General features: G+C 73.4%; 55 protein-coding genes and 1 pseudogene (2 of these 56 running past the window's edge). 21 read left to right on the top strand and 35 right to left on the bottom strand.

Translation table 11 applies throughout. The annotated features are described in order from the left end of the window. The 6 genes from Pdca_RS12950 to Pdca_RS12925 all read right to left on the bottom strand — a co-directional run. A protein-coding gene (locus Pdca_RS12950; protein WP_085911357.1) for an FAD-dependent monooxygenase crosses the window boundary here: on the bottom strand, positions 1–12 show its start. 1,872 nt of this gene lie to the left of the window's left edge; 12 of the gene's 1,884 nt are visible here — the first part of the coding sequence; the start codon lies at positions 10–12; the stop codon falls past the left edge of the window. 106 nt (positions 13–118) lie between these two features. Continuing rightward, positions 119–1,108: a zinc-binding dehydrogenase gene (locus Pdca_RS12945; protein WP_232021549.1), complete on the bottom strand. Its 990-nt coding sequence runs from the start codon at positions 1,106–1,108 to the stop codon at positions 119–121. After that, positions 1,105–1,608, bottom strand: a complete 504-nt coding sequence (locus Pdca_RS12940; RefSeq protein ID WP_085911355.1) for a pyridoxamine 5'-phosphate oxidase family protein — start codon at positions 1,606–1,608, stop codon at positions 1,105–1,107. Before Pdca_RS12940 ends, Pdca_RS12945 begins: the two co-directional genes overlap by 4 nt. A 61-nt stretch (positions 1,609–1,669) precedes the next feature. Continuing rightward, entirely contained in the window at positions 1,670–3,049 is a 1,380-nt protein-coding gene (locus Pdca_RS12935) for an MFS transporter (RefSeq protein ID WP_085911354.1), read from the bottom strand. Between the two features lie 231 nt (positions 3,050–3,280). Further along, a complete protein-coding gene (locus Pdca_RS12930) occupies positions 3,281–4,057 on the bottom strand; it encodes an IclR family transcriptional regulator (protein WP_085911353.1) in 777 nt (258 codons plus the stop codon). A 31-nt stretch (positions 4,058–4,088) separates the two neighbouring features. Continuing rightward, a complete protein-coding gene (locus Pdca_RS12925; RefSeq protein ID WP_085911522.1) occupies positions 4,089–4,553 on the bottom strand; it encodes a GNAT family N-acetyltransferase in 465 nt (154 codons plus the stop codon). Between the two features lie 158 nt (positions 4,554–4,711). Here Pdca_RS12925 and Pdca_RS38000 point away from each other — a divergent pair, with 158 nt between their 5' ends. Beyond that, positions 4,712–5,017 (top strand): FAD-dependent monooxygenase, encoded by a 306-nt coding sequence (locus Pdca_RS38000; RefSeq protein WP_373865480.1) that lies wholly within the window; start codon positions 4,712–4,714, stop codon positions 5,015–5,017. On the opposite strand, the gene Pdca_RS12915 is transcribed toward Pdca_RS38000, so the two are convergent. Together Pdca_RS12915 and Pdca_RS12910 are read right to left on the bottom strand one after the other, a co-directional pair. Beyond that, complete coding sequence (locus Pdca_RS12915) at positions 4,921–7,197, bottom strand: hypothetical protein (RefSeq protein WP_085911352.1); 2,277 nt, start codon at positions 7,195–7,197, stop codon at positions 4,921–4,923. The genes Pdca_RS38000 and Pdca_RS12915 overlap by 97 nt on opposite strands. 298 nt (positions 7,198–7,495) lie before the next feature. Beyond that, positions 7,496–8,116, bottom strand: a complete 621-nt coding sequence (locus tag Pdca_RS12910) for an L-threonylcarbamoyladenylate synthase (protein WP_085911351.1) — start codon at positions 8,114–8,116, stop codon at positions 7,496–7,498. A gap of 97 nt (positions 8,117–8,213) precedes the next feature. Between Pdca_RS12910 and Pdca_RS12905 the strand changes: the two genes are divergently transcribed. The 4 genes from Pdca_RS12905 (at position 8,214) to Pdca_RS12890 (ending at position 11,346) form a co-directional block, all read left to right on the top strand. After that, a complete protein-coding gene (locus tag Pdca_RS12905; RefSeq protein WP_085911350.1) occupies positions 8,214–9,032 on the top strand; it encodes an N-acyl homoserine lactonase family protein in 819 nt (272 codons plus the stop codon). A gap of 11 nt (positions 9,033–9,043) precedes the next feature. Continuing rightward, a complete protein-coding gene (locus Pdca_RS12900; RefSeq protein ID WP_085911349.1) occupies positions 9,044–9,484 on the top strand; it encodes an FmdB family zinc ribbon protein in 441 nt (146 codons plus the stop codon). 86 nt (positions 9,485–9,570) lie between these two features. Continuing rightward, positions 9,571–10,572, top strand: coding sequence for an acetamidase/formamidase family protein (locus Pdca_RS12895; RefSeq protein ID WP_085911348.1), 1,002 nt, complete (start codon positions 9,571–9,573; stop codon positions 10,570–10,572). Positions 10,573–10,590: 18 nt separating this feature from the next. Further along, entirely contained in the window at positions 10,591–11,346 is a 756-nt protein-coding gene (locus Pdca_RS12890) for an SDR family NAD(P)-dependent oxidoreductase (protein WP_232021675.1), read from the top strand. Here Pdca_RS12890 and Pdca_RS12885 read toward each other — a convergent pair. Next, on the bottom strand, positions 11,324–12,106 hold the full coding sequence (locus Pdca_RS12885) for a phytanoyl-CoA dioxygenase family protein (RefSeq protein WP_085911346.1): 783 nt from the start codon (positions 12,104–12,106) through the stop codon (positions 11,324–11,326). The two genes, Pdca_RS12890 and Pdca_RS12885, sit on opposite strands and share 23 nt — an antisense overlap. Positions 12,107–12,404: 298 nt before the next feature. Between Pdca_RS12885 and ppk2 the strand changes: the two genes are divergently transcribed. After that, entirely contained in the window at positions 12,405–13,319 is a 915-nt protein-coding gene (gene ppk2, locus Pdca_RS12880) for a polyphosphate kinase 2 (RefSeq protein WP_218031418.1), read from the top strand. A 24-nt stretch (positions 13,320–13,343) separates the two neighbouring features. Here the strand turns inward: ppk2 and Pdca_RS12875 are convergent, their stop codons facing one another. From Pdca_RS12875 to Pdca_RS12865, 3 genes are all read right to left on the bottom strand, one after another. After that, entirely contained in the window at positions 13,344–14,399 is a 1,056-nt protein-coding gene (locus tag Pdca_RS12875) for a class I SAM-dependent methyltransferase (RefSeq protein ID WP_158092070.1), read from the bottom strand. Positions 14,400–14,511: 112 nt separating this feature from the next. Next, complete coding sequence (locus tag Pdca_RS12870; protein WP_232021674.1) at positions 14,512–14,730, bottom strand: DUF397 domain-containing protein; 219 nt, start codon at positions 14,728–14,730, stop codon at positions 14,512–14,514. A gap of 143 nt (positions 14,731–14,873) precedes the next feature. After that, positions 14,874–15,767, bottom strand: a complete 894-nt coding sequence (locus Pdca_RS12865; protein WP_085911343.1) for a helix-turn-helix domain-containing protein — start codon at positions 15,765–15,767, stop codon at positions 14,874–14,876. Positions 15,768–16,033: 266 nt separating this feature from the next. On the opposite strand from Pdca_RS12865, the gene Pdca_RS12860 reads away from it, so the two are divergent. Together Pdca_RS12860 and Pdca_RS12855 are read left to right on the top strand one after the other, a co-directional pair. Further along, on the top strand, positions 16,034–16,870 hold the full coding sequence (locus Pdca_RS12860; protein ID WP_085911342.1) for an SAM-dependent methyltransferase: 837 nt from the start codon (positions 16,034–16,036) through the stop codon (positions 16,868–16,870). A 57-nt stretch (positions 16,871–16,927) separates the two neighbouring features. Beyond that, positions 16,928–18,073 (top strand): serine hydrolase domain-containing protein, encoded by a 1,146-nt coding sequence (locus Pdca_RS12855; protein WP_232021548.1) that lies wholly within the window; start codon positions 16,928–16,930, stop codon positions 18,071–18,073. Positions 18,074–18,144: 71 nt separating this feature from the next. On the opposite strand, the gene Pdca_RS12850 is transcribed toward Pdca_RS12855, so the two are convergent. Together Pdca_RS12850 and Pdca_RS12845 are read right to left on the bottom strand one after the other, a co-directional pair. Continuing rightward, positions 18,145–19,566, bottom strand: a complete 1,422-nt coding sequence (locus Pdca_RS12850) for a DHA2 family efflux MFS transporter permease subunit (protein ID WP_085911341.1) — start codon at positions 19,564–19,566, stop codon at positions 18,145–18,147. A 27-nt stretch (positions 19,567–19,593) separates the two neighbouring features. Beyond that, complete coding sequence (locus Pdca_RS12845; protein ID WP_232021547.1) at positions 19,594–20,853, bottom strand: FAD-dependent monooxygenase; 1,260 nt, start codon at positions 20,851–20,853, stop codon at positions 19,594–19,596. Positions 20,854–20,925: 72 nt separating this feature from the next. Between Pdca_RS12845 and Pdca_RS12840 the strand changes: the two genes are divergently transcribed. Then, the gene (locus tag Pdca_RS12840) at positions 20,926–21,540 is read left to right on the top strand and encodes a TetR/AcrR family transcriptional regulator C-terminal domain-containing protein (RefSeq protein ID WP_085911339.1); all 615 of its coding nucleotides are present in this window, start codon (positions 20,926–20,928) and stop codon (positions 21,538–21,540) included. A 35-nt stretch (positions 21,541–21,575) separates the two neighbouring features. Here Pdca_RS12840 and Pdca_RS12835 read toward each other — a convergent pair whose 3' ends face one another. From Pdca_RS12835 to Pdca_RS12780, 12 genes are all read right to left on the bottom strand, one after another. Then, the gene (locus Pdca_RS12835) at positions 21,576–22,796 is read right to left on the bottom strand and encodes a glycosyltransferase (RefSeq protein WP_085911338.1); all 1,221 of its coding nucleotides are present in this window, start codon (positions 22,794–22,796) and stop codon (positions 21,576–21,578) included. A 58-nt stretch (positions 22,797–22,854) separates the two neighbouring features. Next, positions 22,855–23,682, bottom strand: a complete 828-nt coding sequence (locus tag Pdca_RS12830; protein WP_085911337.1) for a CbiQ family ECF transporter T component — start codon at positions 23,680–23,682, stop codon at positions 22,855–22,857. Then, positions 23,679–25,766, bottom strand: a complete 2,088-nt coding sequence (locus Pdca_RS12825; RefSeq protein ID WP_085911519.1) for an ATP-binding cassette domain-containing protein — start codon at positions 25,764–25,766, stop codon at positions 23,679–23,681. The genes Pdca_RS12830 and Pdca_RS12825 overlap by 4 nt, the downstream gene beginning before the upstream one ends. 171 nt (positions 25,767–25,937) lie before the next feature. Further along, the gene (locus tag Pdca_RS12820) at positions 25,938–27,407 is read right to left on the bottom strand and encodes a sensor histidine kinase (RefSeq protein ID WP_085911336.1); all 1,470 of its coding nucleotides are present in this window, start codon (positions 27,405–27,407) and stop codon (positions 25,938–25,940) included. Continuing rightward, entirely contained in the window at positions 27,404–28,102 is a 699-nt protein-coding gene (locus tag Pdca_RS12815; protein ID WP_085911335.1) for a response regulator transcription factor, read from the bottom strand. Before Pdca_RS12815 ends, Pdca_RS12820 begins: the two co-directional genes overlap by 4 nt. A gap of 431 nt (positions 28,103–28,533) precedes the next feature. Then, positions 28,534–29,568 carry a sugar kinase gene (locus tag Pdca_RS12810; RefSeq protein ID WP_085911334.1) on the bottom strand — a complete coding sequence of 345 codons (1,035 nt, stop codon included), beginning with the start codon at positions 29,566–29,568 and terminating at the stop codon, positions 28,534–28,536. After that, a complete protein-coding gene (locus tag Pdca_RS12805) occupies positions 29,568–30,941 on the bottom strand; it encodes an MFS transporter (protein WP_085911333.1) in 1,374 nt (457 codons plus the stop codon). The genes Pdca_RS12810 and Pdca_RS12805 overlap by 1 nt, the downstream gene beginning before the upstream one ends. Positions 30,942–30,985: 44 nt before the next feature. Then, positions 30,986–32,023: an NAD(P)-dependent alcohol dehydrogenase gene (locus Pdca_RS12800; RefSeq protein WP_085911332.1), complete on the bottom strand. Its 1,038-nt coding sequence runs from the start codon at positions 32,021–32,023 to the stop codon at positions 30,986–30,988. Next, positions 32,020–33,483: a mannitol dehydrogenase family protein gene (locus tag Pdca_RS12795; RefSeq protein ID WP_085911331.1), complete on the bottom strand. Its 1,464-nt coding sequence runs from the start codon at positions 33,481–33,483 to the stop codon at positions 32,020–32,022. The genes Pdca_RS12800 and Pdca_RS12795 overlap by 4 nt, the downstream gene beginning before the upstream one ends. A 3-nt stretch (positions 33,484–33,486) precedes the next feature. Continuing rightward, on the bottom strand, positions 33,487–34,707 hold the full coding sequence (manD, locus tag Pdca_RS12790) for a D-mannonate dehydratase ManD (RefSeq protein ID WP_085911330.1): 1,221 nt from the start codon (positions 34,705–34,707) through the stop codon (positions 33,487–33,489). After that, positions 34,704–35,696, bottom strand: coding sequence for a 2-hydroxyacid dehydrogenase (locus Pdca_RS12785; RefSeq protein WP_085911329.1), 993 nt, complete (start codon positions 35,694–35,696; stop codon positions 34,704–34,706). Before Pdca_RS12785 ends, manD begins: the two co-directional genes overlap by 4 nt. Next, complete coding sequence (locus Pdca_RS12780; protein WP_085911328.1) at positions 35,693–36,703, bottom strand: LacI family DNA-binding transcriptional regulator; 1,011 nt, start codon at positions 36,701–36,703, stop codon at positions 35,693–35,695. The genes Pdca_RS12785 and Pdca_RS12780 overlap by 4 nt, the downstream gene beginning before the upstream one ends. A gap of 116 nt (positions 36,704–36,819) precedes the next feature. Here Pdca_RS12780 and Pdca_RS12775 point away from each other — a divergent pair, with 116 nt between their 5' ends. Next, positions 36,820–37,329, top strand: a complete 510-nt coding sequence (locus Pdca_RS12775; protein ID WP_085911327.1) for an Lrp/AsnC family transcriptional regulator — start codon at positions 36,820–36,822, stop codon at positions 37,327–37,329. A 5-nt stretch (positions 37,330–37,334) separates the two neighbouring features. Here Pdca_RS12775 and Pdca_RS12770 read toward each other — a convergent pair whose 3' ends face one another. Beyond that, the gene (locus Pdca_RS12770) at positions 37,335–38,486 is read right to left on the bottom strand and encodes a DUF3500 domain-containing protein (RefSeq protein WP_085911326.1); all 1,152 of its coding nucleotides are present in this window, start codon (positions 38,484–38,486) and stop codon (positions 37,335–37,337) included. A 108-nt stretch (positions 38,487–38,594) separates the two neighbouring features. On the opposite strand from Pdca_RS12770, the gene Pdca_RS12765 reads away from it, so the two are divergent. Next, complete coding sequence (locus Pdca_RS12765; RefSeq protein WP_197719979.1) at positions 38,595–39,365, top strand: DUF3152 domain-containing protein; 771 nt, start codon at positions 38,595–38,597, stop codon at positions 39,363–39,365. A gap of 58 nt (positions 39,366–39,423) precedes the next feature. Here the strand turns inward: Pdca_RS12765 and Pdca_RS12760 are convergent, their stop codons facing one another. The 3 genes from Pdca_RS12760 to Pdca_RS12750 form a co-directional block, all read right to left on the bottom strand. Beyond that, the gene (locus Pdca_RS12760) at positions 39,424–40,113 is read right to left on the bottom strand and encodes a response regulator (protein ID WP_085911325.1); all 690 of its coding nucleotides are present in this window, start codon (positions 40,111–40,113) and stop codon (positions 39,424–39,426) included. Next, positions 40,110–41,234: a sensor histidine kinase gene (locus Pdca_RS12755; protein WP_125911382.1), complete on the bottom strand. Its 1,125-nt coding sequence runs from the start codon at positions 41,232–41,234 to the stop codon at positions 40,110–40,112. Before Pdca_RS12755 ends, Pdca_RS12760 begins: the two co-directional genes overlap by 4 nt. A 148-nt stretch (positions 41,235–41,382) precedes the next feature. Further along, positions 41,383–42,081: a GOLPH3/VPS74 family protein gene (locus Pdca_RS12750; RefSeq protein ID WP_085911323.1), complete on the bottom strand. Its 699-nt coding sequence runs from the start codon at positions 42,079–42,081 to the stop codon at positions 41,383–41,385. Between the two features lie 128 nt (positions 42,082–42,209). Here Pdca_RS12750 and Pdca_RS12745 point away from each other — a divergent pair, with 128 nt between their 5' ends. From Pdca_RS12745 to Pdca_RS12725, 6 genes and pseudogenes are all read left to right on the top strand, one after another. After that, positions 42,210–42,461, top strand: coding sequence for a hypothetical protein (locus Pdca_RS12745; protein ID WP_085911322.1), 252 nt, complete (start codon positions 42,210–42,212; stop codon positions 42,459–42,461). A gap of 87 nt (positions 42,462–42,548) precedes the next feature. Then, positions 42,549–42,917: a hypothetical protein gene (locus Pdca_RS12740; RefSeq protein WP_085911321.1), complete on the top strand. Its 369-nt coding sequence runs from the start codon at positions 42,549–42,551 to the stop codon at positions 42,915–42,917. Then, positions 42,904–43,218, top strand: a pseudogene (locus Pdca_RS36860) (MerR family transcriptional regulator); the annotation flags it as partial. The gene Pdca_RS12740 and the pseudogene Pdca_RS36860, both read left to right, overlap by 14 nt. Positions 43,219–43,515: 297 nt before the next feature. Beyond that, positions 43,516–44,433 carry a GlxA family transcriptional regulator gene (locus tag Pdca_RS36855; RefSeq protein ID WP_232021672.1) on the top strand — a complete coding sequence of 306 codons (918 nt, stop codon included), beginning with the start codon at positions 43,516–43,518 and terminating at the stop codon, positions 44,431–44,433. A gap of 70 nt (positions 44,434–44,503) precedes the next feature. After that, the gene (locus tag Pdca_RS12730) at positions 44,504–45,484 is read left to right on the top strand and encodes a phosphotransferase family protein (protein ID WP_085911517.1); all 981 of its coding nucleotides are present in this window, start codon (positions 44,504–44,506) and stop codon (positions 45,482–45,484) included. 116 nt (positions 45,485–45,600) lie between these two features. Beyond that, the gene (locus tag Pdca_RS12725) at positions 45,601–46,509 is read left to right on the top strand and encodes a universal stress protein (RefSeq protein ID WP_158092068.1); all 909 of its coding nucleotides are present in this window, start codon (positions 45,601–45,603) and stop codon (positions 46,507–46,509) included. Between the two features lie 112 nt (positions 46,510–46,621). Here Pdca_RS12725 and Pdca_RS12720 read toward each other — a convergent pair whose 3' ends face one another. Together Pdca_RS12720 and Pdca_RS12715 are read right to left on the bottom strand one after the other, a co-directional pair. Continuing rightward, entirely contained in the window at positions 46,622–49,024 is a 2,403-nt protein-coding gene (locus Pdca_RS12720; RefSeq protein ID WP_085911318.1) for an ATP-binding cassette domain-containing protein, read from the bottom strand. Positions 49,025–49,115: 91 nt separating this feature from the next. Continuing rightward, positions 49,116–49,925 (bottom strand): alpha/beta fold hydrolase, encoded by an 810-nt coding sequence (locus Pdca_RS12715; RefSeq protein WP_085911317.1) that lies wholly within the window; start codon positions 49,923–49,925, stop codon positions 49,116–49,118. A 144-nt stretch (positions 49,926–50,069) separates the two neighbouring features. Between Pdca_RS12715 and Pdca_RS12710 the strand changes: the two genes are divergently transcribed. After that, complete coding sequence (locus Pdca_RS12710) at positions 50,070–51,101, top strand: YdcF family protein (RefSeq protein WP_158092067.1); 1,032 nt, start codon at positions 50,070–50,072, stop codon at positions 51,099–51,101. Positions 51,102–51,109: 8 nt separating this feature from the next. On the opposite strand, the gene Pdca_RS12705 is transcribed toward Pdca_RS12710, so the two are convergent. Next, on the bottom strand, positions 51,110–52,111 hold the full coding sequence (locus tag Pdca_RS12705) for a GlxA family transcriptional regulator (RefSeq protein WP_085911315.1): 1,002 nt from the start codon (positions 52,109–52,111) through the stop codon (positions 51,110–51,112). A 129-nt stretch (positions 52,112–52,240) separates the two neighbouring features. Here Pdca_RS12705 and Pdca_RS12700 point away from each other — a divergent pair, with 129 nt between their 5' ends. Next, the gene (locus Pdca_RS12700) at positions 52,241–52,870 is read left to right on the top strand and encodes an HD domain-containing protein (RefSeq protein ID WP_085911314.1); all 630 of its coding nucleotides are present in this window, start codon (positions 52,241–52,243) and stop codon (positions 52,868–52,870) included. A 27-nt stretch (positions 52,871–52,897) separates the two neighbouring features. Here the strand turns inward: Pdca_RS12700 and Pdca_RS12695 are convergent, their stop codons facing one another. Then, positions 52,898–53,884 carry an alpha/beta fold hydrolase gene (locus tag Pdca_RS12695; RefSeq protein ID WP_085911313.1) on the bottom strand — a complete coding sequence of 329 codons (987 nt, stop codon included), beginning with the start codon at positions 53,882–53,884 and terminating at the stop codon, positions 52,898–52,900. Positions 53,885–53,960: 76 nt separating this feature from the next. Between Pdca_RS12695 and Pdca_RS12690 the strand changes: the two genes are divergently transcribed. Next, positions 53,961–54,518 (top strand): TetR/AcrR family transcriptional regulator, encoded by a 558-nt coding sequence (locus tag Pdca_RS12690; protein ID WP_085911516.1) that lies wholly within the window; start codon positions 53,961–53,963, stop codon positions 54,516–54,518. Here the strand turns inward: Pdca_RS12690 and Pdca_RS12685 are convergent. After that, positions 54,508–55,413: a LysR family transcriptional regulator gene (locus tag Pdca_RS12685; protein WP_085911312.1), complete on the bottom strand. Its 906-nt coding sequence runs from the start codon at positions 55,411–55,413 to the stop codon at positions 54,508–54,510. The genes Pdca_RS12690 and Pdca_RS12685 overlap by 11 nt on opposite strands. A gap of 113 nt (positions 55,414–55,526) precedes the next feature. Here Pdca_RS12685 and Pdca_RS12680 point away from each other — a divergent pair, with 113 nt between their 5' ends. Then, on the top strand, positions 55,527–55,683 hold the beginning of the coding sequence (locus Pdca_RS12680; protein ID WP_085911515.1) for a proline dehydrogenase family protein. 3,335 nt of this gene lie beyond the right edge of the window; the window shows 157 of its 3,492 coding nt (coding positions 1–157); it begins with the start codon at positions 55,527–55,529; its stop codon lies beyond the right edge, outside the window.

Here is a 55,683-nt window from a genome sequence, read left to right as displayed (position 1 = left end):
GAACTGGGCCATCACTGCTCCTCGGTGGACTTGCTGTGTCTCGGATACGGTGTCCGCCCTGCGGAGACGGCTCCGCGGAGTCGACGTGGACCCCGTCCGGCCGACGGGGCGCCCGGGCTCACGGGTGGACCAGGACCCGCCCGCGCACCGAGCCCTGCTCCATCGCCGCGTGCGCCGTCGCCGCGTCGGCGAGCGAGTACGTCGCGCCGACCCGGGAACGCAGGGAGCCCGACGCCAGCGCGGCATCGACACGGGCCGCCGCGTCCGCGAGATCGGCGACGGATGCGTTGCTGATCGCGAACCCGCGCAAGCTCGCGTCCCGGACGTAGAGCTGCCCGACCGGGATCGTCGGGGTGGCCCGCAACCCGGCGACCACGACGACCCGTCCGCCCAGCCGCAGCAGCGGGAGCGCGAGATCGAAGTCGTGCCGGCCGCTGTTGTCCCACCACACGTCGTATCCCTGCGGCGCGGCCGCCGCGAGCCGGCGGGGGAGGTCGTCGGCGTCGTAGGGGACGACGACATCGGCTCCCAGCCCGGTGCACCACTCCACGTCCCGCTCCGACGCGGTCGCCACCACCCGGGCGCCGGCGGCCACCGCGAGCTGGACGACCGCGCCGCCCACGGCTCCGCCCGCACCAGCCACGTAGACCGTCTCCCCGGCTGCCAGAGCGGCCTCCCGGAAGAGCCCGATCGCGGCGGTCGCCCCCGCATGCAGGACCGGCGCGGCGTCCGCCGCAGTCACCGTGCCCCGCAGGGGATAGACCCGCTCGCCGGGTGCGGACACGTACTCGGAGAACGTTCCCTGCCGCCCGGCGTATCCCATGCTGTTGCACCACACCCGATCCCCCGGCGCGAATGCCGTCACGTCCGAGCCGGTGGCGGCGACCGTGCCGACGGCGTCGCGACCGATGACGAACGGGAACGGGATGGGAGTCCGGTAGGCACCCGACCGGACGAAGAGATCCACGTGGTTGACGGCGCTGGCTTCCAGACGGATCAGCACGTCCCCCGGGCCAGGACGGGGCACCGGGATGTGCTCGATCTCGATCTGCTCCGGCCCTCCGGTCGCTCGGATGACGGCGGCCCGCATCGTGTCCGGGACCGTCATCCGGCTGCCCCCGTGCCGGGCGGCGGGCCGAGCGGAACCTCGGCCAGCGTCGTGCGGTAGCGCTGTTCCCAGGCGGTGGTGAGGGCGTCCTGGTCGGCGCCGCCCGAGGTGTACGCCGGGGACAGGATGGGCCGCGCCCGCTCCACCTTCACCAGGACCACCTCGTTCGCGGGATAACCCGGCCCGTTGAGGTCGAGCAGCCACCGGTTCAGCCATTCGTACTCCGGCGCGCCCGGTTCGGCGAAGGACACCGAACCGGTGAACCGGTAACCGCGACGACTGAACACGTCGATCACGTTGATCTCGATCCGCGGATCGCGGCGAAGATTGGCGATCGTGGCCGGAGAGCCGATGTCCATGAATGCGAGATGGTCGTCGTCATAGACGCGCAAAGAGCCCTTCGGTGACAGATTCGGGGATCCGTCGTCGCAGACGGTGGCTGCGAATGCGAGCCACGCGCGCTCGACGATGTCCCGCATGTCCTGATCGATGACGGGCATACTCTCCTCTTTCGTCTTTCGGCTGTCGTTCTTCGATGATCGGGTGCTGGGCGGGACCGGGTCAGCCCCGGCCGGCGGCACCGGACCGGTCCACCTCCGCCGGGACATGCACGGGCCGGGCACCGAGATCGACGTCCTTCGTCTCGGGACCGAGGGCGGCTCCCACGATCACGAGCAGGCCGCCCAGCGCGAGGAAGACCAGCGGGGTCAGGTCGTAGGGCATCACGGTCGCCAGACCTGCCTGGTAGAAGGCGTAGAACGAGGGGATGATCACGGCCGTGGTGTAGCCGAGTCCGTAGGCGCTGGACCGGACGCCGACATGGAACCGTTCGATGATGTAGGTGCTCACCACGGAGTAGATCGAGACGACGACCAGGACGAGCAGCACCACGACGGCGCCGACCGGCACGACACCGCTCACCTGCCCGCCGGCGATCAGCCAGAACAGGAACGGTGCGACGACGCTGATCAGCGTCCCGCTGGTCAGCAGGAAGGGCTTGCGGCCGAACCGCTGCGCGATCACCCCGGCGACGAGGTAGCCCGCGGCGAGCACCGCGTAGGCGATGACGAGGACGAGGGTCGACTCGATGGCGGTGAGCCCCGCCGCGGAACTCAGGATCCCCGGCAGCACCGCGCCGATCATGTTGAACGCGAGCCACACCCCCGACATCAGGACGAAGACCTGCAGGAAGCCGCGCAGGTTGTCCCCGCGCATCAGCTCGGCGAGCGGTGAGCGCTCCGGACGCTTGACCTTCGCGTCGCTCCAGGCGTCGGACTCGTCGACGTTGCGCGTGTACCAGACGGCCCAGCCCACGGCGAGGAGCCCACCGATGACGAACGGGATCCGCCAGCCCCACACGGCGTAGGGCGAGTCGGCCCCACCCGCCGGGATGACGAGCAGCAGGCCGAGCGTCAGCAGGGCGATGGCGCAGTAGGCCAGCGGGAATCCGGTCATGATGACCGCGCCGTTGAAGCCTCGGCGATCACGGGGACTCTGTTCCAGGGCCAGTGGCGTCGCCGCCGTGTACTGGCCTCCGAGGAACACGCCGTCGACGAACCGCAGAGCGATGAGCAGGACGACCGCGGTGATGCCGACCGAGCCGTAGCCCGGGAGCAGGGCGATCGCGAGCGTGCACAGCCCGAAGCCGTAGAGCGAGATGATCGTGGTGCGCCGGCGCCCGTGCCGGTCGGAGAGGTACCCGAAGATCAGGGCCCCGAGCGGGCGCCCCAGCAGCGTGGCGACGAAGATCGCCGCGGTCACGATCCGACTGGTCGGCTCCGGCATGTCGGCGGGGATGAAGTACGGCATCGCCGCGCTCAGCACGACCACGGGCAGATAGACGTCGAACATGTCGACGAACAGACCGACCTGGGCCCCGAGGCGGGCCTTTCGGGCTCGCCGAGGATCGCGATCCTGGGCGCGGGGGGAGGACTCGGTCATTGAGGCCACTCCGGTATTCGTGGGGGAAGAAACTCGGTCACCCGCATCGGGGCGCCGTAGGGCGGGCCACCGTTGCGACGTCCAGTACAGGCACTGCACGAAACCGCGTACAGCATTTTCCCTACACCAGAACAATATGCTGCGATCACGGCCGTCGGCCGCACCGGCGAATCGCGCCGACCCGCCCGGGATCGGCGCGACGCCGCGGATTCCGTGAGCCGCCGGCCGTCGCTATTCGACGGGTTCCGCTCGCGTGCTCCGGACGACCGTCGCCGGGTCGATGTCGGCGGCGATGGCCGCCGCGGTCGCTTTGACCTCCTGCACCCATTCGGACAGGCGGTCCTTCCGGTAGCGGGCGGTCGGCATGGCCAGCGAGATCGCCGCGGGGGTCGAGTCCGGAGGTCCGGGCACGACACAGCCGATCGCGGTCAGACCGGTCTCGGTGAGTTGGTCGTTTAGCGCGAACCCCTGGCGGCGGATGCGGCGCAGGCTGCGGAGCAGTGCCTCGACGTCGATGCCGGAGTCCGGACCGTCGTAGAGGGATCGCACCTCGCCCGGGTCCCGGGTGGCGAGCAGTGCGCGACCGCCCGAGGCCAGGTGGGCGGGCATCACCCGCCCTTCCCTGTCCCCCACCCGCAGTACCTGGTCGCACTCCTCCGTCGCGACGAACCGTGCCTGGTCCGAGGCGATGACGAGCAGGTTGCTGGTCTCCAGCGTGCGCGCGGTGAGGCGCACCAGGTGGGGCAGCGCGACCCGTCGGAGTCCGGCGAGCGATTCGGTGACGGGGTGCGCACGCAGGACCGGTCCCGAGACGTAGTGCCGGTGCTCGTCCTGCTCGGCGAAGTCGCGGTAGACGAGCATCGACAGGAGCCGGTGCGCGGTCGATCGGGCGACGCCGAGCCGTCGTGCCGCGTCGGTGACCCGGAGGGGGCCCTCCTGCTGGAGGATCATGGCCAGGCGCAGCGCATGATCCACCGACTCGATCCCGTACGTGGGCTTGTTCTTCACGAGGGAACTCCTGATCCCGAAGCCGTGCCGCTCACACCTCGCAGGCGAAGTGGAACGCGCTGATGTCGAGTCGATTGCGCAGGTAGAAGCGGTGTGCGCCGGTGTTGCCGACGCCGGAGTCGAGTTCGATCCGACAGCACCCGGCCGCGACTGCGCGCCGACGGAGCTCGTCCAGCAGGACCGGGGCGATGCCGCGCGAGCGCACGGCCGGCGATGTCACGAGGTCGTCGACGACGAGGATCCTCCCGCGGCTCGTCGCCAGGACGCGGTATCCGGCCGCTCCGACCGTCGCCCGGCCCGCCTGGGCGACGAGGTAGCGCAGACCCTGGTCGTAGCCGACCGAGAGCAGCTCGTCCAGCTGCTCGTTCGTGAATCCTGGCCGTAGGTGGCCGAGCAGGTGGAACAGGCCGCGCTCCTCGCCGCCACGGCCGAGCTGCCGCAGGACGATCCCGCCGTCGAGCCTGTCCGGGCCCGACCGGCGGTCTTCCGTCGTCATGTCGTCCACGATCGCCCGACACCGTCCACTCCCGGCTCGTTCCCCGTTCGCTCCGGTCGGCTCACCTCGAGCCGCCCGATTCTCAGCGAGAGTAGTGAGGCGTCCGCAGGCCGGACCCTGTTTTCTCCTGTGCAGAACGCTCGGGTCCTGCCGGGAGCGTGGCCCGGCGCGCCTGCGACCGGTTCGGCGATCCGCGTGTGTTCATCGCGGGCGACGCCTGCCACAGGCACAGCGCCGAGGCGGGCCGGGGGCACGGGTGTATCCATGGCGAACGCCTGGAACCCCGGGACAGTGCTCGCGACACCGCGCGCCCGGAGATCCTGCGGCCCCGCTCCACCGAGCGGGCGCCGGCCCGGCAGCCGGCCGGTCAGCCGACGTTGCGTCCGCCGTCGCCGTTGAGCCGGTGCCCGCCGCCTCCGCCGTGGCCGTTGAGGGCTGCCCCGTTCACCGGGCCGTTCGCCTGACCGTTCACCGGCGGCGGGGGCGGCGTCGGTTCCTCGGCGGCGCGGTGCCTGCCCTCCCGCAGGCCACGCTGGTAGCTGGCCAGCCGGCTCCGGACCCGGTCGGGCTGCCGCTCCCGGGACCCGCTCGGCTGGCCCCCGTTGAGGGTGTTCCGCCACGACGGCGGCACCATCGCCTGCCCGGGCTGCCGCTGCGGGAGCCCCTGGGCGGTGGTCGGGAGGTCGATCACCCGGTCGGCGCGGATCCGCGCGGCGTCGAACTCGGTGTCGCCGGGGGTGCGCCAGTTCCCCGAGGACGGCGCGGCGCCCCGCTGCCCGTCCGCTCCCACGGGAGCACCGGGCTCCCGGAACCAGGCCGAGGCGACCGCCGCGAAGATCGGCGTGTCGTCGACGTCGTCCACGGCCACCGGAACCTCCGAGTCGAACGGACCGAACAGCTCCACCGGCGGGGTCGTGCCCTCCGAGCCGGTGAGAGGTAGTGCTTGTGTGACGGGTGGGTCTTCGAGGTCGTCCCGGCCCGGCGGCCGTGCGCCGTTGCGCGGCCGGTCGCCGGCCGGTGGCGGCCCGCCCGGGCCCGGCCCGGCGGGAGACGGCCCGCCCTGCGGCACGGCCCCCTGCGGCACAGCACCCTGTGGTCCGGAGCCGTGTGGTCCGGAGCCGTGAGGTGCAGCGCCCTGCGGTCCGGAGCCGTGAGGTCCTGCGCCCTGTGGTCCTGCGCCCTGTGGTCCTGCGCCCTGCGGTGCAGCGCCCTCCGGCGCGGGGCCGTGTGGTCCAGCGCCCTGTGGCGCGGAGCCGTGCGAGGACCCGGCCGGCGGGGGCGGGACCGTTCCGAACGCGACGGCGGCGCGCGCGGCATCCGCACGGGCGGCCTCGGTCTGTGGGGCGCCCTGCGGGACCGGCGTGCCCGACCCGTCGGCCGGCCTGCGGGTCGGCCACTGTGCGCCGGAACCGTTGCGCTGGTCCGGAGCACCGAACGGGGCCGCGTCGGCGATCCCGGGGGGCCGCCCCGGGGCGCCTCGCTGCGGCAGCTCACCCGAGGGGGCGACGCGCTGCGGCAGGTCACCGCCGGACGGGCCGGACCACGACGGATCGGCGTCGGCGGCAGCACGATGCTGCGGCTCCGAGGCGGCCGGAGCCGCGGGCGGGCCGGACCGGACCGGATCGGTGCTGCCCGGATCCCCGGCGACCGGGACCGCACCGGCGGCCGGCACCGGCGGCCAGCTCGGCACCTGCTCCTCGGCCGGGGCCGGTCGCGGTTCCTGCTGCTGCGGTCGCGGCTCCTGCTGCTGCCGCGGTTCCTGCTGCGGTCGCGGTTCCTGCTGCGGCGGCGGCCAGGGCGCGTCGCCGTCCGGCACGGGCGAGTGGCGTAGCGCCGCGGTCGGCCCGGCGTCCTGCTCGCGGGCCGGCTCGGGCGGAGCCACCTGCTCCGCCTGCGGGCCGCCGCGGACCACCGACTGCGGCAGGTGCAGCACGGCGATCGGCGACACACCGGTGGTGCCCGCGGGCCCACGCACGCCGAGCCGGGCGCCGATCGTCCTGGCCAGGCGGGCGGCCACGTGCAGGCCGATCTCCTGCGGCGCGACCGGGCCGGCCGGGGTGGCGGTGTTCAGCGCACGGTCGAGCTCGTCGATCGGGGTGAGATACCGCGGTGGCTGCGCGCACTGCAGCTCGACGACCAGGCCGCCGTCCGGCCCCCAGCGGCTGTGCAGTTCGAGCCGCTCCCCCGCCGGGGTGGATCCGGCGGCGTGCGCGAGCAGCTCGGCCAGGATCTGCCCGAGCACGCTCTCGGCGGCGGCGTCCAGCACGACACTGGGCGTGGGCGGGACGACGGTGCGCGACGCGGCCTCGCTCGACGCGACGACGGTGTTGAGCGCCTGCCCGAGCGGGGTGGGCGGCGCCGCGAGCCGGGGACCGCGCGGGGTGCCGGCGAGAACGAGGATGTGGTCGCCGTCGCGGGCGCCACGGCGAGCGGCCGCGGCCAGCTCCGCCAGGTCGGCGAGCGCACCGGGGCGCAGCTCGCCACTGCGCAGCCGTTCGGTCAGGAGTTGCTGACGCTCGGACCGGGCCCGCAGCCGGTGCGCGATCGCGGCCAGCACGGCGTCGCCCCCGGCGCCCTCACCCGGACCGCCCGGTGGATCCTGCCCCGGGGCGGACCGGCTGTACGGCGGGTCGTCTCGCGCCACGCGATCGTCCTCCGAACGGCTGGTACGACGCCCGGTTCCGGGCGTCGCGCACCCGGCCCGCTTCGGAATCGGGCCGGGAACGGTCGATCACGAAGACTACTCAACGGTTGCGCCTTCGCTCGCCCCGATGCGGTGGGCGGTGCACCGCGGAGGGGCGGGCGGCGCCGGTTCGGTCACCCGCCGGCCCGCCTGCCCTGCCCCCCTCGACCGGCGGGCCTTTCGCCGCGACGGGCCGCGTTCGCACGGGTGCTCCGGAACTCGCCGTCACCGCTCCCGGCCGATCGTCACCCGTCCGGCGTCACTCGAACCGGGCCGGGTCCCCGGCGCCGATCCGGATGATCTCCGGCTCGTCGCCGGACAGGTCGACCACCGTCGTCGGCTCGGTCCCGCAGTCCCCGGAGTCGATGACCGCGTCGACCTGGTTCTCCAGCTCCTCCTTGATCTCCCAGCCCTGCGTCATCGGCTCGTCGTGCCCGGGCAGCAGCAGGGTGGACGACAGCAGCGGCTCGCCGTGGCGTTCCAGCAGCGCCTGGGTGGTCGCGTGGTCGGGGATCCGCACGCCGACGGTCTTCTTCTTCGGGTGCAGCAGCCGGCGCGGCACCTCCTTGGTGGCCGGGAGGATGAACGTGTAGCTGCCCGGGGTGGACGCCTTCACCGCCCGGAAGACCCGGTTGGAGATCTGCACGAACTGGCCCAGCTGCGCGAAGTCGGCGCAGACCAGCGTGAAGTGGTGCTTGTCGTCGAGCTTGCGGATCTGCCGGATGCGTTCGAGCCCGTCCCGGTTGCCCAGCGAGCAGCCGAGGGCGAAGCACGAGTCGGTCGGGTACGCGATGAGCCCGCCGTCACGGACCACGTCCACGATCTGGCCGATGCTGCGGGGTTGGGGGTTCTGCGGGTGGACGTCGTAGTACCTCGCCATCCGGGCAGCCTGCCACGACCGACTCCGGTTGTCGCGCACGTCACTGGTGCGGCAGGGTGCATGTGTCCCGGCGCCCCGCTGCTCGATGAGGAGAGCGATGTCCGACAACGACAAGATCAAGGTCACGATCCTGCCGACCGGCACGATGCACGCCGACCTGACCTGGCTGCTCATCGATCCCTCCCGGATGGCGACCCAGCAGCAGCCGGGCAAGCAGCGGGACTGGGTCGAGGTGCCGACACACGTCGTCTACATCGAGCATCCGAACGGGCAGAAGCTGATGTGGGACGCCGGCGTCCCACGGGACTGGGAGACCCGGTGGGCCCCCTCCGGCCTGGGCCAGTTCTTCCCGGTCGACGCCGCCACCGAGGACGACTGGCTGGACTCACGGCTCAAGCAGCTGCGGATCGAACCGAACGACATCGACTACCTGGTGCTGTCGCACCTGCACCTGGACCACGCGGCGAACGCGAAGTTCTGGGAGAAGGCCGACACGACGATCATCGTCGACGAGGCGGAGAAGGCCGGCGCGTTCTCCTTCGACGGGCACAGCAAGGGCGCACACATCAAGTCCGACTACGACACCCTGGAGCTGGACACGATCGCGGAGGACACCGAACTGCTGCCCGGTGTCACGCTGCTCCGGACACCGGGGCACACCTGGGGGACGATGAGCCTGCAGGTCGATCTCGCCGACTCCGGCACGATGATCTTCGCCTCGGACTCGCTGTACCTCAAGGAGTCCTACGGCCCGCCGCCGATCGCGGCCGGGATCGTGTACGACACGGTCGCCTGGTTCAACTCGGTCGACAAGATCCGGGCCATCCAGGAGCGGACCGACGCGACCGTGATCTTCGGGCACGACGCGAACCAGATCAGGGAGCTGCGCACCGGCCCCGGCAACTACTACACCTGAGGGGCGCCGCGATGCCCGTCTACGACTTCGCCTGCGCCTGCGGGAGCCGCTTCGAGATGATGGTCCCGTCCTGGTCGTCGCCCGCCCCGGACTGCCCGGCGTGCGGTGCGACGACGGCGCGCCGGCCGCCATCGCCCGCGATGCACGGCCGGGCCGCGCCACCGCCGTCGATGGCGTCGGCGCCGCAGTCCTGGGAGGGCGTCGGCAGCGGTGACCGGGACACGATCACGCACTGGCGACGCACCGTCGAGGCCCGCCAGGAGTTCGAGTCCCGCCATCCCGAGCACCGCGAGCAGCGCGACGCGATCGCCGCGCACGAGGGCCGGTTCGAGCGCAGGCCGCTGACCTACCGGGAGCTCGCGACCCGGGCCGCGAGCGACGGGAACGCCACCCGGGCAGCCGCCGAGGCGAGCCGGGAGCGGCGGACCGGCGGCGCGGCGGAGCCGGCATAGGGCACCGGTCCGCGCGGGCCCCGGGCACCGCACGATGCGCCCGGTAACCGTTGCCCGGCACCGGCGGAGCGGACATGATCCCACCCATGCGCGTCGTCGAATACCGCCCGGAACGGCACGAGTTCGCCTGGACGTTCGGCGGTGCAGCGCCGGCGCGACGAGTGACCCCGGGAACCTGCCTGCGGCTGTGGACCGAGGACGCGTTCTCCGGCCGGATCACCTCGACGTCGGACCGCGCCACCGAGGTGCTCGACATGACCGAGGTGAACCCGCAGACCGGGCCGTTCCACGTCGAGGGCGCCGAGCCCGGCGACACCCTGGCCATCCACCTGGTCGAGCTCACCCCGGCCCGGGACTGGGGTGCCTCCACCACGATCCCGCTGTTCGGGGCGCTGTCGGTGACCGACCGGACGGCGCTGCTGCACGAGCCGCTGCCCGAGCGCACCTGGATCTACCAGCTCGACCGCGCCGCGGGCACCGTGCTGTTCGAGGCGACCAGCGTCGACCTGCGCCTTGAGCTGCCGTGCAATCCGATGCTCGGCACCGTCGGGGTCGCCCCGGCCGGGCGCGAGGTGCGCAGCTCGCTGGTGCCCGACGTCTTCGGCGGGAACATGGACACGCCCGAGATGCGCGCCGGTGCGACCTGCTACCTGCAGGTCAACGTCGAGGGCGCGCTGTTCTCGGTCGGCGACGGGCACTACCGGCAGGGTGAGGGCGAGAGCTGCGGGACGGCCGTCGAGGGCGCGATGGACGTCGTGCTGATCGTCGAGCTGATCAAGAACGCACCGGCCCCGGCCTGGCCGCGGATCGAGACCGACAGCCACTACGTCGTGATCGGGTCGTCCCGGCCGCTGGAGGACGCCTGGCGGGCCAGCCAGGTCGGCATGATCGCCTGGCTGGGCGAGCTGTACGGCCTGGACCGGCTCGACGCCTACCAGCTGCTCACCCAGGCCGCGGAGTCCCCGCTGGCCAACGTCGTCGACACCAACTACAGCGCCGTCACCAAGATCTCCAAGGCGCTGCTCCCCGACGCCGCCGCCTACAACGGCGTGCACCGCCACCTGCGCGAGCAGGCCCGCACCCTCTAGAAGGAGCTCCCCGTGGACATGTTGCTGACCGACCGGGTCGTGCTGGTCACCGGCGGCTCGCGCGGCATCGGCCGTGCGGTCGTCGCCGCGCTGGCCGCGGAGGGCGCCCGGGTCGCGTTCTGCGCCCGCGACGCCGACGGCTGCGCGGCCGCCGAGCAGGAGCTGCGGGCCGGCTCGGCGGACGTCGCCGGTACCGCGGTGGACGTCGCCGACGGCGACGCGCTGACCGCCTGGGTGGAGGCGACCGCGCAGCGCTTCGGCCGGATCGACGCCGTCGTGGCGAACGTCAGCGCACTGGCCATCGGGCCGGGCGAGGCGAACTGGCGGTCCAGCTTCGAGATCGACCTGCTGCACACCGTGCGGCTGGTCGAGGCGGCGATGCCGCACCTGGAGCGCAGCGACGCCGCGTCGATCACCGCGGTGTCGTCGGTGTCCGGCCGGGAGATCGACTTCGCGGACGGCTCCTACGGCGTCATGAAGGCGGCGCTGGTGCACTACGTGTCCGGGCTGGCCTTCGACCTGGCCGCCAAGGGGATCCGGGCCAACGCGGTCTCCCCCGGCAACGTCTACTTCCCGGGCGGGGTGTGGGAGAACATCGAGCAGAACAACCCCGAGCTGTTCGCGCACGCGATGGGCCTGAACCCGACCGGGCGGATGGGCAGCCCGGAGGAGACCGCCTACGCGGTCGTCTCCCTGGTCAGCCCCCGGGCGAGCCGGATCAGCGGCACCAACCTGCTGGTCGACGGCGCCGTCACCCGCGGCGTCCAGCTCTGATCCCGCCGAGGGCCTCCCGGACCACCCGCTCCACCGGCGCCGACCCCGAGACCAGGTCGAACGCCGGTTCGGCGGCGGGTTCCAGCGGGGGCTGGGCGATGATCCGCGGCCCGCGCGCATCCGGCCCCATCGCCTGGGCGCGGTGCACGACGAACGGATGCACCAGGTAGACGTCGCCGGCTGCGCCGGTCGCGGCGACCTCCGGCCGGTCCGTGGTCGCCGCGACGGCATCGCCGCAGAAGGGCAACCAGTCCGCGCCGTCGTCACCGTGCGCGGCGAGCAGCCGCGCGACCTCGTGGTGCGATCCGGAGCGGAGCAGGGTCGGGGCGTCCTGCGGGCCGACGTCGGTGTAGAGGAACAGCATCAGCAGCGCCCGCCCGCGCCCGGTCACCGACAGCCGCGGCCCGCCGTCCGGTCCGGCGAAGGACGACTCGACGTGCCAGCCGTCGTCATCGGGCGGGACGGGGTGCGGGAACCGGATCGGGAAGGTCCCCATCCCGTACCGGGGCCGCCACCGGCCGGGACCGACCAGCGCGTCGTAGGCGGCGTGCAGAGCGGCGGTGTTCGCCGACGCGGTGAACCCGGGATCGGTCATCGCCTCGATCCGGACGACCGGCGCGGTCCAGGTGCCGGGGTCATCGGCGTCGCAGCCGCGGACGCGCAGCTCCGCGATGACGAGATCACGGCACCGTGCTGCGAGATCGGGACCGGCGGCGCCGGGCAGATGCACCCAGCCCTCGCGCAGGAAATGTTCGATCACGTGCGGTGATGCTGCCCCTGCGGGCCGGTGGGTGCGACCGGTTTCCGCGCGTCACCGGACCGGCCCCGGCCCGCTGTCCGGTGGCCACCCGGCCGTCACCCGGTGGCCATCCGGCGCGCGCACCGTTCGGGTGGTGGACGAGAACCCCGCCGATCCCCCAGCCGATCGCCCCGCCGACCCCCCAGCCGATCCCGCAGTCGCTCCCCCAGCCGATCGCCCCGTCGGCCCCTCGGTCGATCTCCCCGCAGAGCGTCCGGCCGGGAACCGGACCGCCGCACCCGGCGCCGGCGCACCCGACCTGCTGTCCGCGGCCGCCGCCGAGCGGTTCCGCGTCGACGACTCCGACGACGACGATCCCACCCTCGTCGGCCCGGAGGGCGATCCGGTCGACACCTGGCGGCAGGGCTATCCCTACGACGCCCGGCTCAGCCGCGACGGGTACGAGGAGCAGAAGCGGCTGCTGCAGATCGAGCTGCTGAAGCTGCAGAACTGGGTCAAGGAGACCGGGAGCCGGGTCGTCGTGCTGTTCGAGGGCCGTGACGCGGCCGGTAAGGGCGGCACCATCAAGCGGTTCACCGAGCACCTCAACCCGCGCGGCTGCCGGGTGGTCGCGCTGGAGAAGCCGACCGACCGCGAGGCCGGGCAGTGGTACTTCCAGCGGTACGTGGCGCACCTGCCGTCGGCCGGCGAGATCGTGCTGTTCGACCGGTCCTGGTACAACCGGGCCGGCGTGGAGCGGGTGATGGGCTTCACCGACGCCCGTTCCTACATGGAGTTCCTGCGGGCGACGCCCGAGCTGGAACGGATGCTGGTCCGGTCCGGGATCCACCTGGTCAAGCTGTGGTTCTCGGTGTCCCGCGACGAGCAGCGCACCCGGTTCCTGATCCGCCAGGTCGATCCCGTCCGCCAGTGGAAGCTGTCCCCGATGGACCTCGCCTCGCTGGACAAGTGGGAGGCCTACACCGAGGCGAAGGAGGCGATGTTCTTCTACACCGACACCCGCGACGCCCCCTGGACCGTGATCAAGAGCAACGACAAGAAGCGGGCCAGGCTGGAGGCGATGCGCCACGTCCTCGCGCTGTTCGACTACCCGGGCAAGGACACCGGCGTCGCCACCGGGCCGGATCCGCTGGTCGTCGGGCCGGCCGCGGAGATGTTCGAGCACGGTGAGCACCCCAGCCGGTTCCCCCCGCTGACCGACCACCACCGCTGACCCGGCGCGGCCCGGGCCACGCTGTCAGGCCGGTTCGACGACCAGCGTCATCGTCAGCGAGTGGCCGACGCCCAGGCCGGGGCCCGCCTCCCGCTCCAGCTCCAGCAGCGCGTGCGCGAGCCGGGCGGCCGCGGCGTCGTCCAGGGCGCCGGCGCGCTCCGGGTAGGGCTCCAGCGCCCGGTTCCAGCGGGTCGCGAACCGGGCGAGCCAGGCCAGGACGTCGGCCGGGGCTCCGCCGGTCGCCGGGGTGAACCGCAGGTCCGCCGGGCGCACCCGGCCCGGGTCGCGCAGGAGATCGTTCACCAGGGTCCGGAACCGCGGGACGCCGGGATGGAACGAGCCGGTGGCCGTGTGCCTGCCGACCAGCACCGACCGGTCGACGGCGGACCGCGTGACGATCCGCGCGCCGCTGCCGTCGCGGGCGGCGTCGACCACCGCGTCGAGTGCGGGCCGGGAGTAGAAGGTCATCGGCTCGGAGATCGCGTCGCCGCCACCCGCGAAGAAGCTCATCGCGTAGTCCCAGCGTTCGGTGTCCCACCGCGGCTGCCACTCCACCGAGTAGCGGCCGAGCACATCGACGACGACGGCCGCCCGGCGCCCACGGGCGGCGATCGCGGTCAGCACCGAGCGCAGCGCCACGACCAGCTCCTCGCGGGTGAGGTGCGAGTACGGGACGCCGCAGGACAGGTAGAGATCGAAGACGCCGTCCGGGAGCCGGTCCCGCACGTCACCCAGGACGAACGACGCCGACGGGGAGGTCACCGTCGCCCGCGCCGTCCGCACCATCTCCTGATCGACGTCCAGCCCGACGTAGGTCAGCCGCTCCGGCGCGACCAGCGGCGGAGCGTCGGGGCCGGCCCTGGTCAGCAGGGCGAACCCGTCCGCGGTGCCCGCACCGATGTCGAGGACCGACACCGGCCCGGCGCCCGTCCGGCCGAGCGCGGCGAGCGCCTCGCCGATCAGCCGCCGGGTCACCGGCTCCTCGGAGAGGACCTTGACCGGGTCCCGCCGGGACGGGGACAGGTAGTGGGCGCTGGCACCGCGGTAGGACGGGGCCGGGGCCTGTTCCGAACGGCTCACCATTCTTTCCTACACCGGGCGCCACCGGTTGATCACCGATGTGGCGGGCATCGCCCGATGGCTCACCGCGGGCGGCCGGGGTCGGGCCGGCCGCCCGCGGGAGGTTCAGGGGTCAGGCGAGGTCGTCGAGCTCGCCGTTCTTGATCGAGTTCAGCAGGTCGCCGATACCGGCCGCGGAGAACGCCAGGACCGTGCCGTGCGGGTCGCGGGAGTTGCGGACCGCGATCCCCTCGCCGGTGACCGCCAGCTCCACGCAGTTGCCCTGCTGGCCGCTGCGGACGCTCTTCCGCCAGTTCAGGGCGTCGATCGACGCAGGATCGTTCACGTGCATACGGTTCATGCGAACGCTCACCTCATCTGCACATGCATTTTCAGGTGCCGATGACGGTAGCAGCCACGTCGAGGCCGGAGAGCCCGTCAGCGCCCGGCGGTCGCTCCGCCGCGCCCGGCTGCAGGCCGGCCGACTCGGACGGTTCAGTGCTCGGCGAGCAGCTTCTTCAGCGCCTGCCCGGTCTCGTCCGGGCTCAGCGCGTCGACGGTCAGCCGGTCCATCGAGCGCCCGTAGCGCTCGACGTCGGCCCGCTTGTCGAGGTACGACGCGCCCGTCATCTCCTCCAGATAGACCAGGTCGGGCAGCTCGGGCTCGGCGAACCGCAGCATGGTGAAGGCGTGCTCGGCGGCGTAGCCGGACAGGCTCCAGGGCAGCAGCTGGACGACCACGTTCGGCAGTGCGGACAGGTCCAGCAGGTGCTCGATCTGCTCCCGGTACACCGCACGCCCACCCACCGGACGCCACAGCACCGCCTCGTCGAGCACCACCCAGAAGGTCGGGGCGTCCTTGCGGTGCAGCACCTTCTGCCTGCGCAGGCGGACCTCGACCCGTTTCTCCACCTCGGCCCGCCGGTCCGGCGGCAGATCGGCGTGACCGCCGCTCACCACCGCGCGGCAGTACGCCTCGGTCTGCAGCAGTCCCGGCACGAACATCAGCTCGTAGGTCAGGATCCGGGACGCCGAGGACTCCAGCCCGACGAAGCCCTCGAACCACCCGGGGACGACGTCGTTGTAGCGGGTCCACCAGCCGCTGCCCTTGCTCTCCCCCGCCATCGCGATGACCTGCTCCCGCTCGGGGCCGTCGGCGACCCCGTAGAGGGTGAGCAGGTCCAGCACGTCCCGTTGCTTGAAGCCGACCTTGCCGGCCTCCAGCCTGCTCAGCTTCGAGTCCGAGCCCCGGATCGCATACGCCGCGTCGGCGCGCCTGATCCCGGCGCGCTCGCGCAGCCGGCGCAGGTGCGAGCCGAGGACGATCCGCTGCGCCGTCGGCCCGCGATCGGCGCCGGGCGGTGTCGGACTGTTCGGGCTCGCGGCCACCGGGGCGTGCTCCTCCGGGTCTGCGCCGAGCTCCCCGGCCGGAGGACCCGGCCGGGGGTGCGGCGCGGGAGCCGGCAGGGATCCGGCAGTGGCTCTGCTCAGGTACTCGGGGCTCGGTCGTTCGGGCGGTCCACCTTACACAGCAGGGTGTTCGAATCACGGCGCAACCGTCCAGCTCAGGAGGCTCGGAGTTCCGCTACCGTGCACCGAACAGGTGATTCCGGTCACTCCGTACGCCCGCGCCGAGCGCAGTGAGGACTCCGCAGATGGTCCAGCCGACCGACGGTCGAGCTCCCGCCCACATCGACACGACGAAGGCCAGCATCGCGCGGGTCTACGACTACGCGCTCGGCGGCAAGGACAACTACGAGGTCGATCGGGCGGTGATCGAACGGATCCGGGCGGTCGCGCCGGAGGTCAACCAGTTCGCGCTCGACAACCGGGCGTTCCTGGTCCGGGCCGCCCGCTTCGTCGCCACCCGGACCGCGATCACCCAGTTCCTCGACTGCGGCTCCGGGCTGCCGACCGCGGAGAACACCCACCAGGTCGTCCAGCGGCTGCGGCCCGACGCCCGGGTGGTCTACGTCGACAACGACCCGACGGTCGTCGCACACGGCCGGGCGCTGCTGGAGGACAACGAGCTCACCCGGTTCCTCGCCGCCGACCTGCGCGATCCCGGCGGCGTCCTCGACGACCCGACGGTGCAGCAGTTCCTCGATCTCGACCGGCCGGTCGCGCTGTTCCAGGTCGGCACCCTGCACCACGTCGCCGACGAGGACGGACCGGCCCGGATCATGGCCGGCTACCTCGACCGGCTCCCGGCCGGCAGCGTCGTGGTCGTCTCGCACTTCTTCGACCCCGAGAACGACGACAGCGAGCTGGCCCGGCGCGTCGAGGACCTCCTCGTACACAGCCCGATGGGTAGCGGCTACTTCCGGACGATGGCCCGGATCCGGGAGCTGTTCGGCGGCCTGGACCTGGTCGAACCCGGCATCGTGGCCTGCCACCGATGGTGGCCGGAAGGCCCGCAGCTCACACCGGAGAACGCCGTGCAGCGGTGCGTCGTCGGCGGCGTCGGCATCAAGCACCCGCCGCAGCGATGAGTCCCGGCGGCGATCGGGGTCGGTACCGGTGACACGTTCCGATCCCGCGGAGGCGCCGTGCCCACCGAGCTCGACCACATCCCGTCCGGCGAGGTCGCGCGGACGCTGCGCGACCTCGTCGGCAGCGGCCGGGCGCCCGGCCTGCTCGCCGCGATCGACCGGCCGCGCGCGGACACCGAGGTGCACGTGCTCGGCGACGACGGCGCCGGCCACCCGCTGCGCCGGGACACCGTCGTCCGGATCGCCTCGATCACCAAGCCGGTCGTCGCGGTCGCGGCACTGGGCCTGGTCGAGGACGGCGTGCTCGACCTCGACGATCCGCTCACCGGGTGGCTGCCCGAGCTGGCCGAGCCCCGGGTGCTGCGGCACGAGGCCGCCGAGCTCGACGACACCGTCCCGGCCCGGCGCGCCATCACCCTGGCCGATCTGCTGTCCTACCGCTGCGGGATCGGGATGCTGCCCCGGTTCACCGCCGATCTGCCGGTGCAGCGCGCCTACGCCGACGCCCGGCTGGGCAGCGACGGGCCGCCCGGCCGCTACCAGCCCCCACCGCCGGACGAGTGGCTGCGCCGGCTCGCCGCGATCCCGCTGATCGCCCAGCCCGGGGAGCGCTGGGCCTACCAGACCAGCGGTGACCTCCTCGGCGTGCTGCTCGCCCGGGTCTGCGGTCAGGATCTCCCGGATCTGCTGCACCAGCGGGTGTTCGCTCCGCTCGGCATGCGCGACACCGCCTTCCACGTGCCCGAGGCGAAGCTGGACCGGTTCGTCCCGCAGCTCGCCGCGGACCGGGACGGCGGGTTCACCGTGGTCGATCCGGTGCGGGGCGCGTGGGCCGCGCCGCCGCCGTTCCCGTCCGGCGCGGCCGGGCTGGTCTCCACCCTCGACGATCTGCTGGCCTTCGCCGGGGCACTGCGCGACGGCGGCAGGCCGCTGCTCGCCCCCGGCACCGTCGCCGAGCTCAGCACCGACCGGCTCACCGACGCCCAGCGCACCGACGCCGCGATGTTCCTCGACGGCGCGGGCTGGGGCCTCGGGCTCTGCGTCGAGCCCGGCGGCCGCTACGGCTGGGACGGCGGTCTGGGCACCGGCTGGCGGTCGGACCCGCGGACCGGGGTGATCAGCCTGCTGCTCACCCAGGTGAGCTGGACCGGCCCGGACGGCCCCGCGCAGCTGCACGAGTTCCGGGCCGCGGCACACGCCTGACTCCCCGCGCGCGCGAGAGCTGCGGGCCGGCACCCCGGCCCCTCCCCCGCCAGGCGACACGGGTCACCCGTTCAGTCCGCGGCGCGACGGTGGTCGACCGTCGCGCGTAGTTGCCGTCGCTCCGACACCACCAGGGCGGCAGCAGCGATCAGAGCGATCACCGCGGTCCCGGTGAGGATGCCGAAGGCCGCCTGGAATCCGGCCGGCTGAAGTCCGGCTCGGCTGACGGTGATGACGACGATCGCGCTACCGATCCCACCGCCGACCCGTTGGATGATGTTGGCTGTCGTCGTGGAGTCGCCGAGATGCGACCGGCCGCTCTTCAGCACGGCGGCCATCGCCGGCGTGCCCGCCATACCGACGCCGATTCCCCGGACGGCCTGCAGCAGCTCGACGACGACGAGATGGGTGTCCGCGGGCAGGAAGACGAAGGGCAGCGTCCCGGCGATGGTGACGATCAGCCCGATGACGGTGGTGATGCCGGCGCCCCGGCGATCGGTCAGGCGGCCGCCGACGATCAGTGCCATCGTCGCTCCCGCGCCGTAGGCGAGCAGCAGGAAACCGGTGCCGACGACGCTCATCCCCCGTAGTCGCTCGAAGTAGAGCGGCAGCAGGATGAGGCCCCCGAAAAGGCTCAGGCCGGTGAAGAACACGGTGACCTGGGCGATCGCATAGGGCGGATGCCGGAACAGCGCGAGATGGAGCAACGACGGCCGGTCGCCGGGGCGGCGCGCTCGGGACGCCTCGATCACGTAGGCCGCGAGCAGCGCCAACCCGGTCCCGCTCAGCAGGGCGGCGAGCGGAACCGACGTGCTGAACAACGAGAGCCCGAGGCTGAGCGCAGGAAGCCCGGTGGCCAGCAGGAGGAACCCGACGGCGTCGAACCGGGCCGTCGGGTCCGGAGTGTCCCTCGGCAGGATCTGTCTGGCGAGCAGCACGGCGACCAGCCCGATGGGCAGATTCATCAGGAACAGCCATCGCCACGACAGCGTGTCGACGAGGATGCCGCCGAGAGCCGGCCCGACCGCCGGAGCGAGCATGATGGGGATGCCCGCGGTGGACATGACCCGGCCCAGGTGATCGGGATCGACCGCGCGGACGATGATGTTCTGCCCGGTCGGGACGAGCAGCCCACCGGCGATGCCCTTGAGGACACGCGCGGCGATGAGCATCGGCAGGCTGGGCGCGATCGCGCACAGCACCGAGGCGATGGTGAACACGACGAGCGCGATCATCCACAGTCGTGACGGTCCGATCCGCCGCTGCAGCCAGGCGCAGGCAGGCAGCGCCGCCGCCAGCGCCAGCAGATACCCGCTCGTCACCCACTGGGTGCCCGCGAGCGACCCGCCGAGGTCGTCCGCGATCGTGGACAGTCCGACGTTGACCAGCGAGGTGTCCAGGCCGGCCATGAAACCGCCGGTGACGATCAGCGCGATCAGACTGCCGAGCCGAGCGGGTCGCGCGTTCCTGGTCGAGTCCACTGCCTCTCGCATCCGTCCGAGTCGTGCCGTCCGCCCGGCTCAGCGCGCCCCGGTCGCCACCGGGTTCGGGGGCAGCTGCCAGGCACCGCCACGGTCCTCACGGGAGAAGCGCGCAACGAGCTCGGGGATGCGCAGCGTGGTCGCCACGGCGGTTGCCGTCCGGAAGGCGATGATCGCCGCACGGCTCCTGGGCATGCCGAGCTTGAGCAGGGCGGGCTTGACGCTCGCCTGAACCTCGTCGATGAACGGACGCAGCGTGGCGTCGTAGTTCGCGAACGCGGTGGCGAGGTCGTCCGGGTGCCGGTTGAGCTCCCCGGCGAGCACGTAGGCGCCGACGAGACCGGCCGACACCCCCATACCGCTGTAGGGCGACGCGCAGTGCGCGGCATCCCCGGCGAGGACGACGCGGCCCTTCGACCAGGTGCCGGTGCGTACCTGGACGACCTCCTGGGAGTAGAAGAACGGAGCGTCCCGCATGCCGTCGATGAAGCGGTCGACCTGCCATCCGGCATCGCGGAACCGGTCGGCCCAGAACCGCTGCTGGTCCTCGATCGGGCTGCGATGGATCGCCGAGGCCTCCGCGGACTCCTCGCGGAGCACGAAGTAGACCTGGGTCTGTTCGGGATTGTGGCTGCGCCGCATGATCTGGCGGCCACCCGGGACCATGTAGGTGTCGCGGATGTTGCGGTCCGACGCGATACGCGGGATGAACCAGTACGCCATGTGGATCCCGACCTGCCGGTACGGCTCGGCCGCGCCGTCGGGAAGGACCGCACGACGGACCCGGGAGCCCTGACCGTCCGCACCGATGAGGACGTCGTACTCGCCGGTCGTACCGTCCGAGAAGTGGGCGGTGACCTTCTCGTCGTCCTGTTCGACCCGGTCCACGCCGATCCCGAACACGTACTCGGCGTCATCCTTCGCCAGGTCGTGGAGGATGCGGACCAGGTCGCCACGCATGATCTCGTACTCCGAGGTCAGCGTCTGACGCCCCTGACCGGAGGTGTTCGCCATGATCGTCGCCCGCGGCGTGCCACGGGAGTTCACGAACGCCACACCCGGCTCGTCGACGAGTTCGGTACGGACCGCCTCGAGCAGCCCCATGCTCGCGATCGCGTCGATCCCCTGCCCGCGCAGGTCGACCTGAGCGCCGGTGGCACGGAGCGCGGGGAACCGCTCCACGACCGTCACCCGGTGTCCGCCCTCCCCCAGCCAGTACGCGAGCGCCTGCCCCGCGATTCCGCCGCCACAGATCAGGATCCGCAGCGACGGCGTCCCGGAGTTCGTGTTCATAGCCATGCCCATCACTCGGTTTCTATCACTGAAAGGTTACGTTTCCAGTCTCGGACTATCACCGATAGACTGTCAAGTGTGGCGAAGCTGAACCGGGATGCGGTGATCACCGAGGCACTCGACCTGCTCGACGAGGTGGGGCTGGACAAGATCAGCACCCGCGGGCTCGCACGACGGCTCGGAGTGGAGCAGCCCTCGCTCTACTACCACTTCGCCAAGAAGGAGGACCTCCTCAGTGCGATGGCCGAGGCCGCGATGGCGCCGCACGCGACCGCGCCGCTGCCGACGTCCACCGACGACTGGTACGACTGGTTCCTCGAGAACCACCGCAGCTTCCGCCGCACGCTCCTGATCCGCCGCGACGGTGCACGCCTGCACGCGGGTATCCGGCCGAGCGCCGCCGACCGGGAACGCATCGGCCACAAGATGGCGTTCCTCATCGGCTCCGGCTTCAGCGAGCACCACGCGCAGCTGGCGATGCTCGCCGCGAGCCGGTTCACCGTCGGCTCCGTGCTGGAGGAGCAGGCCGAGGCCGACTCTCCCGGACAGCCCGCGGGCTCCGAGGGCCCCCGGATCGACCACGAGCTCGCCTACGAGGCGGGGCTCGCGCTCATCGCCGACGGGTTCGCGGCGCACCGCACCACGTCGACCCGGAGCGACGGGGGTGCTCGCCTCGGGGAGGCCCCGCGGTGAGGTGATCGTCGGATCGAGCCACCGGGCCGGACTCCTCACCACGCCGTGACCTCTGTGCCGGCGGGCGCAGGGCAGCCCCGCAGCGGCCTCGAACCTGCACGCGTGTAGGCGGTCTCGAAGTCGGCCAACGTCGCGTCGAGCGCGTGCCCGCCGACGATCTGCAGACTCTGCAGGCCGGCGCTGGCCCTTTCGTCCGGGCGCGCCAGCAGCCGGTCCAGGTGCCCGGCCAGCACGGCGGGAGCGCCGGGCGGGTAGCGGTAGCCGTTGCGGCCGTGCTGGACCAGATGTGGCAGAGCGCCCGCGTCCGCTGCGACCACGGGACGCCCCGTGGCCATCGCCTCCAGGGTCACCAAGCTCTGCAGCTCGGCGGTTCCCGGGTTCACGAACACGTCCATCGCCGCGTAGGCGTCCGGGATCTCCGAATCGGGCAGCCGGCCGGTCATGACCACCGAGTGCTCGAGTCCGAGGCCCCGGACCAGTGCGGTGAGCTGCGGGCGCCGGTCCCCGTCCCCGACGATCACCAGCTGGGCGTCGGTCGTCCGGCGCAGTGCCGCGACGGCGGCGAGCAGCTCGTCGAGGTGCTTCTCCGGATCCAACCGGCCCAGGTAGCCGACGGTGGGGCGGTCGTCGAGACCGTGCCGGCGACGGAACGCCGCTCCGTCGCGGTCCGGGTGGAACCGGGTCAGGTCGAGCCCGTTGGAGATCGTCACGACCGGTCCGGGGACCCCGTGCCGCTCCATCAGCCGGGCGGCGTAGGAGGTCGGCGCGGTGACGATGTCGGCCCGGCCGAGCACGTCGACCGCGGTCCGCCAGAACCACCGCCGGGCCCGCTCCAGCCCGCCGGACCCCAGCGGCAGGTACGGAACCAGGTTGTCCGGGAGTACGTGGGTGGTGGCCACGACCGGGGTTCCCACCGCCTTCGCCGCGACGATCAGGGCCCGGCCGAGCAGCAGGTGGCTCTGCACGTGGACGACGTCGGGGCGCACCTGCCGCAGCAGGGACCGGGCACGGTGCACCAGCCCGGGCCGCACGCTGATCCGGAAGTCGGTCGGGCGAGGCACCGGGAGGGAGGCGAACCGGTGTTCGACGATGCCCGTGCCCGGCACGACGGTGCACGAGCCGCGCAGTGTGCGGGAGGGGCAGGCGACGTGCACCTCGTGGCCCCGTCCACCGAGTCCGGCCGCGAGCCGGCCGGCGAAGTAGGACGCACCGTTGACGTCGGGGGCGTAGGTGTCGGCGCCGATCAGGATGCGCATCGGACGGAGGCTCCTCGTCGGGTCATGATCCGGGTGGCTACGGCGCCGGCGGATGCCATCAGCCGCTCCCCAGCGGGGCGATGAGCTCGATGTGGACCGACAGCGCGCACACGATGCCCACGACGCCGAGGACCAGCGCGTCGGCGGCGCCCGGTCGGGACGGCCGCGCCGCGAGCCGGCCGGACCCGCCGCGGGCGGTGATGGCATCGCCCATCTCGTCGGCCCGGCGCAACGCGACCGTCATCGCGGTGGCGATGAGATCGACCTGGTCGGCCGCCCAGCGCCGGTACCGCCGACGCCGGGTCGCCGCAGGGGGCCGGGGTCGCAGGCGGCGGGCGGCGAACAGGACGCGCAGCTCGTCGAGCAGCATCGGGAGGGCCCGCAGGGTCAGCGCGAGGGTGACGGCCCAGTCGTCGACCGGCAGCCGGAGGACCTTCAGCGGCCGACCGAGTCGGGCGAGCGCGGGTGCGACGTCGGCCGGGTCGGTGGTCCACGCCACCAGCACGCTCAGGACCAGCAGCACCAGGATGAACGACATCAGGCGCAGGAAGTCGAGCAGCCCACCGAACCCGAGACGAACCACCCCGAGATCGACCCAGGGGGCACCCCCGGCCAGTGCGACCGTCGCGCCGGACAGTGCCAGGAGCAGCCACAGCCAGCGGGGCACCGTGGGCATCGCCGTGCGCGGGACCCGGGCGGCCCGCAGGCCGACGAACAGGAACACGGCCACCAGCCCGATCGGCACCCAGCCGGGGAACAATGCCAGCAGCAGCCCCATCGCAGCGATGACGATCAGTTTCGTCCCGGCCCACAGCTCGTGCACCGGAGAACCGCCGGGAAGCGGGCGCAGTACCACCGGACGGCGCGGCCCGGCGGGGGCGCTCATGACCCGCTCCCGATGGACGGCGCGGTGACCGGCTCCCAGCCGCCGTCGCTCAGGTGCACGGTGCGTGGGCAGAGTTCCTCGAGCCCGGCGAAGTCGTGCGAGATGACGACCACGGTGAGACCGGTCTCCCGGCGCAGGTCGGTGAGCAGGGTGAGCAGCCCGGCCCGGCCGGCCGCGTCGACCCCTGCCAGCGGCTCGTCCAGGACGATCGCCTGCGGCTCGCCGGCCAGCAGCCCGGCGAGGACCACCCGGCGCATCTGGCCGCCGCTGAGCCGGTCGGCCGGACATGAGCCGAGCGCCGGATCGAGGCCGACCGATTCCAGTGCCCGGCTCACCCGGGCGTGATCGCGGTGGTCGAATCCGGCGGCCGCTGCGATGTCGAGGTCGACCCGGCCGCGGGTCAGCTGCAGCCGGGCGGTCTGGAACGACAGCGCCACCGATCCGACCTGCTCGGCCACCGGCCTTCCGGCGAACAGGCACCGGCCCGAGGTCGGCGCCAGCAGCCCGGTCATGATCCAGGCCAGGGTGGACTTCCCGGACCCGTTGCCGCCGTGGATCAGCAGCCCGTCGCCCCGGCCCACCTCCAGGTCGATCCCACGCAGCGCGGTCGACGCCCACGGCGTCCCGCTGCTGTACTCGTGGCCGACCCCGTCGAGCTGTAGCAGCGGAGTGCCGACCGAGCCCGGCAGCGACGACCACGGCGCTGCCGCTGCCGACGATGCCGACGGAGCCGGAGCGGTCGAGACCATGGAGGTTCCGGCCTCGTCGCGGGCCTCGTGGTGGATGCCGGCCAGTGCGAGAGTGCGGTCCGCGGAGCGGGCTTCGTCGTCGTAGTGGGTGATGTTGGCCAGCGCCATCTCGTGGTCGCGGGCCAGGCCGGTGAGCATTCCGGTGAGCGCGACGCGGCCCTGCGGGTCGACCATGCTGGTGATCTCGTCGGCGATCAGCAGGCCCGGCTCGCGGGCCAGCGCCGCGGCGATCGCGAGCCGTTGCAGCTCACCACCGGACAGGCTGCCGGTGCCTCGATCGCCCATCCCGGCGAGGCCCACCTTCCCGAGCAGCCCTTCCACGTCGACGATCCGGTCGTCGGGCAGGCCCCAGACCACGTCGTCGGCCACCCGGGTGCCGAGCACCTGGCTCTCCGGGTGCTGCATGACGACCGCGGTGCCGCCGCGGCGGCCGAGCCCGACGGCTCCGGGCCGCGTCACCGCTCCGGACGTCGGCGCCCGGCCGCAGAGCAACAGCAGCAGCGTGGTCTTGCCCGATCCGTTGGTGCCGGTGACCGCAAGGTGCTCGCCGGCGGCGATCGTGGTGTTCACCGGGTGGAGAGCGTCCCGATCGGCACCGGGGTAGCGGAACCGGGCGTCCCGCAGCACGACGGGTACCGGGCCGGACGGCCGGTCGTCGGGATCGCCGTCGAGCTTGTGGCCGTCGGGCAGCCCGGCGATCCGATCGAGTACCTGCGCCAGCGCCCACCAGCCGATCATCGTCGAACCGGTGACCGCCACGGCCGCCGTGCTCAACGCCCACACAGGCCAGTTCGCCAGCCCCGACGCGACGACGTCGCGTATCCACTGCCCGGCCACCGCGCCGCCGGGCACGGAGCCGACGGCCAGTGCCATCCCGTCGGCGTAGGCGGCGATCGAGGCGAACAGCAGTTCGCGCAACCGGGCCAGCGCGGCCATCGCGGCGACCGCACACGCCCCGAACACCAGGCTCGCGGCCAGCGCGCTGACCAGCGCGGCCGGAGTGCCCCCGCCGAGTCGCCGGACCCATCCGATCAGAGCACCGATGTAGGCGGCTACGACGATCACGCTCAGCCCGGCGCTGCCGGTGACGAGGAAGGCGACGACCGCGCAGGCGACCATCGCCGCACCCACGACCCGGAACCGGTGCCGGTGGACCAGCAGCGCCAACGGCACCGCGGCCAGCACGGTCAACGCGGCCGCGAACGGCACCACGGCCACGGTGACCGCGATGCCGGTGCACAGGGCGGCCGCCATCGCCGCCTGCGCGAGTTCGACCGGGTGCAGGGGTCCTGAGTGTCGCCGCCGCGCCCCGGGTGTGGGGGGTGAAGCGGTCATGGATGTCATGGGCAGTGCCGTCACGGTGGTCCGATCGATCGGGGTCACGGATCCGATGTGGACCGGCGCACGGTCGTCCGCTCCGCAGGAACGACGAGGTGGGCCCGGGAACGACTCGGTGCTGGTCGAGACGTGCCGGTGGCGGACATCGGACTCCCTGAAGCGGGTCGGTCAGTTGTCGTCCACCGTGCCGACCGCGGGTGAGGTCCCGACGTGACCCCGTTCGGAATCGGGTAAGAGTCGATCCGGCGCCACCCCGAATCCGACGACGGCGCCGCCGCCGGGACGCGGCCGGGCGAACGCGTGACCGTCGTGCGCGGCGGCGACGTCGTGCACGATGGACAGACCGAGCCCCGATCCGGGCAGAGCGCGCGCCGCGTCGGACCGGTAGAACCGGTCGAACACCCGTGCGGCATCGCACTCGTCGATGCCCGGGCCCCGGTCGGAGACCACGACGGAGCCCAGCTCGACGTGCACCTCGATCGGGCCGGCGTCGTCCGGGGCGAACTTGGCGGCGTTCTCCACCAGGTTCCCCACCGCGCGTTCGAGACCGTGCGGCTGCCCGAGTACCACCGATCCGTCACTGTCGACCACGATCCGGCGCGGTGCGCGCCGCCGGACCCGGTCGACGACCCGATCGACGACATCGGCCAATGCCACCGCCTCCTCCTGCTCGTCGCTGCGCCGGGCGAGCGCCAGCTCGACGAGCTCCTCGACGAGATTGCTCAGCTCACGGGTCTCGCTCTGCAGGTCGTCGATGAGTCGTTCGCGGGCCTCGGGAGTCACCTCGGCAACCCGCCGCAGCACACTCGCGTTGGTACGCAGGCTGGTCAACGGGGTGCGGAGCTCGTGGGCAGCGTCCTGGACCAGGCGGTCCTGGGCGTCACGGGCGTTGGCGATCCGGGCGAGCATCGCGGTGAAGGACGCCGCCAGCCGCCCCACCTCGTCCCGGCCGGGCGGTCCGTTGCCGGCCCCGTGAATCTCGACCGCCTCGACCCGGCCGTCCGCGCTGATGTCCTCGGCGACGGCGGTCAGCCGCACCAGCGGGTGGGTGATCCGGCGGGCGATCACCCATCCGACCGCGGCGGCGACCAGGAGCACCGCCCCGCTGATCAACCCGATGGCGACCGCCATCTCGACCAGCACCCGGTCGGGCCGGGTCACGTCCACCGCGACCTGCAGCGCTCCGCGTCCGTCGCCCAGGGCCGTGGTCAGCACCCTGAGATCGGTGTCACCGAGCTCGACCTCGGACATGGCGCTCTCCCCGGTGACGGCGGAGGCGGCCAGGGTTCGGGCCGTGGCTCCGACCGGGAGGAGCGCATCGAATCCGCCGAGGCGGGTCATCGTCCCGTCCGGCGCGACGGCCTGGGCGACCAGCCGCTGGTTCTCCCCTCGCCGGCCGGCATCCAGCGGGACCCAGCGGACTCCGGCGCCGTCGCGGTCGGCCAGCGAGCCGGTCGGGGCCGGGGCGAGGACCTCGGTCCGCCCGTCGGCCAGCGACACGGTCGCGGCCTGCAGCGCCTGATCGAGTTCACCGTCGAGCCGGTCGGCCACCACCCAGAAGCTGAGCAGCCCGACCAGCGCGGCAACGATCGTCGCCACCAGCGCGAACGCCAGCGACAGCCGGGTGCGCAGACTCATGACGGGCGGGCCGAATAACCGACGCCCCGGACGGTGTGGATCAGGGCCGGCGCTCCCGCCGCCGCGAGCTTGCGACGCAGGTAGCCGATGTACACCGCGAGATTCTTGGAGTCGACGCCGAAGTCGAAGCCCCAGATGCGTTCGTAGACGGTGGCGTGTTCCACCACGATTCCCGCATTGCGGACCAGCAGCTCCAGCAGGCTGAACTCGGTCTTGGACAGCGACAGCTCACGATCCGCCCACCAGGCCCGCCGTGCGCCGGTGTCGACGCACAGGGCCTGTAGATGCAGCAGCGCGGGATCGTCGCCGTCGGGTCCGGCGGGCACCAGTGCGGCCCGGCGCAGCAGCGCACGCAGGCGGGCGAGCAGCTCGTCCAGCTCGAACGGTTTGGGCAGGTAGTCGTCCGCCCCGGCATCCAGCCCGGCGACGCGGTCGGAGGTCTCCACCCGGGCGGTGAGCATCAGCACCGGGGTGTGGTCGTTCTCCGCGCGCAGCACCTGGCACACGGCCAGTCCGTCGATCCTCGGCATCATCACGTCGAGTACCAGCGCGTCGAAGGTCCCGCGGTGGACCAGGGCGAGCGCGCCCACCCCGTCCTCGACGACCGTCGCCTGGTAGCCCTCCAGCTCCAGCGCACGAGCCAGGGACTCCCGGATCGCCCGATCGTCGTCGGCGATCAGTACCTGGGCAGCCATGGCACCATCGTGCCCGGTCAGGTCGGGGCCGCGCTCCGGCGCCTCCGAAGGCGAGGGGACCGGCCAGGAGCGGCCGGCGGTACTCGCGAATGCCGTCGCCTGCGTTGCTTCCGACACCTCGGATGCACCTTCTTCCGCGTGATACCGGCCGATCGGGGCGCCGTCGGGGAAGCGTGCCGGTACACGGTAAAAGGCCGACAAGAAGTCGGTGTGAAAGCCGATGCAGGCACCGCGGCGACCGGGTGCTGCGTGAACACCCGCGGGTCACCGATGTCCGTTAGCGGACGCCGGACGGGTCGCCGGGGATCCTGCGCGCGGAGCTGACGGTGCCCTGCGGCGGCAGGCACTCGCCGCCGCCGCCCGGTTCGCACCCCTTCGCCGCACATCGCACCCGCTGCGGCGGGTGCGAACGACGGCGAAGGGGTGTGAACTCAGCGGGTCACGTCGGGTCCCGCCGGCGCCGCCAGATCGGCACGGTCGGGCAGCGCCTCCCAGTCGCCGGGGACGGTGCACATCAGCGCGCCCGCGGTGACCGCGGTACGCAGCCGCTCCGCCGGGGCGCGCCCGGCGAGCCGCTCGGCCAGGTGGGCGCCGACGAACGCGTCGCCGGCGCCGACCGGGTCGACCACCTCGACCGGCACCGCGGGCTCGAACAGCACGGTCCAGCCATCGGTCCGGTCATCGGCCCGGCCATCGGGGGGGTCTCCGCCCGCCGACCCGGCACCCTCCGGCGGCGTCCCCGCGTCCCGGAACAGCGCGAGCGCCCCCTGCGCGCCCAGCTTGATCACCACCTCGGACGGGCCGAGCGCGGCCAGCTCGCGGGCGAGGGTCTCCGGGTCGGCCTCGGTCGTCCCGAGCACCAGGCGGGCCTCGTCGTCACCGGCGTACAGCACGTCCGCCGATGCGGCGAGGGTCCGCAGGGCGGGCCCCGCCTCGGCGTCGGACCACAGCGCGGAGCGGTGGTTGACGTCGACCGAGACCGTCGTCCCGGCCTCCCTGGCCACCGCGACGGCGTGTGCCGCGGCCGCCCCGGGGCCCGGTCCGAGCGCCGGGGAGATGCCGGTGACGTGCAGCAGCTCGGCGCCGGCGATCAGCTCGTCGTCGACATCGGACGGGACGAGCCGGGACCCGGCGGCGTGCGACCGGTAGTACCAGACCTTGATCCGGCCGCCGGGCAGGCGTTCCTTGAGCATCAGTCCGGTCGGGGCGTCCGGGTCGCGGACGGCGTGCACCGCGATCCGCTCCGCGGTCAGCTCGCGGACCACCCGGTCGCCGATCGCATCGGCACCGAGCCGGCCGGCCCACGCGGTCGGCACGCCGAGCCGGGACAGCGCGATCGCGACGTTGCTCTCCGCTCCGCCGATGCCCAGTGCCATCTCGCCGACGTGCGCGAGCCGGCCGACCGAGGTCGCGGCGAGCAGGCCCATGGTCTCGCCCAGGCAGACGGCCCGTGGTGTCCCGCTCATCAGGCGCTCACCTCGTCCCGGGGCCGGGCGCCCGCGTCGTGCGGGACCGTGAGGTCACGGTCCAGGGTCTCCGGCGCCATCCAGGCGGCGATCAGGCTGACCAGCGCGATCAGCGACATGTAGATCGCCACCGGGATCCAGGACCCGGTGAACGCGCTGAGCAGGGCGGCACAGATCAGCGGTGCGACACCACCGCCGAGCGCGGAGGAGAACTCCCGGCCCAGGGTGACGCCCGCGTAGCGGTAGCGACTGCCGAACAGCTCCGGGAAGTAGCTCATCTGGACCCCGACGCCGCCGTTCACGGCGAGCACGAAACCGATCACGATGGTCACCACGATGGCGATCGGGTCGCCGGTGTTCAGCGCGACGAACGCGGGCCACGGCAACAGCACGATCCCGGCCATGATCCCGACGTAGACGGGCCGTCGTCCGACCCGGTCCGACAGCGACCCGAAGCCGAACGCCGCGATCCCGCCGCAGATCGCCCCGATCAGCAGCACCGGTGGCACGAACGACGAGTCGACCCCGACCTGCATCACCAGGTAGGAGGCGATGAACACCTGGAAGGTGTAGGACTGCGCGCTGGTGCCGACGTTCATGAACAGCACCAGCAGCATCGGACGCCGACCGTGCCGGAACACCTCACCGGCCGGCTTGGCCGGTGCGACGTGGTTGTCCTTCAGCTCGGCGAACACCGGGCTCTCGTCGAGCTTGCGCCGGATCACCATGGCGACGATCGTGACGATCAGGCTGGACAGGAACACCAGCCGCCAGCCCCAGCTCATCAGCTGCTCCTCGGGCAGCTGCTGGACCGCGATCCAGACGACGGCGCCGAGTGCGGTGCCCAGCGCCGCGCCCACCATGACGAGCGAGGCGTACCGGCCACGGCGGCCCCGCCCGACCGTCTCGGTGAGCAGGGTCGCGGCCCCGGCCTGTTCGGCTCCGGCGCCGAAGCCCTGGAAGAACCGGCAGAGCACCAGGAGCACCGGTGCGAGCACGCCGATCGTCTCGTAGGTCGGCAGCAGACCGATCAGCAGCGTCGAGCCGCCCATCAGCAGCAATGTCGCGACCAGGATCCACTTACGGCCGAACCGGTCGCCGTAGCGGGAGAAGAACAGGCCGCCCAGCGGCCGGGCGAGGAATCCGACCGCGTAGGCCGAGAAGCTCGCCAGGATGCCGGCGGCCGGCGACACGTTCGGGAAGAACAGCGACGAGAACACCAGCGCCGACGCGGTGCCGTAGATGACGAAGTCGTACTGCTCGAGCGTGGTGCCGACCAGACCGGCCCAGGCCGCCTTGCGGGTCGCCTTCGGGTCGGCCGGCCGATCCGGATCCAGTGTGGACGGATTGGGAGGAGTTCCGCTGGTGTCCATGCGTCCTCGAATGGAGTAGGGGCCCCGTGCGGGGCGGGACGGCGTCAGTCGCCCGGGCGGACGACGACCTTGAGGTGGTGCGGGTCGGCACCCGGCGCGCGCAGCGCCTCGGGTGCGTCGGAGAGGGCGAACCGGCCGGTCAGTACCCCGGCGAGGTCCACCCGTCCGGACGCGGCGAGCCCGATCGCGGGCCCGAACGCGTGCGCGGACCGGAACGAGGCGTTCAGGTCGATCTCCCAGCGCTGCATCAGCGCCAGCGGCAGCCCGTCGACGGCCGGCGGTGCCTGCCCGACGACGGTCGCCCGCCCGGCGGGGCCGAGCGCGTGCATGCCCTGCCAGAGCGCGGCCGGTACCGCCGAGCACTCCAGCAGCCGGTCGAAGGCGGCGTCCGGGAGGTCGTCGCGGGCGGTGTTGACGGTGCCCGTCGCGCCGAGCCCGGCGGCCCGGTCGAGCCGGGCGTCGTGCACGTCGGTGACGACGACCTGCTCGGCGCCCGCGGCCCGGGCGACCTGGGCGACCAGCACCCCGATCGGTCCGGCACCGGTGACCAGCACCCGGTGCCCGGTGCCGACACCGGCCCGGCGGACCGCGTGCACGGCCACCGCCAGCGGCTCGACGAGTGCGCCGAGCTCGGTCGGCAGTGTGTCCGGCAGCGGGTGTGCGGCGCGTGCCGGGACGGCCCGGTAGCCGGACATGGCGCCGTCGGTGGGCGGCGAGCCGAGGCAGGTCCCGGACGGGCACAGGTGGTAGGCACCGGACCGGCAGGTCGGGCAGTGCCCGCAGCCGACCGCGGGCTCCACCGCGACCCGGGTGCCGACGGCCGGGCCGTCCACACCGGAGCCCAGTGCGGCGACCACACCGGCCGGTTCGTGCCCGAGCACCATCGGGCCGCGCAGCACGTTGCGTCCGTTGCGGCCGTCGGTGAAGTAGTGCACGTCGGATCCGCAGACGCCGACCGCCTCGACCGCGACGAGCACCTCGCCCGGTCCGGGGCCGGTCACCGGCACCTCCTCGACCCGCAGGTCGAGCGCGCCGTGCAGGACCGCGGCACGGGTGTGCCCAGGAATCGATTCGGTGTTCACGGCGCCCTCCGCTCTCCGGCGGCCTCGGCGACCGCCGCGTCGACACCGTGCCGGACGAGCACGTCGAGCAGCTCGGCCGTGCGGTCCGCGAAGCCCGCGCCGGGCTCACCGCCGAGCAGTTCCAGCCCGGCGCGCACGTGTGCGGCGATCGGGCCGGCCGCGGTCGCGGCGAGCTGCTCGCGGGCCGGTTCCGCCATCGCGGCGGCGTGCGGGCCGGGATCGAACCCGGCCGGTGGTGCGACGCAGGCGAGCCAGCCGGCGACGGTCAGCGCGAGGTGCTGGGGCAGCACCCCGGACGCCAGGTGCTCGGCGGCCGGGCCGGGGATCCGCTGGGCGAGCTTGAGCGACCCGTCCGAGCCGACCTGCCGGGTGCGGTGCCCGAGCGCGGCGTTCGACCAGCGAGTGAACAGCTGCCCGGCGTAGTCGTCCACGTCGACCCCTTCGGGCACCCGGACGGTGGGCCGGTAGTCGTCGTGCAGCACCCGTCCGGCCGCGGCCCGGATCGACGACCGGGCGACCGAGCGGGCGATCAGGTCCTCCCCGGCGAGCGCGCCGAGGTAGGCGATCAGCGAGTGGGTGCCGTTGAGCAGGCGCAGCTTGAGCAGCTCGTAGCCGGCGACGTCGTCGGTGAACACCGCGCCGGGGATACCGTCGGTGAACACCGCGCCGTGAATGCCCTCGCCCGGTGCTTCCCAGGCGGGGCGGCCGGCCGCGAACGCGTCCTGCAGCACCCACATGCTGAACGGTTCGGCGGGCACCGGGACGGCGTCTGCGGTACCGGTGAGCCGCGCCGCGGCGGCCCGGGTGGCATCGGTGGTGGCCGGGACGATCCGGTCGACCATCGAGTTCGGGAACGTGACCGTGTCGAGGTAGCCGAGCAGCTCGTCGCGCTCCCCGGCGGGCAGCGCGGCCGCGAACCCGCGCACCAGGCGCTGCGTCACCTCGCCGTTGGCGAGCAGGTTGTCGCAGCTCAGCACCGTGACCGGGGCGCCGTGCCCGCGGGCCCGACGCTGCAGGCCGCGGGCCAGCAGGCCGATCGCGGTGCTGCACGTACCGGCCAGGTCCGCGCGGACACCGGGATCGTCGAGATCGATGCCACCGGTGCGCGGATCGATCGTGTATCCGCCCTCGGTGACGGTCAGCGACACGATCCGGGTGTCCGGTGCGGCGAGTGCGGTCAGCACCGGCTCCGGATCGCGGGCCGCCACCAGTGCGCCGGTGTGCACCGCGGGCACGCTCGCCCGCTCACCGTCCGGTGAGATCTCGACGACGGCGTACCGCAGGTCCTGGGCGACCAGCGCGTCGGCGACCGCGGTGCTGCGCGGTGCGATCCCGAGCACGCCCCACGGGCCTGGTTCGGCGGCGAGCGCGGCCGCGGTGTGCACGGCCTGGTGTGCGCGGTGGAAGTTGGACAGCCCGATGTGGACGATCCCGGTCGAGAGATCCGTCGAGGGAGCCATGGGTCACCAGTCCGTCATCGATCCGTCACGGCGGCGCGCGACGGGCAGCAGGGCGGGTTCGTAGCCGGAGCGGGCGGCGAGCGCCTCGTCGACGTCGACACCGAGGCCGGGTGCGTCACCGGGATGCAGGTGACCCCCGGTGCAGCTCCAGTCGTGCCGGAACACCTCGTGCACCTGCTCGGGGTAGCCCATGTATTCCTGGATCCCGTGGTTCGGCGTGGCCAGCGCGACGTGCAGGCTCGCCGCCATCGCGATCGGCGAGACGTCCGACGGGCCGTGCGGGCTCACCTTCACCTGCCACACGTCGGCCAGCGCGGCCAGTCTGCGCAGCGCGCTGATCCCGCCGGAGTGGGTGACCGCGGCGCGCGCGTGGTCGATCAGCTGCTCGGTGATCAGCTGCTGGAACTCCCAGAGGGTGGAGAACACCTCGCCGATCGCCAGCGGGACGGTGGTGTGTGCCCGGACCCGGCGCAGCACGTCCGGGTTCTCGGCCGGGGTGACGTCCTCCAGCCAGTACAGATCGGCCGGTTCGACGGCCTTCCCCAGCCGGGCGGCCTCGATCGGGGTGAGCCGGTGGTGCGCGTCGTGCAGCAGCGCGAGCTCCGGCCCGGTGTGCGCCCGGACCTCGGCCAGCACCCCGGGGACGTGCCGCAGGTAGGCCGCGGTGTCCCAGACCTCCTCGGCGGGCACGGTGCCCCGGGTGGCCGGCTCGTAGCCCGGCCCGCGGCCGACGCCGTACACCGAGTCCAGCCCGGGCACCCCGCTCTGCACCCGGACCGCGGTGAAGCCGCGCTCGCGGACCGCGTCGACGGCGTCGCACAGCTGCCCGGCCTCCCAGCCGGTGGCGTGCGTGTAGGCCCGCACCCGGTCCCGGACGGCACCGCCGAGCAGCTGATAGACGGGCAGTCCGGCGGCCTTGCCCTTGATGTCCCAGAGCGCGAGGTCGACCGCGCCGACCGCGGTCATCGTGACCGGGCCGCGCCGCCAGTAGGCACCGCGGTAGAGGTACTGCCAGGTGTCCTCGATCCGCGCCGGGTCGCGCCCGATCAGCTGCGGGCACAGGTGCTCGCGCAGGTACGCGGCGACGGCCAGCTCGCGGCCGTTGAGGGTGGCGTCGCCCCAGCCGGTCAGACCGTCCGCGGTGCTGATCTTCAGGGTGACGTAGTTGCGGCCTGGCGAGGTGAGCAGCACCTCGGCGGCGACGATCCGGTCCGTCGTGCTCACCGGCCGCTCACCCCCACCACGTTGGTCGGCTGCTCCCCCGCGGCGAGCCGGTGCACGTTCGCGCCGATCTCGGCGGCCCGCCCGAGGAAGGTCTGCCGGGTCAGGCCGGAGCTGTGCGGGGTCATCAGCACGTTGCCCAGCTCGCGGAACGGCAACGACGACGGCTCCGCCTGCGCCGTGCCCGGTGCCGGGTAGCCGTACCAGACGTCGATCGCGGCGCCACCGATCGTGCCGTCGCGCAGCGCCTCGTACAGCGCCCGCTCCTCGACCAGCGCTCCGCGCCCGACGTTGACCAGGATCGCGGAGTCCTTCATGGACGTCAGTTCGGCGGCGCCGATCAGTCCTTCGGTCTGCGGGGTGAGCGGTGCGCTGACGACGACCACGTCGGAGCAGGCCAGCAGCTCGCCGAGCCGGTCGGTCGTACTGCCCGCCCAGTCCAGGCCGGCGGCGGCGGCGTCGATCGCGCCGCGCCTGCTGACCGCGACGCCGCGGGCACCGAAGGCCCGCAACCGCTCCCAGGCGCGGGATCCGATGTGCCCGAAGCCGACCAGGCCGACGGTCGCCTCCTGCAGCGTGCCGGTCCACGGGGCGGCGGGATCGTAGGCCGGGGTCGGCCACCCACCCCGGCGCAGCGCGGCGTCCTGGCTCAGGAAGCCACGGCGCAGCAGCACCGCCGAGGCGGCGACGTACTCGGCGATCGAGTTCTCGTGATGGAAGGTGTTGGCGACGGTGCAGCCGGCGGGAAGCGCGTCGATATCGATGCCGTCGGTCCCGGCACCGGCGGCGTGCACCAGCCGCAGCCGGGACCCGGCGGTAGCGACCTCGGCCGGGCAGTGCCCGCCGACGAGCACGTCCGCGTCGCCGACCAGCGCGGCGATGTCGGCGGCGTCCCGGGTCGGGGACCAGACGATCTCGCTGCCGGCGGGCAGCGCGGCCTCGGTCTCGGCGCGGATCCCGACCAGGTTCTGGTCGGCGACGACGATCTTCACGGGGTGACCTCCAGTGCGGTGGCGGACCGGGCCGGCGCCGGGCCGGTGGTGCCGCGCGCGACGAAGTGGGTGGACAGCCGGACGGCTCGCGGTGCGGTCCGCTCGCCGGCCGCGGCACGGCCGAGGATCTCCATGGCGAGGGTCCCGGCGCGGTCCATCGGGGTGGCGATGCTGGACAGTCCCGGCTCGGACAGTGCGGCGAAGGGGATGTCGTCGCTGCCGACGACGGACAGGTCGTCGGGCACCCGGGCGCCGAGCGACCGGGCCCCGGCCATCAGGCCGAGCGCGACCAGGTCGTTGTGCGCGATCGCGGCCGTCGCACCGGAGGCGAGCACCCGCGCCGCGGCGGCGCTGCCGCCGTCGGTGGTCTCGGTGTGCCAGCCGAGCAGCGACAGCTCGCAGCCGTACTCCGCGGCCAGATCGCGCACCAGGCCGATCCGGTGCAGGTTCGACCACGAGTCGGAGCGCCCCTGGACATAGGCGATGTGCTTGTGCGCCAGCGCATCCAGGTGGTCGACGACCTGCCGCAGACCCTGCGTGGAGTCGGCGATCACGCAGTGCCCGCCCGGGATCTCGCGATTGACGAGCACCGACGGTGTGGCGCCGCACAGCTCGAGCACCTCGGCGCCCTCCAGCCGGGATGAGTGCACGACGATGCCGTCCACCCGCGCGCGCAGGTCGGCGATCACCTCACGCTCGCGCTCGGCGTCGTAGTCGGTGTCCGCGACGACCACCGTGGACCGGACCTGCCTGCCCTGCGCCTGGGCGGCCTTGACGAAGCGGGAGAACACCGGGTTCGCGATGTCCGGGACGACCGCGGCCACCGTGCTGGTGTGCGGCGCGACCACCGGCTCGACGACGCGCGGCGTGTACCCGAGCTCCTGCGCGGCGGTCAGCACCTTGTGGCGGGTCCGGGCGCCGATCCGCTCCGGGTCGGAGAACACCCGGGAGGCGGTCGACAGTGCGACACCGGCGGTCCGGGCGACGTCGGTCAGGGTGGGCGCCACTGCTCTCCTCCTCGTGGTGTCCCCGCATCGGGACGGGCACATCCTGCAATGTCTTGCGCAATATTGTCAAAGCTTGTCGGACGGCGGGTGCGACGACCCGGCCTACACTCCGCGGCGTGCCCGAGCCGACCTCCCTCGATGCCCTCGACGTCGACCTGCTCGCCGCCATGGCGGACCGGCCGCGGGCCGGGGTGCTGGAGCTGTCCCGCGCGCTGCGGGTCGCCCGCGGGACCGTGCAGGCGCGGCTGGACCGCCTCGAACGGGCCGGTGTCGTCACCGGGTACGGGCCGGACGTCGATCTCCACGCGGCCGGCTACGGGGTGCAGGCCTTCGTGACGCTGGAGATCGCGCAGGGCGAGCTGGCCGACGTCACCGAGGCACTGACCGCGCTCCCCGCGGTGATCGAGGCGTACGCGACGACCGGCTCGTCGGACGTGCTCTGCCGGCTCGCGGCGTCGTCGCACGAGGACCTGCAGGCGACCCTGCTCGCGCTCGGTCGCTCACCACTGGTCGCCCGCTCCACCAGTGTCGTGGTGCTGTCCACACTGGTCGCGCCGCGCTGGCGGCCACTGCTCGCCGACCGGCACCGGGAGGGGCCGAGCCGGGCGCCCGCCTACCGGCCCTGATCGCGTCAGTGCAGGTGGTGCGCCGCCCGGTGCGCACCCAGCACGTCCAGCCCGAAGTCCGACGACGGATCCCGCCACACCGAGTGCGCGTGGTTGGCGTCGCGCTGGGTGTTGTCCCACTCGATGAGCAGCCGCGGGCCCTGCAGCCGGTAGTAGTTCGGGGCGCCGTCGTCGAGCGACCCGGCCCAGGCCACGTGCACCCGGTCGAGCTCCGTGTCGTCGTCGTAGCGGGCGGCCGGGGACACCTCCTCCGGGACCCGCCGCAGGTAGGTGCCGAGCAGGGCGCGCAGCATCTCGCGCTGCCCGGCGTCCAGCTCCGCGGCGGGGACGCCCCGCGGGGTGCGGGAGAGCCGCACCGTCTCCTTCTCGGCGCCGGTGAACCCGGCCCGCTGCTCGATCGCCTCGCTCGTCGCGTCCAGCTTCGCCTGCTCGGTGTCCGAGCCGAACCGGCCCCGCCAGACCCCGGTCAGCGGGATCCAGTTGTCACCCTCCTGCGGATCGGCCCGGTTCGCCGCGACGACGTCCGGTGGCGCCTTGTCCAGCAGCACCGCGCTCCCGCGCAGCTCCGCCGGCAGCGACCGGACGAGATCGCGGGCCAGGTCCTCGACCCGGCCGAGCGGGCGCAGCGTGGTGTCCCCCAGCAGCTCCGAGGTGGCCGGGTCCGCGCCCAGGAAGCACGGCGTCGTCGCCACGACCTCGCCGTCGACGACCAGCATGTTGATCGACACGTGATGCCCGCCGAACCGCCAGCCCCATGCCCCGGTGCCGCCGGGCTCGCCGAACACCCGCAGGTAGTACATCAGCGGATCCCGACCGCGGGTGCGGTCGAACATCGTCACGAAGCCCTCGCTGTGGTCCAGCACGTTCTCCAGGCCCATCACCGTCACGACGGTGACGTAGGCGGCCCGGGACAGCCCCGACCCGACCAGCTTCATCGCGGCCCGCTGCTGCGGCGGGAGCTGCTCGTGGAAGGTCAGCCCGCCGTGGTCGGTGGGGGTGTAGAACCAGCGCCTGCGCTCGGCGTCGGTGTCACCGTCGCCGGTCGGGACGTGCCCGGTGGCCCGCTCGCGCTGCGCCGCGTCGAGCGTGCCGAGCCAGTCCCGGGCCGCCTCGGCCATCGCGCCGGCCGTCGCGCGGGTGCCCGCCGCATCGCTCATGCCGCCGACGGTAGCCACCTCCGAGCCGCCGCACCCACCGAGACGCGCGACGGCGGGCAGGGGCGAGCCGAGTCGTGCGGCCGGTCCGGCTCTGTCACCCTTGCCCGCGTGCCGCACCTCATCCGGGCCGGTGCCCGGTCGGCCCGCACCGGCACCATCGCGCTGCTCGCCGCGCTGACCGTGCTCGCGGGCTGCGGATCGGACTCCGTCCACGACCATCCCGGTCCGGCACCCGGGCCGCCGCTCGGCGAGGCGACGGCGGCACCACCCGAACCACCGGCATCGCCCGGACCCGCCGGACCGGCCCGACCGGCCCTGTCCGAGGCCGACGTCGCGGCGGGCGTGCGCAGCCGGGAGGTGCCGCGGTCGGAGACCGGTGAGCTCGTCGTCGTCCCGGGTGCGGACGACGCGCCCGCCGGCCGTGCACGGACCGTCCCGATGCGGATAGAGATCGAGCGCGGTGTCGACGTCGACGGCACCACGTTCGCCGGGTTCGTCTCCGCGGTGCTCGACGATCCCCGTTCCTGGGGCGGCGACGGCTCGGTCGGCTTCGCGCGCACCGACGGCCCGGCACCGCTGCGGATCGTGCTCGCCACCCCCGATCTCGCCGACCGGCTGTGCCTGCCGCTGGACACCGTCGGCCGCCTGTCCTGCCGCAACGGCGACCGCGTCGTGATCAACCTGGAGCGCTGGGTCACCGGCACCCCGGAGTACGCCCACGACCTGACCGCCTACCGGCGCTACCTGGTGAACCACGAGGTCGGGCACTGGCTCGGGCACGGACACGAGCCCTGCCCCGGGCCGGGCCGCCCGGCCCCGGTGATGCAGCAGCAGACCCTCGGGCTCAAGGGCTGCACGCCCCAGCCATGGCCGCGCTGATCGGTCCCGCCCCGATCGGCCGGCACTCCGGGCGGACGCCGGAACCCGGATCCCCGTCCTAGTCGCCCGCGTCGCGCACCAGCAGCGCGATCTGTACCCGGTTGTCCAGACCCAGCTCGCGCAGCAGCTTCGACACGTACGACTTCACCGTCGCCACCGACATGTGCAGCTCCTCGGCGATGTCGGCGTTCGACCCGCCGCGGGCGACCGCCTCGGCGACGTCGCGTTCCCGCTCGGCGAGCCGGTCCAGCCGGGAGCGGGCGGCGCGGCGCCGGTCCACCGGCCCGGAGCCGCCCTTCACGATGCCGATCAGCCTGCGGGTGATCGCCGGGGAGAGCACCGCGTCACCATCGGCGGCGGCCCGGACCGCCTCGACGATCCCCTCCGGCGCGGCGTCCTTGAGCAGGAATCCGCTGGCCCCCGCCCGCAGCGCCCGCACGACGTGCTCGTCGGCGTCGAACGTCGTCAGCACGACGACGGTCGGCGGGTCCGGCTCCGCGTTCAGCTTCTGGGTCGCGACGACACCGTTCACCCGTCGCATCCGCAGGTCCATCAGCACCACGTGCGGCTGCCCGGCCCGGACCGCCGCCGGGACCTCGTCGCCGTCGCCGGCGTCGCCGACCACCGTGATCCGCCGCGGCGTCCCCGCGCCGGCGAGTACGTGTCCGTCGAGCATCACCCGCAGACCGGCCCGGACCAGGGGGTCGTCGTCGACCAGCAACACCCGGATCTCCGGATCGGGACTCACGCGCTCTCCTTCCGCCACGGCAGCGCCGCCCGCAGCCGGTACCCGCTCGGCAGCGGGCCGTGCGCCAACGTGCCGCCGGTCAGTGTCTCGACCCGCTCGCGCAGGCTCACCAGTCCGGTCCCCGCGCCCTCCGGTGCCGGCAGGTCGCCGGTGCAGCCGGAGGTGACGGTGACGGTGAGATCGCGGCCCGGGCGGCCGTCGAGCACCACCTCCACCGGCGCGCCCGGCGAGTGCCGGGCCGCGTTGGTCAGGCCCTCGCGCACCACCCGGTACGCGACCCCGGCCAGCGGCCTGCCCGGCGGGGCCACCATCAGCAGTGCGGTCGACCGCAGCGACACGTCGGCACCCGCCGCACGTGCCTCGGACACCAGTGCCTCGACCGCGGTCAGGTCCTCGGTGTCCTCGATCTCGTCGCACGGCGGGTCGTGCAGCACCTGAACGATGGTCCGCAGGTCCTCCATCGCCCGGTGTGTGGTGTCGCGCAACACCTGTGCGCTCTCCCGCACGGTCTCGGCGGACAGGTCGGTGCGCAGCGCGAGCGCGCCCGCGTGCACCGACAGCAGCGACAACCGGTGCCCGAGCCGGTCGTGCATCTCCCCCGCGATCCGCCGGCGCTCGGCGATCCGGGCCTGCTCGTCACGCAGCGCCCGGTCCACCTCCGCCCGGGTGAGCCGCTCGCGCAGGTCGTCGACCATCGCCCGGCGGGTGCCGGTGAACAGGCCGGCGGTGACCGAGGTGACCAGCAGCGTCGTCGCCCCGAGGAGCATCGCCCACATCGTCTGCCAGTCCGGGATCGCGGCGAAGTTGACCGCGGCACCGACGACGGCGAGCACCGTGATCAGGACCGTCTCGAGCACCCGGCGCCGGGTCGCCACGACGAACACCCCGACCAGCGGCAGGAAGCTGGTCAGCGGTGACACGTTCGCCGAGAGCACCGCGACCAGCCCGAACGCCCGCGGGTACCGGTACCGCCACGGGATCGTGACGATCGCGGCGGCGCCGGCGACCAGCTGCAGGATCTGCACCGGGCCCGTGATCTCGCGCGTCTCGCCGATGCTCAGCCCCGCGGCGGTGACGGCGATCATCAGGATCGCCGACATCACGGAGGGTCGGACCGGCACCCGTCGACCATAGGCGGCGCGCCGCAGCTGTCCAGCACGTTCCCCCCACCGCGGCCGGACGCGGAGACCCCCCGGTACCCCGCGCCCGGCCACCGCGCCGGATCCCCGTTTCAGGACCTTCCCCGTCCCGTCCCGGCCCCGCACCGGATCACGAGCTTCCCCCCGCGGTCGCCGCCGAGGCCGCGACCGCAGCGGTGACGGCCTGGACCTCGCGGACCGCCGCCGTCACCGCGGGCCCGGCCCAGTCGCCGTCGGCGACGACCCGGGCCCGCTCGCGCAGCTCACGCCGCCGCCCGTCGAGCACCCGGTGCTCGGCCCGGACGGCGTGCAGCAGTGACACCAGACCGGCGAGCCGGGTGTCGACGGCGACACCGTCGCGCAGCGCGGCGCTCACCCCGGCCAGCAGCCTGTCGCGCAGCACCGGATCCGGCCACCACCGGGCGAACCGCAGGAACCCACCGGGCTCGCGATCGACGTGGCCGCTGCCGGCGAGCACGTCCAGCACGGCCGGCCGCAGACCAGGAACCAGTCTGCTCACCCCACGACGGGCCGGGAACCAGCCGGACGGCAGCCGGGCCGCCCGCTCGGTGACGACGTCGGTGACCGGGCCGGGGACCAGACGCAACCGCGGGTGGGGCCGCTCGTCGGTCTCCAGCCGCCCGCGGGCCGCCAGATCGAGCAGCACCGCTCCGGCCAACGCACGCTCGGTGCGCTGCCGATCGACCACGAACCGGCCGGTGGCGGGATCGAGCAACACCAGGGCCAGCAGCTCCGGCAGGGTCGGCCCGCCGCTCGATCCACCGGTCGACCCGCCGGTCGGCCCGCTCGCTGTTCCGCTCGGGTCCATCCGTCAGCCCCTCTCGCTCGGCGCAACCGAGGCTGCCGGGCCGGGCACCGGTACCGCACCCTGCGAAGGTCGCCGGCGCCGCAACGGAAGTCGCACTCGTCGATCACCCGGATAGGTACAATTCGGACATGACACAGCCGCAGAGTCACCGCGAGAGCGGACAGCACGTCATCGAACACGCCCTCGAGCTCCTCTCGTCCGCCGATCGGGCGAAGGACTACAGCGAGGCCACCGACGGCCACACCGCCGCGACCGCCTACGCGGTGAGCGCGCTCTACCAGGAGATGCGACACGGCGACGACCAGATCGCCGCGCTGATCGTGGCCGTCCGGGAGCAGACCGCGGTGCTGCGCGAACTCAGCGAGCAACTGCGCCGCTGACCCCCACAGCACATCTGGCCGGATCCGTTCGAACGGTGTCGTTGCGGACGCTGTCGACTCCCTCGTGGCCGCCCCAGACTTCCGGTCATGACCAGACTTCCCGTCGCCGCCACCGTCCTGACGGTCGCCGCACTGACCATCCTGACGACGCTCCCCGCCACCGTGACCGCGGCGCTCGCCCTGCTCGCCTGCGCTGCCGCGCTGATCGCCGCCCGCGCGGTCCGTCCGCTGCGCCTGCCCCTGACCGCGCACACCGCGGCGCTCCGGGCGGCGGCGACCGCCCTGGTGGTGATCGGCGGCCCGATCGTCGCGGCCGTCACGCTCGGCGCCCGCTCGGTGCCGCTGATGATGATGACCGCCGCGATCACGGTGCTGGCAGCACCGCTGATCCCCGGCCTGTGGGGTGCCGAGGAGCGGCGCGACCGCGACCTCCCGCCGCGCGATGCCCTCCGGTAACGGGGCCGCCGGGGCCCACACCGGCACCACACGCCTCTCCTGCCGGGTGCACGGCGGCCCGGAATCGGCCATCCTCGACACCATGGAGGCTCAAGCGGGCTTGAGCGAGTCGCTCGTCCCGATCGACGAAGCGGCCCGGCTGCTCGGAACCACGGTGTCGGCCCTGCGCTACTACGACGAACGCGATCTGGTCCGGCCGGCGAGCCGTGACCGGGGCCGCCGCCGCTACGGCCGTGCCGAGCTGCGCGAGCTGGCCCTGCTGCGCGCGGTGCAGGGCACCGGCCTCGGGTTGGACGACGTCGCGGCCCTGCTCGGCCCGGCCCTGCTCGACCCGGCCCGCCGGGACGCGATCGCCGACCGGGTCGTCGAGCTCGACCGGCTCGGCGCGCGGGCCGCAGCCACCAGAGCGGTGCTGGTGCACGTCCGGGACTGCCCGGTGGCGAACCCGCTGCGGGACTGCCCATCGGTGACCGGTGCGCTCGACGCGCTGCTCGACGGCAACCCGGCGCCGAACCTGGCCGGTCCGCATCCCGGCCCGGCCGCCGACGCCGACGGGCGGCACGAGGTCGCCGTACTCGTCCGGCCGGGGGTGCTGCCGATGGAGCTGGGACTGGTCCATCAACTGCTCGGCGGGGCCCGGTCCGCGGCGGGCGACCCGCTGTACCGGGTGCGGACCTGCGCGCTGGCACCGGGACCGGTGAGCACCGACGGCGACTTCGGGATCGTCGTCGGGCACGGGCCGGAGATCCTCGCCACCGCCGGGACCGTGGTCGTGCTCGGCTCGCACGCACCGAACGACGAGGGCCCGGAGGTCCTCGACGGTGGTCTCGGCGCGGCGCTCGCCTCGATCGGACCGGACACCCGGATCGTCTCGATCTGCACCGCGGCCTTCGCGCTGGCCGCGGCCGGCCTGCTCGACGGCAGGCGCGCGACCACGCACTGGCTCTCCGCGGACCGCTTCCGCAGCCGGTTCCCGCAGGTCGAGGTGGATCCCGGGGTGCTCTACGTCGACGAGGGCCGGATCCTCACCGCCGCCGGTGAGGCCGCCGGGATCGATCTGTGCCTGCACCTGATCCGCCGGGACTTCGGGGCGGCCGTCGCCAACGACGTGGCCCGCCGGACCGTGGTGCCGCCCTACCGGGAGGGCGGCCAGGCGCAGTACGTCGCCCGCCCGGTCGCACCGGTGGGATCCGGGACCGGCACCGCCGGGCTGCGCGCGTGGATGCTCGAACGCCTCGACCGGCCGCTGTCGCTCGACGAGCTGGCCGCCCGGCTGCACGTCAGTGTCCGCACCCTCACCCGCCGGTTCCGCGAGGAGACCGGGCTCAGCCCGCTGGAGTGGCTGCTGCGGCAACGGGTGGAGCGGGCCCGCGAGCTGCTCGAACTCGGCGACCAGTCGATCGAGCGGATCGCCGTCCGGTGCGGGTTCGGCACCGCCACCGCCCTGCGCAGGCACTTCACCGCGCAGCTCGGCGTCGCACCGGCCGCCTACCGCCGAACCTTCTGCGGCAGCTGAGGGCCGTGCCCGACGAGCAGACCGAGTGGAATCCGGCGCGGAATCCGGCGCGGTCGGGCAGGATCCCCGCATGGAACAGCGACCGAAGGGCTTCGACGACGAGGACGTCCGCTCCGCGCTGTCGCACCATCACGGCATCGACGCGCGCGAGCTCCGCTACCGCCCGGTCGGTTTCGGTGACTACCACTGGGCCGTGACCGGCGCCGACGGCAGCCGATGGTTCGCGAAGATCTCCGATCTCACCGACAAGCCGCAGTGCGGCCACACCCCCGCCGCTGCTCTCGACGGCTACCGGGCGGCCCTGCGCACCGCGGCCGAGCTTCGCGCGGCCGGGCTCGAGTTCGTGCTCGCGCCGGTCCCCCCGGGCGGCGGCGAGATCGTCACCGACCTGGACGGCCGCTGGGCGCTCGCGGTGTTCGAGCACGTCGACGCGCCGGCCCAGGAATTCCACACCGAGCTGTCCCCCGGCGGCCGCGACGCGGTCCTCGCGCTGCTGGCCCGGCTGCACGCCGCCGCCGCGCCGGCCGTCACCCCGCGGCACTCGCCCACCGTCCCCGACCGGAACCTCATCGAGGAGGCGCTCGCCGAGCAGGAGGTGTCCTGGAGCGGCGGCCCGTTCTCCGAGCCCGCGCGACAGGCGGTCGTCACCCACGCGAACGCGATCCGGGCACGGCTGGCCGAGGCCGACGCGCTCACCCACCAACTCACGACGAGTGGCCGCCCGGCCGTCGTCACGCACGGGGAACCGCACCCGGGGAACCTGCTCGACGTCGGCGAGGGTTACCTCCTGATCGACTGGGACACCGTCGGGCTGGGCGTCCCCGAGCGCGACCTCGCCGTCGTCTCGGACGACCCGGCCGAGCTCGCCGCGTACACCGAGCTGACCGGCGTCCGGCCCGATCCGGTCGCGCTCGAGCTGTACGGGCTGCGCTGGACGCTGGCCGATCTGGGCGAGTTCCTGCGCTGGTTCCGCGCCCCGCACAGCGACGACGCCGACAGCCGGACCGCCTGGGAGGGCCTGCTCCAGACACTCGCCGCGCTGGACCGCTGACCGGCCCGCGGGACCTCCGTCCCCCGGTCGCGGTCCGGATGTCCCTGTCCCGCAGCGGCACGGTCTGTGACGGTCGGGGCCGAGTGAGAACCCTGGGTGGCCGGAGGGAGACGACCGTGACGGTGGACGGGCAGGAGGTGCCGGCGGTCGTCGTCGGCGTGGACGGATCGGAGTCGGCGCTGGGCGCCGTCCGCTGGGCAGCCGGGGAGGCGATGCGCCGGGGCGCTCCGCTGCGGCTGGTCGGGGTGCTCGAGTGGTCGGCCTACCGGCCGCCCGCCGCCGCCGGGGTGCTCCCCGACGGTGACCGCGACGTGCTGCTGGAGCACCTGCGCAAGGAGCTGACCGGCGCCGCGGCGCAGGCGCACGCGCTCGCCCCGGACCTGACCGTCACCCACGATCTCCTGGTCGGATCGCCCAAGCGGGCGCTGCTCGACGAGGCGGGCGCCGCGGCGCTGCTGGTGCTGGGCAGCCGCGGCCGCGGCGGGTTCGTCGGGCTGCTCACCGGCTCGGTCTCGATGGCACTGCCGGCGGCAGCGCCGTGCCCGGTGGTCGTCGTCCGCGGCGCGGGGGTGCCGGACGGTCCGGTGGTGGTCGGCGTCGACGGCTCCCCGGAGGGCGCACTCGCGCTGCGGTACGCCGTCGAGTCGGCGGCCCGCCTGGGCACCTCCGTGCTGGCGGTGCGGGCGTGGAGCCACGACCGGATCGACCCCTATGTGCTGGAGCTGGTCCGGTCCGACGGCGTCGAGGACGACGAGCGGCGCCAGCTGGAGAAGTCGGTGCTGCCCGCTCGGCAGGCCCGTCCGGACGTGCCGATCGAGACCGAGCTGGTACGCGGGCATCCCGCGCAGGCCCTGCTGGAGGCCGGGCAGCGGGCGCAGCTGCTGGTCGTCGGGTCCCGGGGCAACGGCGGGGTGACCGGGATGCTGCTCGGTTCGATCAGCCGGTCGGTGCTGCACCACGCGCACTGCCCGGTCGCCGTCCTCACCGGGCCACCCCCGTCGGACGTGTCCGGGATCCAGCCCTGACCCACCAGGCCCGGTTACCCGCCCGCCCCCGCCGCACGGCGGAGCGGGCCGCGAACAGGGGCGGGACCGAGCGGGGCGATCCGGCGCCGCCGGCGGGCCGGTCGATCCGCGATCAGCGGCCGACGTAGGCGGCGAGGTGCTGTCCGGTCAGGGTGGACGCGTCGGCGACGAGCTCGGCGGGCGTCCCCTCGAACACCACCCGGCCGCCGTCGTAACCGGCGCCCGGGCCCAGGTCGATGATCCGGTCGGCGTGCGCCATCACGGCCTGGTGGTGCTCGATGACGATCACCGAGAGACCGGCGTCGACCAGCCGGTCCAGCAGCGCGAGCAGCTGCTCGACGTCGGCGAGGTGCAGTCCGGTGGTCGGCTCGTCCAGGACGTAGATCCGGCCCTTCTCCCCCATGCTCACGGCCAGCTTCAGCCGCTGTCGCTCGCCGCCGGACAGCGTGGTGAGCGGCTGACCGAGGGTGAGGTAGCCGAGCCCGACGTCGGCCAGCCGCTCCAGGATGCGGTGCGCCGCCGGTGTCCGGGCCTCGCCGGCACCGAAGAACTTCTCGGCCTCGGCGACCGGCATCGCCAGCACCTCACTGATGTCGCGGCCGCCGAACCGGTACTCCAGCACCGACGAGTCGAACCGGCGGCCGTCGCACACCTCGCAGGTGGTCGCCACGCCCGCCATCATCGCCAGGTCGGTGTACACGACCCCGGCGCCGTTGCAGTTCGGGCACGCGCCCTCGGAGTTCGCGCTGAACAACGCCGGCTTCACCCCGTTGGCCTTCGCGAACGCCTTGCGGATCGGCTCCAGCAGCCCGGTGTAGGTGGCCGGGTTGCTGCGCCGCGATCCCTTGATCGCGCCCTGGTCGACCACGACGACGCCGTCCCGGCCGGCCACCGAGCCGTGGATCAGCGAGCTCTTGCCGGACCCGGCCACCCCGGTGATCACGGTGAGCACGCCGAGCGGGACGTCGACGTCTACACCGCGCAGGTTGTGGCTGTCCGCGCCGCGGATCTCCAGCGCACCGGCCGGGGTGCGGACCGACTCCTTGATCCGCGCCCGGTCGTCGAGATGCCGCCCGGTGAGCGTGCCGCTGGACCGCAGTCCCGCGACCGTGCCCTCGTAGACGACCTGGCCGCCGTCGGTGCCGGCGCCCGGGCCGAGATCGACGACGTGATCGCCGATCACGATCGTCTCCGGCTTGTGCTCGACGACGAGCACGGTGTTCCCCTTGTCCCGCAGGCGCAGCAGCAGGTCGTTCATCCGCGCGATGTCGTGCGGGTGCAGGCCGATGGTCGGCTCGTCGAACACGTAGGTGACATCGGTGAGCGAGGATCCGAGGTGCCGGATCATCTTGGTGCGCTGCGCCTCCCCGCCGGACAGCGTGCCGGAGGGGCGGTCCAGCGACAGATACCCGAGCCCGATCTCGACGAACGAGTCCAGCGTCTCCCGCAGCGAGGCGAGCAGCGGCGCGACTCCGCTGCGGGCCGGATCCTGCTCCGCTGCGTCGCCCGGGGCCTGCTCCAGCCCGCGGACCCAGGCCGCGAGATCGTTGATCTGCATCGCGCTGGCGTCCGCGATGTTGATGCCCTCGATCTTCGAGGACCGGGCCAGCTCGGAGAGCCTGCTGCCCGCGCAGTCGGGGCACGTGCGGAACACGATCGCCCGGTCCACGAACGCCCGGATGTGCGGCTGCATCGCCTCCCGGTCCTTGGCCAGGAACGACTTCTCGATCCGCGGGATGAGGCCCTCGAAGGTGACGTTGACGCCGTCCACCTTGATCCGGGTCGGCTCCTTGTACAGCAGCGCGTTCATCTGCGGCGTGCTGAACGACGAGATCGGCTTGTCACCGGGGAAGAACCCGGAGTTGGCGAAGATCCGCCCGTACCAGCCGTCGACCGAGTAGTTCGGGATCGTCAGGGCACCCTCGACGATCGACTTGCTGTCGTCGAACAGGGCTGTGAGGTCGAAGTCGGAGACGTTCCCGCGGCCCTCGCAGCGCGGGCAGGCCCCGCCGATGATCTCGAACTCGCGGCGCTCCTTGACCTGGCGGCCGCCCTTCTGCACGGTCACTGCGCCGGAGCCGCTGATCGAGGCCACGTTGAAGGAGAACGCCTTCGCCGAGCCGACGTGCGGCCGGCCGATCCGGCTGAACAGGATCCGCAGCAACGCCCCGACGTCGGTCGCGGTGCCCACCGTCGAGCGGACGTCGCCGCCCATCCGTTCCTGGTCGACGATGATCGCGGTGGTCAATCCGTCGAGCAGGTCGACGTCGGGACGGGCCTGGGTCGGCATGAAGCCCTGCACGAAGGTGCTGTAGGTCTCGTTGATCATCCGCTGGGACTCGGCGGCGATCGTGGCGAACACCAGCGAGCTCTTGCCGGAGCCGGACACCCCGGTGAACACGGTCAGCCGTCGTTTCGGCAGCTCCACGCTGACGTCACGCAGGTTGTTCTCCCGCGCGCCGTGTACCCGGATCAGGTCGTGGCTGTCGGCGGCGTGCCGCTCGGGCGTGCTCATCGGTGGTCCCCCCTGGCTGTGCGGTGCACCGATGCCCGGGCCCGCTCACGAGATCCGGACCATGGTGCCCGTCCGGTCGGTCGCCGTCAGGTTAGGAGGAGCGGGCCCGGTGTGCTTCTCGATTCATGACCGTCTCCGGTGTGTCGAGAAAGGCCAGCAGCTCGGCGGCCGTCTCGTCCGGACGTTCGAGGTAGACCATGTGCCCGCAGTCGAACGGGCGCACCGTGAGATCGTCGCCCAGCTCCGCCCGGCAGGCGGCCAGCCACTCCTCGCGGACGAAGTCGGCGCCGGTCGCGGGCACCACCAGGGTCGGCAGACCGGCCGGCGGGACGACGGCCGGACGCGCCATCTCCGACCACGCCGCGACCAGCGAGGCCCGCGAGTAGCGCCAGCGCAGTACGCCGTCGCGCTCCTCCAGGTGCTCGGCGAGCTCGTCGTCGACGAACTCGCCGGGCACCTCCGGCCAGGTCGCGATCCGGTCGGCCCTGGCGGCGTCGCGGCTGCTCCAGGACTCGTCGGCGCGGTACTCCTCGGCCCGCTCCAGCATCGCCGCCGGGTCGAGGCCGATCGCCGGGTCCAGCAGGGCCAGCCGGCTGATCCGGTCCGGCGCGCGGCGCGCCAGATGCGTCGCGATCGCGCCGCCGAACGAGTGCGCGACGACGGCGGCCCGCTCGATCCCGAGCTCGTCCAGCACCCCGAGCGCGTCGTCGGCGTGGCGTTCCAGGTTCCATGGCGGGGCCCACGTCGAGCGGCCGTGCCCGCGGACGTCGATGCTGATCCAGCGCAGCTGCGGGCAGGCGTCGAACAACCGCCGGTACCGCAGGCCGTGCCCGGTGGCGCCGTGGACGGCGAGCACGGGCGGGCCGTCGGGATCACCGGCGTGGTGCACGTTGAGCGGCATGCCCGGATCGTCGCACCGCCCACCCCGATGCGGCACCGGGACCTACCACCCGGCGCAGCGGGCGGTCCGCCGGTGCCACGACCGGGTGGGCACCGCGGTTCGTTCCGCGAGACGTGCATGCGCACACGGCAGGATGACCCGATCATGTCCGAGCTCGTGTTGATGGTTGCGCTCCTCGCCCTGTCCGTGGCCGTGCCCCTGCTGCTGGCGGTGGTCGTCAGCCTGTTCGTGCGGCGCCGCATCCGCACCGACCCGCGCCGGCTCAGCAACGCCTACTGGCTGCTCCTCGCGGCGCTGCTGGTCGGCAACGCCGCCGCGACGCTCGGGATCGTCGGCAGCAACCCGGTCCTCGCGACCGGGGTGTTCCTGGCCGTCATCTCACCGTTCATCGCACTGGTGTTCGCCGGGTTCCTGCTGCTCAACGGCGTGGTCATGCTGCGCCGGGAGCGGGTGAGCCTGGGCAACTCGCTGTCCCTGCTGGCCGGCCTGCTGATCATCGCGCTGATGGCGGTCACGGTGCCGGTCCTGCTGTACGGCACCACGTGGATGCGCGCCCTGTGGCTGCTCTGCACGCTCGCGGCGATGCTGCTCGCCTTCCAGTTCGTCGCGTTCCTCGGCTACGCGCGGCTCTACGCGTGGCTGGTGCACGACCGGCCCGCCGACTGGGTGCTGGTGCTCGGGTCCGGGCTGCGCGGCAGCGAGGTGCCGCCGCTGCTGGCGTCCCGGATCCGGACCGGGATGGAGGAGCTCGGCAGGCGGGAGGCGCGGCTGCTGGTGCTCTCCGGCGGCAAGGGCAGCGACGAGCAGCTGGCCGAGGGCGAGGCGATGCGCCGGTGGGCGGTCGCGCACGGCGCCGACCCGGATGTGCTGCGGGTCGAGACGGACTCCCGCAACACCGAGCAGAACCTGCGTTTCAGCGACACCCTGGTGCGCGACGAGGTGTCCGGCAGCGGGCTCGTCGTCACCAGCAACTACCACGCGTTCCGCGCCGCGGTGCTCGCGCGCAGACTCGGCATCGACGCCCAGGCGGTCGGCGCCCCGACCGCCGGGTACTACTGGCCGAGTGCCGTGCTGCGCGAGTTCGTGGCGATCCTGCGCGAGCACCGGGTGCTGAACACGGTGCTGCTGGTGCTGCTGTGCGTCCCGGCGCCGCTCGCACTGCTGCTGGCCGCCTGAGCACCGGCTCAGTCCGCCGCGGGACCCGCCCCGAACCTGCGCCGGTACTCCCCGGGGCTCACCCCGTGGCGACGGACGACGCAGCGGTGCAGCGCCGTCGTGGACCCGAACCCGGCCGCCGTCGCCACCCCGGGCAGCGGCATGTCGGTGCGCACCAGCAGATCGAGTGCCACCTGCAGGCGGACCCTCTCGACGTGTGCTGCCGGGGTGGCGCCGAGCTCGCGGCGGAACAGCCGGGCCAGGTGGCGGGGACCGACTCCGAGCCGCCGGGCCAGCGCGTCGGCGGACAGATCCCGGGTGGGGTCCGCGGAGATCCAGGCCAGCAGCCCGGCGAGCCGGTCGGAGAGCGGGACACGCGGACCGAGGTGGGCGCTGAACTGGCTCTGCCCGCCCGGCCGGTTGAGGTGCACGACCATCCACTGCGCCACCCGCCGGGCGATGTCGGGTCCCCGGTCGAGCGCGACGACGGCGAGTGCGAGGTCGATCCCGGACGCCACCCCGGCGGAGGTCCAGACCGGGCCGTCCCGGACGAACAGTGCGTCCGGGGTGACCCGCACCCGCGGGTGCTCCGCGGCCAGCGCCGCCGCGGTGGCCCAGTGCGTGGTCGCCCGACGGCCGTCGAGCAGGCCCGCGGCTGCGAGGACGTGCGCACCGGTGCACACCGAGAGGATCCGGGCGGCCCCGCGTCCGGATCGCGCCAGCAGCTCCACCAACGGTCCGTCCAGCAGCGGCCGGACCCCGTCCGCGCCGGCCTCCAGACCTCCCGGGACGACGAGCGTGCCGACCGGTTCGTTCCAGGACCGCTGCGCGACCAGCTCCGGACCGGCAGCGGAGCGCACCGGCCCGGGACGTTCGGCGACCAGCACCGGCCGGTATCGACCCGGTCCCGGCGCGAGCCGGTCCGCGGTGCTGAACACCTGCACCGGCCCGGTGACGTCGAGCAGCTCGACGCCGTCGAACACCGCGACCGCGACCCGTTCACGCGGTGATCCACCCTGCACGTCCGCCATCGTCGCCGAGCACCGCGGCCGTGGTCACGCGAGACCCGCCGATGTCCGGATCTGCACGGTTCCGGTCATGGAGGACACGGCCGTCCGCGGCGAGTCTGGAACGCGCCGACCACCGAGAGGACACACCCGATGATCAGCGTTCCGGCGACCCCGACCGCCCGAGCTGCAGCCGACATGGCCCGAAGCCTGGCACCGCCGTTCCTGCTGCACCACAGCCACCGCACCTATCTGTTCGGCGCGCTGGTGGTCGACGAGGACCTCGACCACGAGGCCGCATTCGTCGCAGCGATGATCCACGACCTCGGGCTCACCGGGGAGCACTGTTCGGCCGAGCGTGAGTTCGGGCGGGTCGGGGCCGATCTCGCCGCCCGGATGCTCGAGGCGAGAGGCTGGGAGCAGGACCGCATCCGCCTGGTCGAGCAGGCGATCCTGCGGCACACCGAGCTGGAACGGCAGCAGGATCCGACACTGCGTCTGGTGCAGGCCGGCGCAGCGATCGACGTGGCGGGACTCGCCCAGGAGCTGATCGACGACGACGCGCTCGCCGCCGTGCTCGGCAGGCACCCGCGGGACGGCTTCCCCACCGCGATGCGCGCCGCCTACCTGGACGAGATCGACCGGCATCCGACCGGCGCGTTCGCCAGGCTCGAGGACGCCGTCCGGCTGTCCGAGCTGTTCGCGGCCAATCCGATCGACCGGCGGACCGCGGTCACCGCGCTGCAGGTCGGCGGGCCGCACCGGGCGGATCCGGCCGGCTGACCTGCGTCCCGGCGGCGCGCCGGCGCCTCAGCGGTCGTGCCCCGACCAGTACCGCTCCAGCTCGGGGCCGAGCAGAGCGGCGTCCTGCATCGGCAGCGAGTGCGTCGTACCGGGCCGGACGGTCACCTGGTCCACGCCGAGCGCCCTGGCCCGCGCCGCGGCCTCCGCGCCGCCGGCCAGGGACCGCTCACCGGCGATGTCGATCCGTACCGGCATCCGCAGCGACCGCCACTCGTCGTCGGTGAGCGTGCGGGGCACCAGGGTGACCGCTGCGTAGTGCCGGGCGCCCTGGTCGATCATCTCCGACATCGGCGTGCGCTCCCGCACCTCCTCGACGGTGACGCCACCGATCTCGGCCAGCGCCCGGTCCTTCCAGGACTGCGGCGCCGGCAGGAGCAGCAGCGTCGACCACAGGTAGGTCGAGACCGGGAGACCGTGCAGCACCAGCACCGGTTCGAGCAGGGTCAGCGACGCCACCCGGCCCGGATGCGCGAGCGCGTGCGAGGTCGCGATCGCCGCGCCGAACGAGTGCCCGACGACGTGCACCCGGTCCCGGCCGAGCGCGGCGAGCACCTGCTCGACCCAGGTCGCCTGGTCGTCGAACGAGGTGAAGGGCACCGACTGGATCGACATCCCGGAGTCGCCGATCGCGTCCATCGCGTAGACGGTGCGGTCGCCGATCCAGCGCTCCAGGTTCTCGCCCCACATCGGCGCGCCGGACCGGATGCCGGGCAGCAGCACGACCGGCAGCCGCCCGGCGGACGCCGGGTCGGTGGCCCGCCACTCGTAGACCCGCACGCTGCCGTGCTCGACGGCGATGTCGTGCACCGTGCTCGGTGCCGGCAGGGTCGCCAGCACCGCGTCGTAGGCGGCCCGGTAGGACTCCCGGCCCTGCAGGCTGCGCCAGTGCCCGACGACCGGATCGGGCGCGACGAGCGAGACGACCTTGTCGACCACCAGCCAGGCGACGACCAGCACCGCGAGGATCGTCAGTATCCGGCGCCCGCGGCCCATCGAAACCTCCGTCAATACGATCGTATTGACGACCACTCTAATACACTCGTATTGAACCTGTCCTACAGTGGCGCGCATGGCACCCGACGACCGCCGGACGGCGATCATCCAGGCTGTCTGGCAGGTGATCGCCCGGCGCGGCATGGGCGCGGTGTCGATGCGCACCGTCGCCGCCGAAGCCGGTGTGTCGGTCGGCCGGATCCAGTACTGGTTCCCGAGCAAGGACGAGCTCGTCCGTGCCGGCCTGGAGGCGATGCTCACCGGCGCGGGTGAGCTGCACGTCCACGCGACGGCAGGCGCCGACGACCGCGAGCGGCTCCGGCAGCTCGTCGGGCACCCGATCCCGCACACCGCGGCCCAGCGCGCGGGCGTCTCGGTGTTCCACCAGTACGCCGCCGCCGCGATCAACCATCCGGCGCTGGCCGCGCTGCTGGCCGAGGCCAAGGACGGGCAGGAGCGCGAGGCCACCCGGCTGCTCACCGGGATCGCTCCCACGCTCGACGACCCGCGGGCCGCGGCCCGCGCGCTGATCGCCACCGCGGACGGTCTCGTCGTGCGGGTGCTGATCGGCGGGCTGTCCGCGGACGACGCCGAGTCGGCACTGGGCGCCGCGCTGCACCGGCTCACCGACTGACCGGCGCTCCTCCCCCGACGACCGCGAAGGCGTCGGCGAGCGCCGCGCGGACCTGCCCGATCGCCGGATGTGCCGCGGAGACCAGGCGCGCCGAGGTGAACAGCTCGCGGTGCGACGGGCCGGACAGCTCGATCAGCCGCACGCCCTCGCGGTTCCCGGTCCACACCAGGTCGGGCAGGATGCTCACCGCGTGGCCCGCCCGGACCAGATGGATGTGGATCTCCAGGTCGGCCGAGTCGAACCGGATGTCGGGCTCGAACCCGGCCGCCCGGCACTGCTGGACGGCCCACTGCCGCGCGGCGGTCCCCTCCGGCTCCATCACCCAGGCGAGCTCCGTGGTGTCGGCCAGGCCGGTCACCCCGGAGTTCTCGGCCACCGCGAGCCGGACCGGATCGGTGCCCAGCAGGTCGCGGTCCAGCGACGGCCGGTGCGAGCGGCTGTGCCCCGGATACTGCTCGGCGACGGCGAGATCGAACCCTCGGGTCTCCAGCTCGGCCAGCCCGGTCTCCGGCGGCACCACCGACGCCTCCAGGCGCAGGTGCGGCGTGCTCTCCCGGAGCCGGGTCAGCGCGTGCGGCAACAACGCGCGCCCGGTCGTCTCCAGCGTCGCCAGGCGCACGGTCTCCCCGACCGGGCCCGCCGCGGCGAGCCTGCTCCGGACCCCCTCCTGCAGATCGAGGATCTCGGCCGCATGCCGCGCGACCAGCTCACCGTGCGGCGTGAGCCGCAGCCTGCGCCCGTCCGGTTCGAGCAGCCGGACGCCCACCTCCTCCTCCAGCTTCGCGAGCTGCTGGGACACGCTCGACGGGGCGTAGTTCAGGGTGCGCGCCACCTCGGTCACGGTCTCCCGCAGCCGGAGCTCGTGGAGCAGCCGGAGCCGGTGGAGGTCCCACATCGGTGCACCTTTCGGTAGAGCCGAATAGTAGTGTTCAATTTTCGTCGCTTTTTTCCAAGTATGTGGGCTGAGACTCTCCTCGGCAGGCAAGCGAAGGACCGGAGGGAGTGCAGATGAGCGTGGCGAACGGTGTCGTGATCGACGAGGAGCTGGCGACCGAGGCGGTCGCGCTGGTGCGGCGCTGGCTGGACGCGGCGCAGCGGGAACCCGTCGACCGGTCCGCCCGCCGGCTGGCGGACGTGTTGCAGGACCCGGACGGGCTCGCCTTCA

It is taken from the genome of Pseudonocardia autotrophica, from assembly GCF_003945385.1.
Classification (GTDB): domain Bacteria; phylum Actinomycetota; class Actinomycetes; order Mycobacteriales; family Pseudonocardiaceae; genus Pseudonocardia; species Pseudonocardia autotrophica.
Note: the sequence above shows the minus strand (reverse complement) of the source record. Positions and strands in the feature narration are given on the sequence as shown.

Bases quoted from the DNA above. Each gene is read 5' to 3' on its own strand.
- Pdca_RS12945 (WP_232021549.1), bottom strand. From the start codon at position 1,108: ATGACGGTCCCGGACACGATGCGGGCCGCCGTCATCCGAGCGACCGGA.
- Pdca_RS12940 (WP_085911355.1), bottom strand. From the start codon at position 1,608: ATGCCCGTCATCGATCAGGACATGCGGGACATCGTCGAGCGCGCGTGG.
- Pdca_RS12935 (WP_085911354.1), bottom strand. From the start codon at position 3,049: ATGACCGAGTCCTCCCCCCGCGCCCAGGATCGCGATCCTCGGCGAGCC.
- Pdca_RS12925 (WP_085911522.1), bottom strand. From the start codon at position 4,553: ATGACGACGGAAGACCGCCGGTCGGGCCCGGACAGGCTCGACGGCGGG.
- Pdca_RS12910 (WP_085911351.1), bottom strand. From the start codon at position 8,116: ATGGCGAGGTACTACGACGTCCACCCGCAGAACCCCCAACCCCGCAGC.
- Pdca_RS12905 (WP_085911350.1), top strand. From the start codon at position 8,214: ATGTCCGACAACGACAAGATCAAGGTCACGATCCTGCCGACCGGCACG.
- Pdca_RS12900 (WP_085911349.1), top strand. From the start codon at position 9,044: ATGCCCGTCTACGACTTCGCCTGCGCCTGCGGGAGCCGCTTCGAGATG.
- Pdca_RS12895 (WP_085911348.1), top strand. From the start codon at position 9,571: ATGCGCGTCGTCGAATACCGCCCGGAACGGCACGAGTTCGCCTGGACG.
- Pdca_RS12890 (WP_232021675.1), top strand. From the start codon at position 10,591: ATGTTGCTGACCGACCGGGTCGTGCTGGTCACCGGCGGCTCGCGCGGC.
- Pdca_RS12870 (WP_232021674.1), bottom strand. From the start codon at position 14,730: ATGCACGTGAACGATCCTGCGTCGATCGACGCCCTGAACTGGCGGAAG.
- Pdca_RS12860 (WP_085911342.1), top strand. From the start codon at position 16,034: ATGGTCCAGCCGACCGACGGTCGAGCTCCCGCCCACATCGACACGACG.
- Pdca_RS12850 (WP_085911341.1), bottom strand. From the start codon at position 19,566: ATGCGAGAGGCAGTGGACTCGACCAGGAACGCGCGACCCGCTCGGCTC.
- Pdca_RS12845 (WP_232021547.1), bottom strand. From the start codon at position 20,853: ATGGCTATGAACACGAACTCCGGGACGCCGTCGCTGCGGATCCTGATC.
- Pdca_RS12835 (WP_085911338.1), bottom strand. From the start codon at position 22,796: ATGCGCATCCTGATCGGCGCCGACACCTACGCCCCCGACGTCAACGGT.
- Pdca_RS12830 (WP_085911337.1), bottom strand. From the start codon at position 23,682: ATGAGCGCCCCCGCCGGGCCGCGCCGTCCGGTGGTACTGCGCCCGCTT.
- Pdca_RS12825 (WP_085911519.1), bottom strand. From the start codon at position 25,766: ATGACCGCTTCACCCCCCACACCCGGGGCGCGGCGGCGACACTCAGGA.
- Pdca_RS12820 (WP_085911336.1), bottom strand. From the start codon at position 27,407: ATGAGTCTGCGCACCCGGCTGTCGCTGGCGTTCGCGCTGGTGGCGACG.
- Pdca_RS12815 (WP_085911335.1), bottom strand. From the start codon at position 28,102: ATGGCTGCCCAGGTACTGATCGCCGACGACGATCGGGCGATCCGGGAG.
- Pdca_RS12810 (WP_085911334.1), bottom strand. From the start codon at position 29,568: ATGAGCGGGACACCACGGGCCGTCTGCCTGGGCGAGACCATGGGCCTG.
- Pdca_RS12805 (WP_085911333.1), bottom strand. From the start codon at position 30,941: ATGGACACCAGCGGAACTCCTCCCAATCCGTCCACACTGGATCCGGAT.
- Pdca_RS12795 (WP_085911331.1), bottom strand. From the start codon at position 33,483: ATGGCTCCCTCGACGGATCTCTCGACCGGGATCGTCCACATCGGGCTG.
- Pdca_RS12770 (WP_085911326.1), bottom strand. From the start codon at position 38,486: ATGAGCGATGCGGCGGGCACCCGCGCGACGGCCGGCGCGATGGCCGAG.
- Pdca_RS12750 (WP_085911323.1), bottom strand. From the start codon at position 42,081: ATGGACCCGAGCGGAACAGCGAGCGGGCCGACCGGCGGGTCGACCGGT.
- Pdca_RS12745 (WP_085911322.1), top strand. From the start codon at position 42,210: ATGACACAGCCGCAGAGTCACCGCGAGAGCGGACAGCACGTCATCGAA.
- Pdca_RS12740 (WP_085911321.1), top strand. From the start codon at position 42,549: ATGACCAGACTTCCCGTCGCCGCCACCGTCCTGACGGTCGCCGCACTG.
- Pdca_RS36855 (WP_232021672.1), top strand. From the start codon at position 43,516: ATGGAGCTGGGACTGGTCCATCAACTGCTCGGCGGGGCCCGGTCCGCG.
- Pdca_RS12730 (WP_085911517.1), top strand. From the start codon at position 44,504: ATGGAACAGCGACCGAAGGGCTTCGACGACGAGGACGTCCGCTCCGCG.
- Pdca_RS12720 (WP_085911318.1), bottom strand. From the start codon at position 49,024: ATGAGCACGCCCGAGCGGCACGCCGCCGACAGCCACGACCTGATCCGG.
- Pdca_RS12715 (WP_085911317.1), bottom strand. From the start codon at position 49,925: ATGCCGCTCAACGTGCACCACGCCGGTGATCCCGACGGCCCGCCCGTG.
- Pdca_RS12710 (WP_158092067.1), top strand. From the start codon at position 50,070: ATGTCCGAGCTCGTGTTGATGGTTGCGCTCCTCGCCCTGTCCGTGGCC.
- Pdca_RS12705 (WP_085911315.1), bottom strand. From the start codon at position 52,111: ATGGCGGACGTGCAGGGTGGATCACCGCGTGAACGGGTCGCGGTCGCG.
- Pdca_RS12700 (WP_085911314.1), top strand. From the start codon at position 52,241: ATGATCAGCGTTCCGGCGACCCCGACCGCCCGAGCTGCAGCCGACATG.
- Pdca_RS12695 (WP_085911313.1), bottom strand. From the start codon at position 53,884: ATGGGCCGCGGGCGCCGGATACTGACGATCCTCGCGGTGCTGGTCGTC.
- Pdca_RS12690 (WP_085911516.1), top strand. From the start codon at position 53,961: ATGGCACCCGACGACCGCCGGACGGCGATCATCCAGGCTGTCTGGCAG.
- Pdca_RS12685 (WP_085911312.1), bottom strand. From the start codon at position 55,413: ATGTGGGACCTCCACCGGCTCCGGCTGCTCCACGAGCTCCGGCTGCGG.